The 56,605-nt window shown below is 66.9% G+C and carries 54 protein-coding genes (2 of these 54 cut by a window edge); 18 read left to right on the top strand and 36 right to left on the bottom strand.

Translation table 11 applies throughout. The features are described from left to right. The 6 genes from A6A04_RS10950 to A6A04_RS10925 all read right to left on the bottom strand — a co-directional run. On the bottom strand, positions 1 to 374 hold the beginning of the coding sequence (locus A6A04_RS10950) for a UbiH/UbiF/VisC/COQ6 family ubiquinone biosynthesis hydroxylase (RefSeq protein WP_068492741.1). It extends 844 nt beyond the left edge of the window; only the first 374 of its 1,218 coding nucleotides appear in the window; it begins with the start codon at positions 372 to 374; its stop codon lies beyond the left edge, outside the window. Between the two features lie 2 nt (positions 375 to 376). Continuing rightward, positions 377 to 1,018: a LolA family protein gene (locus tag A6A04_RS10945; protein ID WP_068492740.1), complete on the bottom strand. Its 642-nt coding sequence runs from the start codon at positions 1,016 to 1,018 to the stop codon at positions 377 to 379. 104 nt (positions 1,019 to 1,122) lie between these two features. Next, complete coding sequence (locus A6A04_RS10940) at positions 1,123 to 3,546, bottom strand: DNA translocase FtsK (protein WP_068492737.1); 2,424 nt, start codon at positions 3,544 to 3,546, stop codon at positions 1,123 to 1,125. 6 nt (positions 3,547 to 3,552) lie between these two features. Beyond that, positions 3,553 to 4,755, bottom strand: coding sequence for an aminotransferase class I/II-fold pyridoxal phosphate-dependent enzyme (locus A6A04_RS10935; RefSeq protein WP_068492735.1), 1,203 nt, complete (start codon positions 4,753 to 4,755; stop codon positions 3,553 to 3,555). 149 nt (positions 4,756 to 4,904) lie between these two features. Then, on the bottom strand, positions 4,905 to 6,266 hold the full coding sequence (locus A6A04_RS10930; RefSeq protein WP_068492733.1) for an ammonium transporter: 1,362 nt from the start codon (positions 6,264 to 6,266) through the stop codon (positions 4,905 to 4,907). Positions 6,267 to 6,742: 476 nt separating this feature from the next. Further along, positions 6,743 to 7,081 (bottom strand): P-II family nitrogen regulator, encoded by a 339-nt coding sequence (locus A6A04_RS10925; RefSeq protein ID WP_068492731.1) that lies wholly within the window; start codon positions 7,079 to 7,081, stop codon positions 6,743 to 6,745. A 656-nt stretch (positions 7,082 to 7,737) separates the two neighbouring features. Between A6A04_RS10925 and xth the strand changes: the two genes are divergently transcribed. Then, complete coding sequence (xth, locus tag A6A04_RS10920) at positions 7,738 to 8,529, top strand: exodeoxyribonuclease III (protein ID WP_068492729.1); 792 nt, start codon at positions 7,738 to 7,740, stop codon at positions 8,527 to 8,529. On the opposite strand, the gene A6A04_RS10915 is transcribed toward xth, so the two are convergent. Then, the gene (locus tag A6A04_RS10915) at positions 8,524 to 9,162 is read right to left on the bottom strand and encodes a response regulator transcription factor (protein ID WP_068492727.1); all 639 of its coding nucleotides are present in this window, start codon (positions 9,160 to 9,162) and stop codon (positions 8,524 to 8,526) included. The two genes, xth and A6A04_RS10915, sit on opposite strands and share 6 nt — an antisense overlap. A 125-nt stretch (positions 9,163 to 9,287) precedes the next feature. On the opposite strand from A6A04_RS10915, the gene ribA reads away from it, so the two are divergent. Continuing rightward, positions 9,288 to 10,403, top strand: a complete 1,116-nt coding sequence (gene ribA / locus A6A04_RS10910) for a GTP cyclohydrolase II (RefSeq protein ID WP_068492908.1) — start codon at positions 9,288 to 9,290, stop codon at positions 10,401 to 10,403. 147 nt (positions 10,404 to 10,550) lie between these two features. Here ribA and A6A04_RS10905 read toward each other — a convergent pair whose 3' ends face one another. Continuing rightward, a complete protein-coding gene (locus A6A04_RS10905; protein WP_068492725.1) occupies positions 10,551 to 11,147 on the bottom strand; it encodes a thiamine phosphate synthase in 597 nt (198 codons plus the stop codon). After that, complete coding sequence (locus tag A6A04_RS10900) at positions 11,144 to 12,199, bottom strand: hypothetical protein (protein ID WP_068492723.1); 1,056 nt, start codon at positions 12,197 to 12,199, stop codon at positions 11,144 to 11,146. The genes A6A04_RS10905 and A6A04_RS10900 overlap by 4 nt, the downstream gene beginning before the upstream one ends. A gap of 202 nt (positions 12,200 to 12,401) precedes the next feature. Between A6A04_RS10900 and A6A04_RS10895 the strand changes: the two genes are divergently transcribed. Continuing rightward, positions 12,402 to 14,438 carry an O-linked N-acetylglucosamine transferase, SPINDLY family protein gene (locus A6A04_RS10895; RefSeq protein WP_068492721.1) on the top strand — a complete coding sequence of 679 codons (2,037 nt, stop codon included), beginning with the start codon at positions 12,402 to 12,404 and terminating at the stop codon, positions 14,436 to 14,438. 117 nt (positions 14,439 to 14,555) lie between these two features. Here the strand turns inward: A6A04_RS10895 and A6A04_RS10890 are convergent, their stop codons facing one another. The 4 genes from A6A04_RS10890 to A6A04_RS10875 are packed head-to-tail and all read right to left on the bottom strand — an operon-like array spanning position 14,556 to position 18,541. Then, complete coding sequence (locus A6A04_RS10890; protein ID WP_068492719.1) at positions 14,556 to 15,299, bottom strand: glycosyltransferase family 2 protein; 744 nt, start codon at positions 15,297 to 15,299, stop codon at positions 14,556 to 14,558. Beyond that, positions 15,296 to 16,084, bottom strand: coding sequence for an NAD-dependent epimerase/dehydratase family protein (locus tag A6A04_RS10885; protein WP_082914847.1), 789 nt, complete (start codon positions 16,082 to 16,084; stop codon positions 15,296 to 15,298). Before A6A04_RS10885 ends, A6A04_RS10890 begins: the two co-directional genes overlap by 4 nt. Continuing rightward, positions 16,081 to 17,328, bottom strand: a complete 1,248-nt coding sequence (locus tag A6A04_RS10880) for a class I SAM-dependent methyltransferase (RefSeq protein ID WP_068492715.1) — start codon at positions 17,326 to 17,328, stop codon at positions 16,081 to 16,083. The genes A6A04_RS10885 and A6A04_RS10880 overlap by 4 nt, the downstream gene beginning before the upstream one ends. A 4-nt stretch (positions 17,329 to 17,332) precedes the next feature. Continuing rightward, a complete protein-coding gene (locus A6A04_RS10875) occupies positions 17,333 to 18,541 on the bottom strand; it encodes a nucleotide sugar dehydrogenase (protein ID WP_082914845.1) in 1,209 nt (402 codons plus the stop codon). A gap of 165 nt (positions 18,542 to 18,706) precedes the next feature. Between A6A04_RS10875 and A6A04_RS10870 the strand changes: the two genes are divergently transcribed. The 5 genes from A6A04_RS10870 to A6A04_RS10850 are packed head-to-tail and all read left to right on the top strand — an operon-like array spanning position 18,707 to position 25,217. Continuing rightward, entirely contained in the window at positions 18,707 to 19,690 is a 984-nt protein-coding gene (locus A6A04_RS10870) for an NAD-dependent epimerase/dehydratase family protein (protein WP_068492713.1), read from the top strand. 33 nt (positions 19,691 to 19,723) lie between these two features. Then, positions 19,724 to 21,880 (top strand): bi-domain-containing oxidoreductase, encoded by a 2,157-nt coding sequence (locus A6A04_RS10865; protein ID WP_068492711.1) that lies wholly within the window; start codon positions 19,724 to 19,726, stop codon positions 21,878 to 21,880. Positions 21,881 to 21,883: 3 nt separating this feature from the next. Next, complete coding sequence (locus A6A04_RS10860; protein WP_245651164.1) at positions 21,884 to 22,867, top strand: MraY family glycosyltransferase; 984 nt, start codon at positions 21,884 to 21,886, stop codon at positions 22,865 to 22,867. Beyond that, positions 22,864 to 23,826, top strand: a complete 963-nt coding sequence (locus tag A6A04_RS10855) for a UDP-glucose 4-epimerase family protein (protein WP_068492902.1) — start codon at positions 22,864 to 22,866, stop codon at positions 23,824 to 23,826. The genes A6A04_RS10860 and A6A04_RS10855 overlap by 4 nt, the downstream gene beginning before the upstream one ends. Next, positions 23,823 to 25,217 (top strand): mannose-1-phosphate guanylyltransferase/mannose-6-phosphate isomerase, encoded by a 1,395-nt coding sequence (locus tag A6A04_RS10850; protein ID WP_068492709.1) that lies wholly within the window; start codon positions 23,823 to 23,825, stop codon positions 25,215 to 25,217. Before A6A04_RS10855 ends, A6A04_RS10850 begins: the two co-directional genes overlap by 4 nt. 2 nt (positions 25,218 to 25,219) lie before the next feature. Here the strand turns inward: A6A04_RS10850 and A6A04_RS10845 are convergent, their stop codons facing one another. From A6A04_RS10845 to ctrA, 12 genes are all read right to left on the bottom strand, one after another. Then, positions 25,220 to 26,719, bottom strand: coding sequence for a bacteriohemerythrin (locus tag A6A04_RS10845; protein WP_068492707.1), 1,500 nt, complete (start codon positions 26,717 to 26,719; stop codon positions 25,220 to 25,222). A 96-nt stretch (positions 26,720 to 26,815) separates the two neighbouring features. Then, the gene (locus A6A04_RS10840; protein ID WP_068492705.1) at positions 26,816 to 28,120 is read right to left on the bottom strand and encodes a bifunctional folylpolyglutamate synthase/dihydrofolate synthase; all 1,305 of its coding nucleotides are present in this window, start codon (positions 28,118 to 28,120) and stop codon (positions 26,816 to 26,818) included. Further along, positions 28,117 to 29,037 (bottom strand): acetyl-CoA carboxylase, carboxyltransferase subunit beta, encoded by a 921-nt coding sequence (gene accD / locus A6A04_RS10835; protein ID WP_068492703.1) that lies wholly within the window; start codon positions 29,035 to 29,037, stop codon positions 28,117 to 28,119. Before accD ends, A6A04_RS10840 begins: the two co-directional genes overlap by 4 nt. Before the next feature lie 37 nt (positions 29,038 to 29,074). Next, positions 29,075 to 29,875, bottom strand: a complete 801-nt coding sequence (gene trpA, locus A6A04_RS10830) for a tryptophan synthase subunit alpha (protein WP_068492701.1) — start codon at positions 29,873 to 29,875, stop codon at positions 29,075 to 29,077. Then, positions 29,875 to 31,098, bottom strand: coding sequence for a tryptophan synthase subunit beta (gene trpB / locus A6A04_RS10825; RefSeq protein WP_068492699.1), 1,224 nt, complete (start codon positions 31,096 to 31,098; stop codon positions 29,875 to 29,877). Before trpB ends, trpA begins: the two co-directional genes overlap by 1 nt. A gap of 52 nt (positions 31,099 to 31,150) precedes the next feature. After that, positions 31,151 to 32,134: a signal recognition particle-docking protein FtsY gene (ftsY, locus tag A6A04_RS10820; RefSeq protein WP_068492696.1), complete on the bottom strand. Its 984-nt coding sequence runs from the start codon at positions 32,132 to 32,134 to the stop codon at positions 31,151 to 31,153. Then, entirely contained in the window at positions 32,131 to 33,387 is a 1,257-nt protein-coding gene (gene mtaB, locus A6A04_RS10815; RefSeq protein WP_068492694.1) for a tRNA (N(6)-L-threonylcarbamoyladenosine(37)-C(2))-methylthiotransferase MtaB, read from the bottom strand. Before mtaB ends, ftsY begins: the two co-directional genes overlap by 4 nt. Then, positions 33,384 to 34,250 (bottom strand): diaminopimelate epimerase, encoded by an 867-nt coding sequence (gene dapF, locus A6A04_RS10810; RefSeq protein ID WP_068492692.1) that lies wholly within the window; start codon positions 34,248 to 34,250, stop codon positions 33,384 to 33,386. The genes mtaB and dapF overlap by 4 nt, the downstream gene beginning before the upstream one ends. A 59-nt stretch (positions 34,251 to 34,309) precedes the next feature. Then, positions 34,310 to 34,567, bottom strand: coding sequence for a hypothetical protein (locus A6A04_RS10805; protein ID WP_216636092.1), 258 nt, complete (start codon positions 34,565 to 34,567; stop codon positions 34,310 to 34,312). A 67-nt stretch (positions 34,568 to 34,634) separates the two neighbouring features. Continuing rightward, the gene (locus tag A6A04_RS10800) at positions 34,635 to 34,835 is read right to left on the bottom strand and encodes a hypothetical protein (RefSeq protein WP_068492900.1); all 201 of its coding nucleotides are present in this window, start codon (positions 34,833 to 34,835) and stop codon (positions 34,635 to 34,637) included. 64 nt (positions 34,836 to 34,899) lie between these two features. Continuing rightward, positions 34,900 to 35,607 carry a metalloendopeptidase gene (locus A6A04_RS10795; protein ID WP_068492690.1) on the bottom strand — a complete coding sequence of 236 codons (708 nt, stop codon included), beginning with the start codon at positions 35,605 to 35,607 and terminating at the stop codon, positions 34,900 to 34,902. An 89-nt stretch (positions 35,608 to 35,696) separates the two neighbouring features. Then, positions 35,697 to 36,407, bottom strand: a complete 711-nt coding sequence (gene ctrA / locus A6A04_RS10790) for a response regulator transcription factor CtrA (protein WP_068492688.1) — start codon at positions 36,405 to 36,407, stop codon at positions 35,697 to 35,699. A 111-nt stretch (positions 36,408 to 36,518) separates the two neighbouring features. On the opposite strand from ctrA, the gene fliI reads away from it, so the two are divergent. After that, complete coding sequence (fliI, locus tag A6A04_RS10785; protein WP_068492686.1) at positions 36,519 to 37,871, top strand: flagellar protein export ATPase FliI; 1,353 nt, start codon at positions 36,519 to 36,521, stop codon at positions 37,869 to 37,871. 27 nt (positions 37,872 to 37,898) lie between these two features. After that, positions 37,899 to 38,333 (top strand): flagellar export protein FliJ, encoded by a 435-nt coding sequence (locus tag A6A04_RS10780; RefSeq protein WP_068492684.1) that lies wholly within the window; start codon positions 37,899 to 37,901, stop codon positions 38,331 to 38,333. Between the two features lie 127 nt (positions 38,334 to 38,460). Here A6A04_RS10780 and A6A04_RS10775 read toward each other — a convergent pair whose 3' ends face one another. The 3 genes from A6A04_RS10775 to A6A04_RS10765 form a co-directional block, all read right to left on the bottom strand. Next, complete coding sequence (locus A6A04_RS10775) at positions 38,461 to 38,895, bottom strand: hypothetical protein (RefSeq protein ID WP_068492682.1); 435 nt, start codon at positions 38,893 to 38,895, stop codon at positions 38,461 to 38,463. 333 nt (positions 38,896 to 39,228) lie between these two features. Next, positions 39,229 to 39,900: an extensin family protein gene (locus tag A6A04_RS10770; protein ID WP_068492680.1), complete on the bottom strand. Its 672-nt coding sequence runs from the start codon at positions 39,898 to 39,900 to the stop codon at positions 39,229 to 39,231. A 117-nt stretch (positions 39,901 to 40,017) separates the two neighbouring features. After that, positions 40,018 to 40,341, bottom strand: coding sequence for a heavy metal-binding domain-containing protein (locus A6A04_RS10765; protein WP_068492678.1), 324 nt, complete (start codon positions 40,339 to 40,341; stop codon positions 40,018 to 40,020). A gap of 100 nt (positions 40,342 to 40,441) precedes the next feature. Here A6A04_RS10765 and mog point away from each other — a divergent pair, with 100 nt between their 5' ends. Further along, on the top strand, positions 40,442 to 40,978 hold the full coding sequence (mog, locus tag A6A04_RS10760; protein WP_068492675.1) for a molybdopterin adenylyltransferase: 537 nt from the start codon (positions 40,442 to 40,444) through the stop codon (positions 40,976 to 40,978). 9 nt (positions 40,979 to 40,987) lie between these two features. Here the strand turns inward: mog and A6A04_RS10755 are convergent, their stop codons facing one another. Then, entirely contained in the window at positions 40,988 to 42,439 is a 1,452-nt protein-coding gene (locus tag A6A04_RS10755; protein ID WP_068492673.1) for a glycosyltransferase family protein, read from the bottom strand. Between the two features lie 146 nt (positions 42,440 to 42,585). Between A6A04_RS10755 and A6A04_RS10750 the strand changes: the two genes are divergently transcribed. After that, a complete protein-coding gene (locus tag A6A04_RS10750; protein WP_068492671.1) occupies positions 42,586 to 42,978 on the top strand; it encodes a hypothetical protein in 393 nt (130 codons plus the stop codon). Between the two features lie 119 nt (positions 42,979 to 43,097). On the opposite strand, the gene A6A04_RS10745 is transcribed toward A6A04_RS10750, so the two are convergent. From A6A04_RS10745 to A6A04_RS10715, 7 genes are all read right to left on the bottom strand, one after another. Next, complete coding sequence (locus A6A04_RS10745) at positions 43,098 to 43,985, bottom strand: DMT family transporter (protein WP_245651163.1); 888 nt, start codon at positions 43,983 to 43,985, stop codon at positions 43,098 to 43,100. Positions 43,986 to 44,040: 55 nt separating this feature from the next. Further along, positions 44,041 to 45,648 carry an ABC transporter ATP-binding protein gene (locus tag A6A04_RS10740; protein ID WP_068492669.1) on the bottom strand — a complete coding sequence of 536 codons (1,608 nt, stop codon included), beginning with the start codon at positions 45,646 to 45,648 and terminating at the stop codon, positions 44,041 to 44,043. After that, positions 45,645 to 46,667 (bottom strand): ABC transporter permease, encoded by a 1,023-nt coding sequence (locus A6A04_RS10735; RefSeq protein WP_068492667.1) that lies wholly within the window; start codon positions 46,665 to 46,667, stop codon positions 45,645 to 45,647. The genes A6A04_RS10740 and A6A04_RS10735 overlap by 4 nt, the downstream gene beginning before the upstream one ends. Before the next feature lie 58 nt (positions 46,668 to 46,725). Then, positions 46,726 to 47,838 carry a microcin C ABC transporter permease YejB gene (locus A6A04_RS10730; RefSeq protein WP_068492666.1) on the bottom strand — a complete coding sequence of 371 codons (1,113 nt, stop codon included), beginning with the start codon at positions 47,836 to 47,838 and terminating at the stop codon, positions 46,726 to 46,728. Continuing rightward, complete coding sequence (locus tag A6A04_RS10725; RefSeq protein WP_068492664.1) at positions 47,835 to 49,622, bottom strand: extracellular solute-binding protein; 1,788 nt, start codon at positions 49,620 to 49,622, stop codon at positions 47,835 to 47,837. The genes A6A04_RS10730 and A6A04_RS10725 overlap by 4 nt, the downstream gene beginning before the upstream one ends. A gap of 100 nt (positions 49,623 to 49,722) precedes the next feature. Further along, the gene (locus A6A04_RS10720; protein WP_156612556.1) at positions 49,723 to 49,965 is read right to left on the bottom strand and encodes a hypothetical protein; all 243 of its coding nucleotides are present in this window, start codon (positions 49,963 to 49,965) and stop codon (positions 49,723 to 49,725) included. 195 nt (positions 49,966 to 50,160) lie between these two features. Beyond that, positions 50,161 to 51,087, bottom strand: coding sequence for a DUF1848 domain-containing protein (locus tag A6A04_RS10715; protein WP_068492660.1), 927 nt, complete (start codon positions 51,085 to 51,087; stop codon positions 50,161 to 50,163). A gap of 194 nt (positions 51,088 to 51,281) precedes the next feature. Between A6A04_RS10715 and A6A04_RS10710 the strand changes: the two genes are divergently transcribed. From A6A04_RS10710 to ptsP, 6 genes are all read left to right on the top strand, one after another. Further along, complete coding sequence (locus tag A6A04_RS10710; protein ID WP_068492658.1) at positions 51,282 to 53,099, top strand: lytic transglycosylase domain-containing protein; 1,818 nt, start codon at positions 51,282 to 51,284, stop codon at positions 53,097 to 53,099. A 68-nt stretch (positions 53,100 to 53,167) separates the two neighbouring features. Continuing rightward, positions 53,168 to 53,599, top strand: coding sequence for an HPr kinase/phosphorylase (locus A6A04_RS10705; RefSeq protein ID WP_068492657.1), 432 nt, complete (start codon positions 53,168 to 53,170; stop codon positions 53,597 to 53,599). Further along, positions 53,599 to 54,513, top strand: coding sequence for an RNase adapter RapZ (rapZ, locus tag A6A04_RS10700; protein ID WP_068492655.1), 915 nt, complete (start codon positions 53,599 to 53,601; stop codon positions 54,511 to 54,513). The genes A6A04_RS10705 and rapZ overlap by 1 nt, the downstream gene beginning before the upstream one ends. Positions 54,514 to 54,526: 13 nt before the next feature. Continuing rightward, entirely contained in the window at positions 54,527 to 54,934 is a 408-nt protein-coding gene (locus A6A04_RS10695; protein ID WP_068492653.1) for a PTS sugar transporter subunit IIA, read from the top strand. Then, positions 54,931 to 55,242, top strand: coding sequence for an HPr family phosphocarrier protein (locus tag A6A04_RS10690; protein ID WP_068492651.1), 312 nt, complete (start codon positions 54,931 to 54,933; stop codon positions 55,240 to 55,242). The genes A6A04_RS10695 and A6A04_RS10690 overlap by 4 nt, the downstream gene beginning before the upstream one ends. Before the next feature lie 17 nt (positions 55,243 to 55,259). After that, positions 55,260 to 56,605: the 5' portion of a phosphoenolpyruvate--protein phosphotransferase gene (ptsP, locus tag A6A04_RS10685; protein ID WP_068492649.1), read on the top strand. It continues 466 nt past the right edge of the window; 1,346 of the gene's 1,812 nt are visible here — the first part of the coding sequence; it begins with the start codon at positions 55,260 to 55,262; the stop codon falls past the right edge of the window.

The raw sequence follows: 56,605 nt of genomic DNA, 5'->3' as shown, positions 1-56,605 counted from the left end.
GCGGCGACCAATCGGGCGGTGACGGCGCGACGGATGGCGGGATTGGGCACGATCCAACCCAAGGGTTCGTCCCCGATATCCTGGTGGTCGTAATGCAAGCAGAGCGGCGAGCCAGCGTCGGTGACGCGGATTTCCAAGATGGCTCCGGCCTCGGGGGCCATCTGCTCCCAGGCGCCGCTGGCCCGGATCAGCTTCTGGGCGGAATAAGCCACGGCGATGGCGCGGGCGTCGGAATCGGGCCGGGCCAGCGCCTCGGGCGACGCGGCTTCCACCACCGCCACCGTCACCCCGGCCTGGGCCAGCACCGTGGCGAGCAATCCACCCACCGGCCCGCCGCCGATGATCAGGACGTCGAAGGACAGCGCTTCCGCCATGGCTAGAGATTCAGCTTGGGCTTGGTGAATTTGGGGTCTCGGAACTCGAACAGCTTGGGATCAAGGGTCAGGCCGCTTTGCGCCTCGAACAGCGACACGGTGGTGACCTGGTTCTGGGCATCCTTGACCTGCCATTGGCGCAGCATGAACGGCCGGTCCGAGAACACCAGGGTGATCTCGCCCGCCGCCGGTTCGCTGGCTTCCACCATCGAGACCCGCACCACCCCGGGTTGGCGCACCACCCGGGTCACCGCCACATCGGCGCCGTTCAGCCGGACATTGGGCCGCACCAGGATGCCCGCCGGGGTTGAATTGAGCGGAATCCAGCTGGGTTCGCCCAATTGCTGGTCATGGACGATGAGGAAACTGCCATCGGCCACCACCAGCAGCGGGCTGGGCGGATCGTATTGCAGCCGCAACCGGCCGGGGCGCGACAGATAGGCGTCGCCTTCCACCGAGGCGCCGTTGGGCGAGACCTGGAGAAAGCGGGCCTTGAGCGTGGTGATGGAATTGAGATAGGCCTCGGCCCGCTCCACCTCGGCCCGCTCGGCGTCGGACAGGGCGGCGCGCTTGGGCTCGGCCGCCTGGGCGAGGTTGGCCCAAAGGGCAAGGGACAGGATCGCCAGGATTTTTAAATATCGCATCGCCTCGGATTTCCATTCATGAACCACCAAGGCACTAAGACACCAAGATTGTGACGGAATAAGGGTGAGCCATCTTGGTGACTTGGTGTCTTGGTGTTGAGACCTCAATACTCCGCGCCGGTGCGGCCCAGAACCTCGCGTTTGCCCACATGGTTGGGCTTGCCCACCACACCTTCGGACTCCATGCGCTCCACCATCCTGGCGGCGCGGTTATACCCGATCTGGAGGTGGCGTTGCACGAAACTGGTGGAGGCCTTGCCTTCCCGCAGCACCAGCGCCACCGCCTGGTCGTAGAGATCGTCGCCGGAACCACCGCTATCCGAGCCGGGCTGGCCGAACTCGCCGCCCTCTTCCTCGGTGACCGCCTCCACATAGGAGGGTTCGCCCTGGCCGCGCAGATGCTCCACCACCTTCTCCACCTCCTCGTCGGAGACGAAGGGGCCGTGAACGCGGGTGATGCGGCCACCGGCGGCCATGTAGAGCATGTCGCCCTGGCCCAGCAGCTGCTCGGCGCCCTGCTCGCCCAGGATGGTGCGGGAATCGATCTTGCTGGTGACCTGGAACGAGATGCGGGTGGGGAAATTGGCCTTGATGGTGCCGGTGATCACATCCACCGAGGGGCGTTGGGTCGCCATCAGGATATGGATGCCGGCGGCGCGGGCCATCTGGGCCAGCCGCTGCACGGCGGCCTCGATGTCCTTGCCCGCCACCAGCATCAGGTCGGCCATCTCGTCGACGATGACCACGATGAAGGGCAGGGGCTCCAGCGCCAGGGTCTGGTCCTCGTAGAGCGGCTTGCCGGTATCGGGATCGAAACCGGTCTGCACCGTCCGGGTCAGGACCTCGCCGCGGCCGCGCGCCTCCAGCAGGCGCTGGTTATAGCCCGCGATATTGCGCACGCCGAGCTGGCTCATGGCGCGATAGCGGTCTTCCATCTCGCGCACCGCCCATTTCAGGGCGACCACCGCCTTGCCCGGCTCGGTCACCACCGGGGCCAGCAGATGGGGAATGCCGTCATAGACCGACAGTTCCAGCATCTTGGGGTCGATCATGATGATGCGGCACTCTTCCGGGGTCAGGCGGTAGAGCAGCGACAGGATCATGGTGTTGATGGCCACCGACTTGCCCGAGCCGGTGGTGCCCGCGATCAGCAGATGCGGCATGCGGGCAAGATCGACCATCACCGGCCCGCCGCCGATATCCTTGCCCAGTACCAGGGTCAGCTTGGCCGGGGCCTTCTCGAACTGCTCGGCGGCCAGCAGCTCGCGCAGGTAAACGGTCTCGCGCCGCGAATTGGGCAGCTCGATGCCGATGACCGAGCGGCCGGGAATGGTGGCGATGCGCACCGACAGCGCGCTCATGGACCGGGCGATGTCGTCGGCCAGGCCAATGACCCGGCTGGTCTTGGTGCCGGGCGCCGGTTCCAGCTCGTAGAGCGTCACCACCGGGCCGGGCCGCACCTTCAGGACCTTGCCGTTGACCCCGAAATCCTCCAGCACCGATTCCAGCATCTTGGCGTTCTGCGCCAGGGCATCCTGATTGAGACGGATGCCGCCCTGTTCGGGCGTGGGTGCCAGCAGCGCCAGCGGCGGCAATTGGTATCCCTGACCGGGCTGGGGGCCGAGGTCCAGGGTGCCCTGGCGGGCGGCGCGCTCGCGCTTTCCCGGTGTCGCCGGGGGGCGCTTGGGCTGGACCAGGGACCCCTGGGGTGGAACGGGATCTTCAGGCAGCAGCGGCGGCGGGGTGAAGACGTCCTCTTCGTCGTCATCGTCCTGGTCCTGTCCGTGCGTCAGGCTTGGCTCCACCGGAGTGCGGCGCAGGACCGGGTCGACGCGGCGAATATCCGGCGGATGGTCGTCGAAGGCGCTGTCACGGGACAGGGAAGAGGGGCGCAGGGACGAGGCGGCGTCCAGGGTGGCGGCGGCCCAGTCCGCCGAGCGACGGCCCAGCCCGGCCCATTCACCGCCGCTCAGGCCCAGCACGAAGACCGTGGCGGCTACGGCCAGCACCAAGGCGCCCGGCCCGGCGATCCAGGTGATTTCCGGCGGCAGCGCCAGGGCGAGCCCGTCCATGATCAGGCGGCCCAGGGCGCCGCCGGGTCCGGCGGGCAGGGCGGCGAGATCGGGCAGGGGCAGCCCGGCCAGCGCCATGCCCCACAGCACCATGGCGGGCGGCAATACCGCGAGGCGCCAGGGCCACAGGCCGGGCAGACTGGCCCGGATCATCAGCGCCAAGCCCCAGACCATCGCCGTCAGGACCGGCAGCCCGCCGCCGCCGCCCACCGCCTGGAACAGGAAGTCGGCCAGATAGGCACCGGGCAGGCCCAGGGCGTTGGCCACCGGGCCATCGGCGGCGGTGTTGAAGCTGGGGTCATGAGGATCGGCGGTGCCAAGCGCCAGTGTTGCCGCCGCGCCAATACCGAGAAGCACCACCCCACCGGTCTGGATCAACCGCCTGCGCAGGAACTCAAGGGTTCCGCGGGGCAGGAAACCGCTATTCATCCGAGTCTTGCGCGACGGAGCCGCCATGGGGTGCTACGCGCCTCCCAGGATCGCGGCGATCCGGCCCAAGGCCGTTTCGGTGGTGGCAAGGTCGTGGACCAGGGCGACGCGGATGAAGCGGCTTCCCGGATTGCCGTCCTCGCTGTCCTCGGCCGCCAGATAGGCGCCGGGCAATACCCGGATATTGGCCTCGCGCCACAGCCGGATAGCGGCTTCCTCGCCGTTGCCGACCTCCAGCCATAGGAAGAAGCCACCTTCCGGGCGGCGGAAGCCGAAGCGGGTCCCGAATATGCGCTGGGCGATGTCCAGCTTGGCACGATAGAGGTCGCGGCTGGCGACCACATGGGCCTCGTCGCGCCACAGGGCGGCGGCGGCGGCGGCGATGGGCAGCGGCGTGGCGGCACCGCCATAGGAGCGCAGGCGGGAAAACGCCTTGATCACGCCTTCATCGCCGATCACCACGCCGGAGCGCAGGCCGGGCACGCTGGACCGTTTCGACAGCGAATTGAACACCAGGACATTGGCGAGACCCTGTCCGGCGCGGGCACAGGCCTCCAGAACGCCGGGGGGCGGGGACTTGTCCCAGATCTCGGAATAGCATTCGTCGGAGGCGAGCACGAAACCGTGGCGCCGGGCGGTGGCGACCTGGCGGTCCAACAGGCCGAGATCGGCGACGCTGCCCTGGGGATTGGCCGGGGTGCAAAGATAGGCCAGGGCGACCCGGTCCAGCAGCTCGGGGGGCAGGGTGGAAAAATCGGGCTGGCTGGTGGGGCCATCCGCTCCGGGCACGAAGACCGGCTCGGCCCCGGCCATGACGGCGGCCCCGGCATAGACCTGATAGAAGGGGTTGGGCAGCAGCACCAATGGCCGTCCACCCTCGCGGTCGCCGCAGACCGCCTGGGCAATCAGGTAGAGGGCCTCGCGGGTACCGGCGGCGGGCAATACGGCGGTCTCGGGGTCGATCAGGCCATCGGGCAGGCCGTAGCGGGACTTGGCCCAGTCGGTGACGGCCCGGCGCAGCTCCAACGGGCCATTGGCGGGCGGATACTTGCCCCACAGGCTCGCATTGGCGGCGATGATCTCGGCCACCATGGCGGGTGGGGTGTGCTGGGGTTCGCCGATGGACATGACGATGGACTCGTCGTTGGGCGGCGCTCCCAGCAGCTTGGCCAGCCGGGCGAAGGGATAGTCTGGCAGGGTATCGAGGCGGGCGTCGAGGCCGGGACGGATGATCATGTCTTTGGGCGGTGGCTCGTGATGCGGATCGGGACCCCTGACCTTTTACTCCATTCCCCGGTCCGGCCCCAGGGTGAAGTTGAAAGGAAAAGGGGCGCCGGGTTTCCCCGGCGCCCCCATCCGTCCCCCGCTGGGCGGGGAGGTGAGGATCAGTGGACCGTTTCGCCGTGCAGGGCGAGGTCGAGACCCTCGCGCTCTTCCTCGGCGGTGACGCGCAGGCCCATGACCATGTCGATGGCCTTCAGCAGGATGAAGGACACGACGCCGGTATAGACCAGGGTGATCAGGACGCCATAGACCTGGGTCATGACCTGGCCGCCATTGCCTTCCAGCATGCCGGCGGTGCCGCCGATGGCTTCCACCGCGAAGACACCGGTCAGGATGGCGCCGACGATGCCGCCCACGCCGTGCACGCCGAAGGCGTCCAGCGAGTCGTCATACTTGAGGGTGTGCTTGAGGCCAGTGGCGCCCCAGTAGCAGATCACGCCGGCCACCAGGCCGATGACCAGGGCGCCCTTGGGATCGACGAAGCCCGAGGCCGGGGTGATGGCCACCAGACCGGCGACGGCGCCGGAGATGATGCCGAGAGCCGACGGCTTCTTGCGCAGCATCCACTCGGCGAACATCCACGACAGGGCGGCGGCGGCGGCGGCGATCTGGGTCACGGCCATGGCCATGCCCGCACGGCCGTCGGCATTGACCGCGGAACCGGCGTTGAAGCCGAACCAGCCAACCCACAGCAGCGAGGCGCCGATGATGGACAGGCTCAGGTTATGGGGAGCCATGTTGTCGGTGCCATAGCCCTTGCGCGGGCCCAGCACGATGGCGGCCACCAGACCGGCCACGCCGGCATTGATGTGCACCACGGTGCCACCAGCGAAGTCCAGAACGCCCATCTTGGCGAGGAAGCCGACGGCGCCGCCCTTCTCGTCCAGCATCCAGACCCAATGGCAGATGGGGGCATAGACCACCAGCAGCCACAAGGTGATGAACACCAGCATGGAGGAGAACTTCATGCGGTCGGCGAAGGCACCGGTGATCAGGGCCGGGGTGATGATGGCGAAAGTCATCTGGAACATCATGAAGACGACTTCGGGAACCGGGTTCGGCACCGCCATGGAGCCCTTTTCCAGCCCGTTGAGCAGGAAGCGGTCCAGGCCGCCGACGAAGGCGCCCTCACCGGTGAAGGCGAGAGAGTAGCCCGCGACCATCCACAAGACGGTGACCAGGGCGGTGATGGCGAAGCTCTGCATCATGGTGGCCAGAAGGTTCTTCTTGCGAACCATGCCGCCGTAGAACAGGGCGAGGCCGGGGATGGTCATCAACAGCACCAGGGCGGTGGAGGTGAGCATCCAGGCGGTGATGCCGGTATCGACCACCAGCGGGGCGGCGGGCGCGGCGGCGGCGGCGGCCGGCGCGGCGGCTTCCTCGGCCCAGGCCGCCGTGGCGGCGAGCGCAAGGCCGAGCGCCGGGCTTACGCTGGAAAGGACGGACTTCAAACGATTGCTCATATTTACCCCCGAAGCGGCTCAGCGAGAGGACGTACCAACCCATCGGGGTCGGCTTGCCGTTCCAGTAACAAGAACCGTGCCAACCGGGGAATTCTCAGGGATTCCCATGGGTCCGCCGGTTGCTTCCCAAGGGTGTCAAGGGGAGGATGCACACAGGTGACCGAAAATTAATCAGCGTTTGAGGGCTATGAGCAATTAATAGGCACAGAAGTTTCATTGGAATGAGCGCATGTCCGCTGCTGAGACCGAAGCTGTCTCAAGCGCCGCGATAGTCCTGTCATCCCGAGCGGCAGCAAGGGATCCCGCCCTGGAATGACGCTTCCGGCCTGAAACCAGCATTCCAGACAGAGATCCCACCTCCCCGTGGTCGTGGGGATGGCAGGACTGTTCTTTCATCGACCGATACCAGACATGCAACAGCCCGGAAGACCAAGGCTTTGGTCTTCCGGGCTGGGGCTTGCACCGAAGAAAAGGGTCTACAGCGCCTCGGCGTTGCTTTCGCCGGTGCGGATGCGGAACGCCTGCGAGATTTCGGTAACGAAAATCTTGCCGTCACCGATCTTGCCGGTGCGGGCGGCGGTCTGGATCGCCTCCACCACGCGATCGGCCAGGTCGTCGTTGACCGCGACTTCGATCTTCACCTTGGGCAGGAAATTCACCACGTATTCGGCGCCACGATAGATTTCGGTCTGCCCCTTCTGGCGGCCGAAGCCCTTGACCTCACTCACGGTCAGGCCTTGCACTCCCAGCGGCGTGAGGGCCTCGCGGACCTCGTCCAACTTGAAGGGCTTGATGATGGCCATGATCAGCTTCATCTCTGGTCCCCATGCAATTCCATGGGCCCAACCTCCCGGTGCGGAACCCGCCTCGTCTGGGCGGGCCAGGGGTGGACCACGGTTGATCGGTCGCAAGCCGTCTTGCGAATATTCCGCCCCCACTCCCTTTCAAGGAACGTGCCGGAATCGAGCCCAACAGCGAAATCGCGGCAAAATCTCGGAAAGCCAAGCAGTTGAGGGTAGTCCCGTCCCGAGGTTCTGCCCGAATTCTGGGCTGGAAGGCAGCAGGATTGCCTGTTTCCTGCGCTGCCCCACCAGCCATGCGTAAAGCGCATGGCTGGATTGCGAATCACTTGCCTGTGAACCGTCCAGCCGCACCCCAAATCCTTTCAAGGACGGCGAGGACTGCAACGGTCCTGCCGGTGGGGCGGTCTCCCCTGCCAGCCCCACGCTCCTCACGGAGCCAATAGAGCGCCCGGTTACCCCCCTGACCGGGCGCTCTTTTCGTGCTTTCTTAAGAATTGTCCTTCAAGCGTCCTGCGGCGCATACGCCGCCCGGACCTATGGGCCGGGCGCCCACCTCCGTGGGCTTGGCTTTCGCGCCATGGGGCGCGCCGGGCTTTGCCCGCAACTTCTCGCCAATGGCCAAGGCCATCGGTTCGTCGGTTTCACCATGATCCTAGGGGGTCCCGCCCGTGCGTCTCGTCACCTGGAACATCAATTCCATCCGGCTTCGCTTCGACCTGCTGCGCCAGGTGGCGATGGTGATGGCGCCCGACGTGATCTGTCTGCAGGAGATCAAGGTGGACGACCCGCTGTTTCCCCTGGCCGATTGTCAGGCGCTGGGCTATCCCCACGTCGCCTTCCACGGCATGAAGGGCTATAACGGCGTCGCCGTGCTGTCCAAGCGGCCTATCGAAGTGGCAGAACCCTTGTCGCGCTGTGGCCGTGACGACCGCCGCCACCTGATGGTGCGGCTCGAGGGCGGGGTTCAGGTCCACTGCCTCTATATTCCGGCGGGTGGCGATATCCCCGATCCCGAGGCCAACGACAAGTTTGCCCATAAATTAGACTTTCTGCGCGAGCTCGCGGTTTGGGCAGCCGGGGCATTCACGCCGGGTGACCGCGCCATCCTGGCCGGCGACTTCAACGTGGCGCCGCTGGAGAGTGATGTCTGGTCGCACAAGCAGATGCTGAAGGTGATCAGCCATACCCCCATCGAGGTGGAGCTGCTGAACGATTTCCAGGCCTCGGCCGGACTGGTGGACGCGGTGCGGCATTTCGTTCCCGCCAGCGAGCGGCTTTACACCTGGTGGAGCTATCGCTCGAATGATTGGCAAAGGAATGACCGCGGCCGTCGTCTCGACCATGTCTGGGTCACTCCGGCCCTGGTGCCCGGCCTGCGCTCGGCCCTGGTGGCGCGCGAAGCCCGTTCCTGGACCCAGCCCTCGGACCATGTGCCGGTCATGGTGGATCTTGACCTATAGGGCGGGACTGGCCAGGCGATAGCCGCCACCCTCGCCCTGGAGCAGCTCGCCGCCGGGGTCGATCTTGCGCCGCAGCCGGTAGATGTGGGTTTCCAGGGTATGGGTGTCGATACCATCGCCATAACCCCAGATTTCCGCCAGCAGCACGTCGCGGGCCACCACCACGCCCCCGGCTTGCGCCAGCCGGGCCAGGATGGCGGCCTCCTTGTCGGTCAGGCGTGCCATGCGGCCGTCATCGCGCAGCATCAGGCGGCGCTGCGGCTCCAATCGCCAGGGGCCGATGCGGATCGGCTCCAGACCGGCGGCGCGGCGGGCCAGCAGTTCCGAGGCCTTGGCCGCCAGGGTGCCCAGGCGCAGCGGCTTGGCCATGACCTCGTCGGCGGCCTCGTGATCGCCACCCAGCAGCAGAAGCGGTGCCGTGATTCCGTCGTCGCGCAGGCTGCCGCACAGAAGCGCGCCATTGGCCTCGGCGTCCAGGATGATCAGATGATGGGAGCGGGCCGCCTGGGCCGGGGCCTCGTCCTCCGCCAGCTGGGCGACGGCGGCGCCCAGGGAATCAGCCAGATGCTCGGCGATGCTTTGCCGCAGCATGGCATCGGCGATGATCAGCAGGATGGAGGGCGGGCCGTTCATGGTAGGCGGATCATAGTGGAACACCCCTTCGCGGCAAAGCGAAGGCGTTTGCCCGCTTCCTCTTTTGCCTCCGAGGGAAAGCCTGTATGGTGCGCGCCTTGTTTTTCTCGACCGAAGATCCGCCCTTGACCCGGCAGCTCGACCTCGATCCCCGCCCGGAAAGCCCGGCCCCCAAGCCGCTGGTGGCGGTCGACCGCGCCATCGCCGAACTGCGGCGCGGCGCCGCCGTGCTGGTGCGCGCCCCCGGCCTCAGGGTTCTGATGCTGGCGGCCGAGGCGGTGGGCGATGAAAGCCTGGCCCGGCTGCAAGCCGATGCCGGTGTTCCGCCGGTGCTGGCAGTCACGGGGCGGCGTGCCGGGGTGCTGGGCCTGACCGAGACCGAGGACGGGGTATTCCGCCTGTCTTCCCAGAGTGGTTTCGATGCCGCAACCATCGCGGCGCTGACCGATCCCTGCGCCGAAAGCAACAGCCCGCTCGATCTGTCCCGCCTCGACGTCGTCAAGGCGAGCGGGGCCGAACCCGCCTGTGTCGCCCTGGCCAAGCTGTCGCGGCTGTTGCCCGCGGCGGTGCTGGCCGAGTTGGGCGGCCATGCGCCCTTCGACGTGGTGCAGGTGGAAGCCGACGACATCGCCGCCTATCAGACCACGGCGGCCCGCAGCCTGGTGCAGGTCAGCCAGGCCCGGGTGCCGCTGGAAGGCGCCGAGAACGCCCGCATCGTCGCCTTCCGTCCCTCCGATGGCGGCATCGAGCATCTGGCCATCGTCATCGGCGAGCCCGATCCCGACCAGCCGGTGCTGGCTCGGCTGCATTCGGAATGCTTCACCGGCGACCTGCTGGGCTCCTTGCGCTGCGATTGCGGCGACCAGCTGCGCGGCGCCATCGCCGAGATCGCCCAAGCGGGCAGCGGCGTGCTGCTCTATCTCGCCCAGGAAGGGCGCGGCATCGGGCTGGTCAACAAGCTGCGGGCCTATCAGCTGCAGGATGCGGGCTTCGATACCCTGGACGCCAATCTGCAACTGGGATTCGACGACGACGAACGCATCTATCTGCCCGCCGCCCAGATGCTGCGGCTGCTGGGAATCGGGCGGGTGCGGCTGCTGACCAACAATCCCGGCAAGGTGGAGTCCCTGGCCCGTCACGGTGTCGAGGTCACCGAACGGGTGCCCCACGTCTTTCCGTCCAACGACCACAATCAGGGCTATCTCAGGACCAAGGCCACCCGCGGCGGCCACCTGTTCTAGGCTGTGTCAGAGTTTGGTGGAATCTATATTCCTTTTCGTCACCCCCGGACTTGATCCGGGGGTCCATGGATGGCCGGGTCGAGCCCGGCCATGACGGGTAGTGTAGCTAATGCTTCCACCAAACTCTGACAGGCACTAGGTCGGTCGTCATGCCAGCGCTCCGATGGCGGCGAAGCCGCAGGCGGCAGTGGGCGGCAGACGCCGGGCGGTGCGGCGGTCGATCCCGCCAAGGGCGATGACCGGCAGTCCGGCGCGGCGCGCCCACACTCCAAACCGAACCGAACCGATGACAACCGCTCCCACATGGCTGCTTGTGGGAAAGGCGGGCGACAGCAGGGCGGCATCCGCCTTCAGCCGTTTCGCCCGGCCCAGCGCCGCCGGGGAATGACAGGCCACGCTCAGCAGGCCGCCTGATCTGCGCCGCCATCCCAGGGCGGGTGACAGTACGCCATGACGGGCCAATCCTTCCGGCAGATGCAGGCCCCGGGCCTTGAGCCGGGCCGCCAGCCGCCAATCCCCCGCCACCAGCAGCACCAGCCGCAGGCGGCGGGCGAGTCTCGCCACCGCCACCGCCAGCCGGGCGCGATCGGGGGCGTCGTAGTGGCGTAGCAACACGCCGTCGCCAGGCGCCAGACGGCGCATGGCCGCCAGGGGATCGGGCAGGCGCGAAGGATCGGTGACCAGGATCAGGGATGGCCCCGGCCAGCATTGGGCCAGGGCGCGGCCCAGGGGACGGGGGATCATTGCGCCTCGGTAACGGAACCGGTGGACCCCGCGCCCAACTTGCTGTTGCGCTCGTATTTGGACAGGCCTTGCATCATGGCCGAGCTGAACCAGTCACCCGAGGCGGCTCCGGCGGCATTGGCGGCGCTCTGATTGGCGGCCATTTCCTGGGCCATGGCGGGGGTGATCACCGGTCGGTTGGGCCGGGCGCCGGTCACCGGGGTGTTGGAGCGCATGCCGCTGTTGGAAATGCTGGTTCCCACGGCGGGCGGCGACTGGGTGGCCATGGGAGTGGTGCGGCCTGGAACCGGCATCAGCCGGGGCTGGCGACCGGCCAGCAGCGGCATGGGCTTGCCCTCGGCCGAGTCCACCGCGCGAATGGCGCCGTCATTGGCGGCGGTCTTGGTCACCGGGGCGACGGGGGCGGCCTGGGGGACCGGCGGCTGCTGGGCGGCGAGGGCGGCGGGAGTCGCGGCGGCGGCCTTGGACGTATCCACCGGCATATCGGGCAGCAGCAGTGGCTTGGCGGCGGCGGCCAGGGCTTCCGGCGCGGCTTCTGGCGTGACGGTCTTGGCGGTCACGCCGGGCTTGGTTGTCTCGGTGGCCTGGGCCAGTTGCTGCGGCGCTTCGGGCTTGGTCTTGGCGTCGGTCGGGGCGGCGGCGATGGCGGTGGTGGGCGCATCCTTGGTGGGGCTGTCATCCTTGAACAGGGCGATCAGGTGTCCGCCCGCGTCGTGGCCGGTGGCCTCCTCCAGCACGGCATTGAGCGCCGAGCCGATCAGGCCGATGGGGCCGCCGAACAAGGCACCACCCGCCAGGCGGGCACCGACGCCGATCTTGTCGCCGGTGGCTTCGCGATAGAGATCGTTGACCAGGGGGATGTGTTGCAGCGGATTGATGACGTCGAGAAAATCCCAGAACGAGGGCTCATCATCGCCCTCGGCGAACATGTGTAGCCGCTCGGGGTCATTGGCGCCGGGCGCGGTGGCGGCATTCTCGGTGGCCAGACGCGGAACCAGCGATCCTTCCCAACCGAAGGGCTCGGGCGATGATGATGCGGCTGAGACGGACATGACTCACCTCGGAAAACGACATCAGGAGTACTGCAACCCTGATGCCAGTTTCATGGCATTGATTTCATTGATGAAAATATTTCTCCGCCCGGCAAGTTCGGCCGTGGGGGCGGGGGTGAGGGGCAAAATCTGCCGGGATTGCCCGGTCGACGGCGGACGGCTACCCTGGCGATGAGTTCACGCCCGAACCAGGAGGGTCACGGTGCCGCTTCCCGCCATCGACGAGGTGCTTGCCCTGCATCGGGCCGGGCGGCTGGACGAGGCCGAGCGGCTTTACCTCGCCCTCCTGGATACCGAGCCCGGCCATGCCATGGCCTGGCACCTGGCCGGGGTGGTGGCCTATCAGACCGGGCGCAAGCCGCTGGCCGCCGAACGCATGGGCCGGGCGGTGGAGCTGCGCCCCGATTTCCCCGAGGCCCACAACAATCTGGGCAATGCCCTGAAGGATCTGGGACAGCCCGAGCGGGCGCTATCCCATTACGACCGGGCCCTGGCCTTGAAGCCCGACTTCCCCGAACCCCGTTTCAACCGGGGCAGCGTGCTGCACGAGCTGGGGCGGCTGGACGAGGCGGTGGCGTCCTACCAGGCAGCCATCGCGCTGCGTCCCGATTACGTGGACGCCCTGTCCAATCTGGGTCTGGCGCTGCGTGAGCTGGATCGCATGGACGAGGCCCTGGCGGTGCTGCGCCGCGCCGTGGTGCTGCGGCCCGACCATGCCGAGGCCCTGTCCAATCTGGGTCTGATCCTGTTGAAACGCGAGCGTATCGCCGAGGCGATCGAGACGCTGCGCCGGGCGGTGGCCGCCAATCCCCGCCATGCCCGCGCCCATGCCAATCTGGGCCTGGCCCTGGAAGAGGCGGGCGAGATCGAACAGGCGGCTTCGGCCCATCTCACCGCCCTCAGCCTCGATCCGGGCTTCGAGGACCCCTTGCCCCATCTGGTGCATCTGCGCCGCAAGCTATGCCTGTGGGATCGTTTCGAATCCGACGATATCCGGCTGGTGGAGCTGGCACGGGCGGGAAATCTCAGGATTCCGCCCTTCATCCTGCTGCATTCCCCCACCGCCACTCAGGCGGATCATCAGACGGCGGCGCGGCGGTGGGCCGCCGGGATCAAACCACCATCGGGGCTGTCGCTGCCCGCCCGGCCCCGGTCCGATGGGCCGGTTCATCTGGCCTATCTATCGGGCGATCTGCGGGCCCATCCGGTGGGTTATCTGATGGGAGAATTGCTGGAACGCCATGAGCGGAGCCGTTTTCGCGTCAGCGCCTATTCCTTCGGCCCCGATGATGGCAGTCCGAGCCGGCAGCGGCTGGCGGCGGCGGTGGATGCCTTCGTCGATATCCGAGGTCTCGACGACGCCGAGGCGGCGGCGCGCATCCATGCCGATGCCGTCGACATCCTGGTGGACCTGACCGGCTATACCACCGGTGCCCGCACCGCCATCCTGGCCGCCCGCCCGGCGCCGGTGCAGGTCAACTGGCTGGGTTATGCCGGGACCATGGGGGCCGGGTTCATGGACCATCTCCTGGCCGATGCCGCCATCGCCCCCCTGGCGGAACAGCCCTGGTTCGACGAGCGCATCTGGCATCTGCCCCATAGTTATCTGCCGTTCGATACCCGCCGGAGCGTGGCGGCCAGGCGGGCGGGGCGGGCCGAGTGCGGCCTGCCCGAATCGGGGCTGGTGTTCTGCGCCTTCCACAACGCCTTCAAGATCACGCCTGCGGTCTTCGATGTCTGGATGCGGCTGCTGGCCGCCGTGCCGGGCTCGGTGCTATGGCTGCTGGCCGGGGTGCCCGCCGCCATCGCTAATCTGCGCCGCGAGGCTGGCGCGCGCGGGGTCGATCCCGACCGGCTGGTCTTCGCCCCCCGGGTGGGGGTCGAGGACTATCTGGCGCTGCATCGCCTCGCCGATCTGTATCTCGACGTGCTGCCCTACAACGCCCATGGCTCGGCCGCCGATGCCCTGTGGATGGGTCTGCCGGTACTGTCCTGCGCCGGGGCGACCTTTCCCGGCCGGGTGGCGGGACGGTTGCTGGAGGGTTTGGGCCTGCCCGAGCTGGTCACCTCCAGCCTGGCGGCCTATGAGGCCAAGGCGCTGGAGCTGGCCCGCGATCCGGCCAAGCTGGCGGATTTGCGCCAAAGGCTGGCGCGGGCACGGGAATCATCGCCCATCTTCGACATGGCGGGTTTCGCCCGTGGCCTGGAAGTGGCCTATGAGGGAATGATCGAGCCATGATGTGTCATCCCGACGCCCCTTGAGCGGAGGGATCCCTTCCTGATCCGGCTTTTCAAAATCGGCAGCGACAGTCCAAGCGGAGATCCCTCGCCAAAGCTCGGGATGACGGCGGGGAGCTTACCGCCTCGCGGTCTTGAGCGGCACCGAGCCCGGCCCCTTGAACAGGTAGCGGGTCTCCATGGCGTAGAACAGCCAGTAGAGATAGCGCGGCAGCCAGCGGAACACCTGGAATCGCGACGGCTTGTCGCCGCGCTCGAACCATTTGGCCGCCACTTCGGTCACCGGCCAGCCCAGCCGCACCGATTTGACCAGCAGTTCCACGCTGAAGGTGAAGCCGAGGCGGGATTCGATCACCACGCTGTCCAGCACCTGGCGGGTGAACAGGCGGAAGGCATTGGTGGGGTCGTGCACCTTGGCGCCCGCGATGTGGTACAGGCTGAAGGCGCCGACCTTGGTGATGATCTCCTTGACCGGCGAACAACCGACCATGCAGCCGCCGGGGACGAAGCGGCTGGCGGCCACCACCTGGAAGCCCTCGTGGGCCTTGGCCACCATCTTGTCGACGATGTCGGCGTTGTAGTCGTCGTCGGCCATGTAGACCAGCACCAGCGGCGCGGTGCTGGCGTCCAGTCCGGCGCGCACCGCCGCATGGGGGCCGCGCTCGGGATTCTTGATATATGCGATGTCCAACTCGCCGGGCGGCAGGGTCGCCAGGGCGGGCAGCGTGTTGTCCTCGTCCATGTCGTAGCAGATCAGCACCCGGAACGGGGTCCTGACCTCGCGCTTCAGCGCCGTCATGGCCGCCAGGATATTGGCGCCCTCGTTATAGACCGGGATGACGATATCCAGCTCGGCGGTCATGCCGCACCTGCGGTGATGAAGGGCAGACTGGCCTTCAGCATGGTCTCGCTGTCGGGCATGGTCATCAGGGCGCTCAGCTTCTCGATGGAAATGTCGTAATCGGTATGCAGCAGCTCGGCATGAAAGTCCGGGCTGGGTCGGCCATGTGCCCCGGCCACCACATCGAGCATGCGCCGGATGGTGATGGGAGCGGCGGCGGTGACGTTGTAGACGCCCTCGTCTCCCATTTCCAGCAGCATCGCAAGGGCCTTGGCCACATGGGCGAGATCCACCAGCGACAGGGTGCTGTCGGGCGTCTGGCGGATGGGATTGCCGTTGATGGCGTCGAACACCGGATTCTTCTTCAACCCCGGCCCGATCAGGGTGCCGAGCCGCAGGATCAGGGATCGGGCGGCATGGCGGGCCACCAGCTGCTCGGCCAGGAATTTGTGAAAGGCGTAGACGTCGAGGCCGGAAGGCTCGATCACCGCGTCCTCGCCGCTGCTGGCTGGCGCCCGGCAGCCCTTGCCATAGACATCCATGGTCGACATGAAGACGTAACGATCCGCGAGTCCGGCGGTGGCCCGCGCCGCCACCGAGGCGACATTGGCGGCGAAGGAGGCGGCGGGGTTGGCATTGGCCCAGAACCGCCGCGCATCGCCGTTGCAGTCCACCAGTACATCCACCGGTTCAGTGGGCAGGGGATCGCCGCGCCCGAGCGCCAGCACCTCGTGACCGGCATCACGCAGGCTTTGGGCGAGGAAACCGCCCAGGAAGCCCCCGGCGCCGACCACCGCCATCCTCATGGACGCACGACCGGTTCCGGCAGCGGCACGATGAAGCGCCCGCCCTGCTTGACGTAATCGGAATTGGCCACGAAGAAATCGGCATAGTTCCAGGCCAGCAGCAGGGCATAGGGGATCTTGGCATCCAGCAGGGCCTGGTCAGAGATCACCGGGATATGGCTGCCGGGCGTCAGCTTGCCGATCTTGAGGTCGTTGTTCTCGGACACCGCCACGATATCGTCGGGGCCGACGCCGAGATAGTTCAGCAAGGTATTGCCCTTGGCGGGGGCGCAGAACGCCGCCACCTGGTGGCCCTTCGCCTTGAGATCGGCCAGGGTGGCCAGCAGCGATTCCTTCACCGCCTCTACCCGCTTGGCGAAATCATGGTAGCGGGCGGGGTCCTTGATGCCCCAATCGGCTTCCGCCCTCAGCAGGGCGGGAATGGAGGAATCCTCGGCATGGGGCGCGTCGGCGCGGCAGACGAACAGGCGCAGTGCCGGGCCGGAAGCGCCGACCTCGGTCTTTTCCACCCGGAAGGCGCGCAAGGAGACCTTGGCGAACAGATGGGCCAGCGGGGTCAGCGCCAGATAGCACAGATGCTCGTGGTAGATCGTATCGAAATAGCAACGCTCCACCATATCCACCAGATAGGGGAATTCGATGATCCAGACGCCATCCTCGGCCAGCCAGGCCTGAACGCCCGCCGCGAAGCTCTCGATATCGTCCACATGGGCGAAGACATTGGTGGAGGTGACCAGTTTCACCCGGCCGAAGCGCTCCACCAGCCTGGGCGCCAGATCGCGGCCGAAGAAATCCTCCACCACGGTGAATCCGGCCTTCCTGGCGTATGCCCCGGCGCTGGACGGCTCGATCCCCACCAGGGAAAAGCGGCCCGCCGGATAGCGCGCCAGCATGATGCCGTCATTGCAGCCGATATCACCCACCACGGCGCCGTCGGGCAGTTTGAACCGCTCGATGGCGGCGTCCACCAGTCCCTGGTAATGGGTGCACAAAGCACGCGAGGTCGAGGATAGATAGGCGTAGTCGTCGAAAATATCCTCGGCCGAAACGATGTCCAGCAGCTGGGACAGGCCGCAGTCACGGCACAGATGCATCTTCAGCGGGAAGCGCTGCTCGGCGGCCACCGCCTCGGGGGCGATGAAGCTGTTGGACGGCGGCTGGTCGGTGAGGTCCAGCACCTCCACCAGATTGCGGCTGCCGCAGATGCGGCAGGTATCGCGGTGGCGAACCGAGAAGGCGGCCATGGGCTCAGATGCCTCCCATGTCCAGCATGCCCCAGACATCGATCACTGGCTTGCCCTTGAGGTCGAGGCCGCGATAGGCGGAATGGGGCGTGCACAGCATCAGCACGTCGCTCTTGTCCAGCACCTCGTCCAGGCCGACCAGATCGGGATCGTCGGTGACGAAGGGATCGGTGGTCAGTACCGTCTTGGCCTTGAGCGTCAGCATCTTCTTCAGCTTATAGGACAGCGAGGCGCGGATATCGTCCACCTCGGCCTTGAAGGCCATGCCCAGCAGGCCGACGGTGCTGCGCTTCAGGTCGAAGCGCTTTTCCGCCTGCTGGATGATGTAGAGGATCAGGCCCTCGTTCACCAGCATGGCCATGTGGCCCAGGCTGAACTGGTTGTTGGAGAAGGCCGCCAGCTGCATGGTGTCCTTGAACAGGCAGGGACCGGCGGAGAAACCCGGGCGCGGCATGTCCTTGGCGCGGGGATAGTCCCGCGTCATGGCGTCGTGGATGGCGTGGTAGTTCACCCCCGCCGAATTGGCGATCATGAAGAACTGGTTGGTGGCGGCGAACTGGATGTAGCGATAGGCGTTGTTGAACAGCTTGGCGAATTCGGCCTCCATGGGCTTCACCCGCACCACATCGCTGGCCAGCAGGCCGAACAGCTTGGCCGCCGCCTCTTCCGCTTCTGGTGTGGTGCCCGAAACGATCTGCGGCATGTTCTGCAGCTCGCGGATGGCGAAGCCCTGCACCACCCGCTCGGGGCAGAAGGCCACCAGCAGCTTGCGGCCCTGTTCCTCCAGGTAATGATGCAGCCAGTCGGTGGTGCCGGGGAACACGGTGGAGCGCAGGATCACCAGCTGGCCGTCCACCAGACGGGGCAGGATAGCGTCGAGACAGGCCTTGACCGCCTTGTGCACCGGATTGAGGTATTCGTCCACCGGGGTGCCGATGGTGATGATCACCGCGCCGGTGGCGGGGATGTCCTCGGGCCGGGATGACATATGGAAGCGGCCCGAGGCCAGGGCGCGATCCAGATAGGGCTGGGCATCGTATTCCAGGGCGGGCATCCGCCCCGAGGCGATGACGTCCAGCGCCGCCTGATTGATATCTTGGACCAGGACCCGCAGTCCCTTGTCGGCGAAGCACAGGGCCAGCGGCAGGCCAACATGCCCCGCGCCCCCGATGACGGTTACATCGATACCGTCCGCAACCTTATTATTGCCCAATGAAATCAATCCTTTGGCACGCCCTGCCCGTCATGGGCCGAAGTGCGGTGCACTTTGGACAGAAGGTCCTTTATTGTCAAGGCGCTCGTCCCCGCGTGCTTGCCTCTCTCCCCGGCTTCGGGCATACAGCCCGCATCCCTTTACTTCCGCGCAAGGATCAAGGCCGTGGCGAAGCGTTTCCTGGTTACCGGCGGCACCGGCTTCATCGGCGCCGCCCTGGTCAAGCGGCTGCTCAAGGACGGCCACTCGGTGCGGGTTCTGGACAATAATTCGCGCGGTGCGCCGCGTCGTCTGGCCGAGGTCGAAGGCGCCTATGAGATGGTGGAGGCCGATATCCGCGACGCGGACGCGGTAGCCAAGGCCATGGCCGGAATCGACTGCTGCTGTCACCTGGCCTATGTCAATGGCACCGAGTTCTTCTACACCAAGCCGGAACTGGTGCTCGACGTGGCGGTGAAGGGCATGGTGGCGGTGTTGGACGCCTGCCGGGCGCAAGGGGTGGGCGATCTGGTGCTGGCGTCTTCCTCCGAGGTCTACCAGACCCCGCCGGTGGTCCCCACCGACGAAAGCGTGCCCATGCTGGTGCCCGATCCCCTCAATCCCCGCTATTCCTATGGCGGCGGCAAGATCATCTGCGAGCTGATGGCCATCAATTACGGCCGCACCGACTTCGACCGCGTCGCCATTTTCCGCCCCCACAACGTCTATGGCGCCGATATGGGCTGGGAACACGTGCTGCCGCAATTCGTGCTGCGCCTGAAGGCGCTGGCGGCGGCCCAGCCCACGGGCGCGCTGCGCTTTCCCATCCAGGGTGACGGCTCCGAGACCCGCAGCTTCAACTATATCGACGACTTCACCGACGGTGTCGCCGCCATCATCGCCAAGGGCGAGCATCTCGGCATCTACCATATCGGCGCCATGGAGGAGATTTCGGTGGCCGATGTGGCCCGCCTTACCGCGCGCCATTTCGGCCGCGAACTGGAACTGGTGCCCGGCCCGCTGCAAAAGGGCGGCACGCCGCGCCGCTGCCCCGATATCGCCAAGCTGTCGGCTTTGGGCTATGCCCCCAAGGTGACGCTGGCCGAGGGCTTGCCCAAGCTGGCGGCGTGGTACGACGCCAACGCCCATCTGGCGCCCGTGAAGGGTTAGACGCGATTTCCGATTTGGCGTAAGAAGGGTGCCATGAAACAGGTCATTCAAAGCGCCAAGTCGGGCAAGCTGGCCTTGCGCGAGGTTCCGGACCCCCGGGTCCGCGCCGGTCATCTGCTGGTCGCGACCAGGGCCTCGCTGATCAGCGCCGGCACCGAGCGCATGGTCATCGACTTCGCCAAGAAAAGCCTGGCGGCCAAGGCCCAGGCCCGGCCCGATCTGGTGCGCAAGGTCATCGACAAGGCCCGGCGCGACGGGGTGATCTCCACCTTCAAGGCGGTGATGGCGCGGCTCGACGAGCCGCTGCCGCTCGGCTATTCCGCCAGCGGCCGGGTGGTGGCGGTGGGAAGCGGGCTGGAAGGCTCGTTCCGGGTTGGCCAAAGGGTGGCGCTGGCCGGGGCCGGGCTGGCCAACCATGCCGAACTCAACGTTGTGCCGCGCAATCTGTGCGCCCCCATTCCCGACGATGTGAGCGACGAGGAAGCCGCCTTCGGCACCTGCGGCGCCATCGCGCTCGCCGGGGTACGGACCGCCTGCGCCCAGTTGGGCGATGTGGTCGCCGTTCTGGGGGTCGGACTGATCGGGCAACTGGCGGTGCAACTGCTGGCGCTTCAGGGCGCCCGGGTCGTCGCCATCGATACCAATCCGCAACGGCTGGCCCTGGCCAAGGCCCTGGGGGCGGAATTGGCGTGGAGCCTGGGCGAGCCCGGCCTGGCCGAGGCGGTTACCGCCCTGTCGGGGGGCCTTGGCTGCGATTCGGTGGTGATCGCGGCGGCCACCGATTCCGCCGATCCGCTGCATCTGGCCGCCGAACTGGCCCGCGACCGCGCCCGGGTGGTGCTGGTGGGCAAGACCGGCACCGAATTCGATTATGCCGCCTATATGAAGAAGGAGCTGACCCTCACCGTGTCGCGCTCCTATGGTCCGGGGCGCTATGACGAGGATTTCGAGGGAAGGGGGATGAAATATCCGCCGGGTTGGGTGCGCTGGACCGAGGCGGAAAACTTGCGCGAATGCGTCCGCCTGATGAGCCCGTCGCTGGCCCGCCGCCTCGACGTCGCCGCGCTGATCAGCCATCGTTTCGATTTCGATCAGGCCGAGGCCGCCTATGCGCTGGTCACCGGCGGGGCCGAGCCCCATCTCGGCGTCATCCTGCGCTACGGCGAGTCCGCGCCCACCGCCCCGCCGCCGGTCTTCGCCGAGCCCAAGGCGGGCACCGGCACATGCGTGCTCGGCGTCATCGGCGCCGGGAATTTCGCCCGCACCGTGCTGCTGCCCGAATTGGCGCGGCTGCCCGGGGTCGAGATGCGCACCCTGTGCACCCAGCGCGGCGCCACCGCCGAGCACGGCCAGAAGACGTTCGGCTTCGCCCATGCGGTCACCGATGCCGAATTGGTGCTGAATGATCCCGCCATCAACGCGGTGCTGGTGGCCACCCGCCACGGCAACCATGCCGAGATGGTGGCGCGGGCCCTTGCCGCCGGGAAATCGGTGCTGGTGGAAAAGCCGCTGGCCCTGGATCGGGCGCAGTTGAATCTGGTGGTGGCGGCGCGCATGGCCTCGGCCGGTTTCTTCACCGTCGGCTTCAACCGCCGCTTCGCGCCGCTGACCTTGAAACTGCGCGACCATCTCGCCCGCCATGCCGGTCCCAAGATGCTGGTGCTGCGGGTCAATGCCGGGGCGCTGCCGCCGGAAAGCTGGGTCAACGCGGCGGAAGAGGGCGGCGGCCGCATTCTGGGCGAGGTCTGCCACTTCGTCGATCTGGCCCGCGCCCTGGCCGGTTCACCCATTCGTGGCGTGCTGGCCGATGCCGCCCGCGTCACCCATGGCGTCTGCGACGACCTGTCGCTCAGCCTGACCTTCGCCGATGGGTCCCTGGCCACCATCATCTATACCGCCCAGGGCGACACCGCCGCCAGCAAGGAACGCTTCGAGTGTTTCGCGGGCGGAACGGTGGCGGTGCTGGACAATTTCCTCAGCCTCGCCATCACTTCGGGGGGCAAGACCCGGGTGGAGAAGACCCTGGGCCAGGACAAGGGCCATCGCGCCGAGTTGGACGCCTTTGTCCGCGCCGTCGCCGGCGGCGGTCCGGCGCCGGTGGACGAGGCGGAACTGCTGGAAACCGGGCTGGCTACCGTGGCGGTGCTGGAGTCCCTGGCCGATGGCCGCCGCGTCGATCTGATGGAGTAGCGCTTGGACAAGGCCCAGGCCTGGATGATCGCCGTCCCCGCCGCCCTGGCCAGTCTGGCGGCGACCGCCGCCGCGACCCGCGGGGTTTTGGCTTGGCTGCGTCACAAGCAGATTCTCGATCATCCCAATGACCGCTCCAGCCACTCGTTGCCCACGCCGCGCGGTGGCGGGCTGGCGGTGACGCCGGTCATGGCCGCCGGGCTGGTGCTGGTGGCCTTCGCCAGCCCCGGCTATGTGGCGGTGCTGGCGGCCGGGGCATTATTGCTGATGGCGCTGTCCTGGGTGGATGATCGCCAGGGACTGCCGCCCGGCCCCCGCCTGGCCCTGCAAGCCGGGGTGATCGCCGCCACCTTGCTGGGGTTGGAGTCCCAGACCCTGGTATTCGGCGGCGCCCTGCCGCTCTGGGCCGATCGCCTGCTGACCGGCTTCGGCTGGCTGTGGTTCGTCAACCTCACCAATTTCATGGACGGCATCGACGGTATCACCGGGGTGGAAACCGCCAGTATCGGCCTCGGCATCGCCCTGGTGGGTGACGGGCTGGAACCCCAGGCCCTGGTGGTGGCGGGGTGCGGCCTCGGCTTCCTGGTGTGGAACTGGCATCCCGCCCGCATTTTCCTGGGCGATTCCGGATCCATCCCGCTGGGCTTCGTCCTGGGCGGGCTGCTGATCCATCTGGCGGGGCGGGGGCATCTGGCCGCCGCCCTGATCCTACCCGGATACTATCTGGCCGATGCCACCATCACCCTGCTGTGGCGCCTGAAGGACGGCGAGAAGATCTGGCAGGCCCATCGCCGCCACTTCTACCAGCGCGCGGTCCAGGGCGGCAAAAGCCATGCCCAGGTTTCCACCGCCATCCTGGGCGGCAATATCTTGTTGATCGCCTGCGCCGCTCTGGCCGAGTGGGCGCAGCCCTGGCTGGGCGCCGCTCTGGCGGTGGCCGTGGTCGGCGGCCTGCTGGCCTTGCTGACCCGGTGGGCGCGGCCATGAAAGTCCTGGTCACCGGCGCCAACGGCTTTGTTGGCCGTCCGCTTTGCCTTCGATTGGCGGAGCTTGACTACAAAGTGGCGGCGGCGGTGCGGCCCGATATTCCCTGTCCCGAGGGCGCCGAGCGGCGCAAGGCCGCCCGTCTGGGTCCCGAGGGCGACTGGATTTCCGCCCTGCTGGGCATGGAGGCGGTGGTGCATCTGGCCGCCCGCGTCCATGTCATGCATGACCAATCCACCGATCCCCTGGCGGAGTTCCGCGCCGCCAATGTGGCCGGGACCCTGCGTCTGGCCGAGCAGGCGGTGGCGGCCGGGCTGCGCCATCTGGTGTTCCTCAGCTCCATCAAGGCCAATGGCGAGGAGACCTTCGGCACTCCCTTCGGGCCAGAGGCCGCCGCCCCGGTGGACCCCTATGGCATCTCCAAGCTGGAGGCCGAGCAGGGGCTGGCCCAATTGGCGCGGCGCACCGGTCTCGCCATCACCGTGCTGCGGCCGCCGCTGGTCTATGGTCCCCATGTGAAGGGCAATTTCCGCTCGCTGATCGGGCTGGTGGACCGGGGCGTGCCGCTGCCGCTGGGGCTGGTGGACAACCGGCGCTCGCTGATCGGCATCGGCAATTTGGTGGATGCCATCCGCGCCGTGCTGGAATCGCCGCCCGCCGCCGGTGCCACCCGGGTCTTCACTCTGGCCGATGGCGAGACCATATCTACCGCTGAACTGGTGCGCCGTCTCGCCGCCGCCCTGGACCGTCCGGCGCGGCTGCTGCCGGTCCCGCCCGCGCTGCTGCGCCTGGGTGGGCGCCTGACCGGCCGTTCGGCGGCGGTGCAGCGCCTGACCGCCTCGCTGGAGGTGAGTTCGGCCGCCATCCGCGACACAATCGGCTGGACAGCGCCCGACGGCCTGGAGTACGGCCTTGAGGCAACCGCCCGCTGGTGGCGGAACAGGGAGAGCCAAGACCCATGAGCTCCGTCATTCCCGTGATCCTGTCCGGCGGCGCCGGCACCCGGCTGTGGCCCCTGTCGCGCGAACTGATGCCCAAGCAGCTGCTGAAGCTGACGGGCGAACGCACTCTGCTGCAGGAGACCGCGCTGCGCCTCGGCCATCCGCCGGTGGTGGTGTGCAATCACGAGCACCGCTTCATCGTCGCCGAGCAACTGCGCGAGGTCGGGCTGGAACCCAGGGCGGTGGTGATCGAGCCGGTGGGACGCAATACCGCCCCGGCGGCGGCGGTGGCGGCGCTGATGCTGGCCGATGCCGATCCGGACGCCCTGATGCTGCTGATGCCGTCCGATCACCTGATCGTCGACACCGAGGCGTTCCGCCGCGCCGTCGAGGCGGCGGTGCCGCTGGCCCAGGGCGGGCGGCTGGTCACCTTCGGCATCCAGCCCACCGGCCCCAATACCGGCTATGGCTATATCAAGGCGGGGCGCCCGCTGGGTGACGGCTTCGAGGTGGAGCGCTTCGTGGAGAAGCCCGACCTCGCCACCGCCCAATCCTATCTCGCCTCGGGGGAATACACCTGGAACAGCGGCATCTTCCTGCTGCCGGTGGGGCTGTTCCTGTCCGAGCTGGAGACCCATGCCCCGGGCATGGCCGATACCTGCCGCGCCGCCCTGGCCAAGGGCCGCTCGGACCTGTTCTTCTTCCGCCTGGATGACGAGACCTTCGCCGGGCTGAAGGGCCAGAGCATCGACTATGCGGTGATGGAGCATTCCACCCAGGTGGCGGTGGTGCCCGTCGACATGGGCTGGTCGGATATCGGCTCGTGGTCGGCGCTGTGGCAGGAATCCACCCGCGACGCCTCGGGCAATGTCATCAAGGGCGACGTCCTGGCCATCGACAGCAGTGATTGCTATCTGCGCAGCCATGATCATCTGGTGGCGACGGTGGGCGTACACGATCTGGTGGTGATCGCTACCGATGACGCGGTGCTGGTGGCCGACAAGTCCCGCGACCAGGAGGTCAAGGCGGTGGTCGAGGCCCTGAAGCGGGAAGGCCGTCCCGAGGCCACCCAGGGCAGCCGGGGCTGGCGTCCCTGGGGCTGGTTCCAGACCATCGAGCAGGGCGAGCGCTTCAAGGTCAAGCACATCCATGTCGATCCGGGTGCGAAACTATCCCTGCAAAAGCACTGGCATCGCTCGGAGCATTGGGTGGTGGTGCGGGGCACCGCCGTGGTGACCTGCGGCGACACGTCCTTCGTGCTCCGCGAGAACGAATCCACCTTCATTCCGGCGGGGACGCCGCATCGGCTGGAAAATCCCGGCAAGGTGCCGTTGCGCCTGATCGAGGTGCAGTCGGGCGAATATGTGGGCGAGGATGATATCGTGCGCCTGGAGGACGCCTACGGGCGATAGGCCTATCCCGCCGCCTTGTCCTTGTCCTTGCTTTCCCGGTGGGCGAGGTAGTCGCTCAACTCCTTGACCCTGGCGTGCCATTCCCGTTCCTCCTCCATCTCGCGGTGGCGGATTTCTGGAATCTCGCGCGCCTGGCGCAGATAGCGGATGGTGTAGGGGATATGGGCCTCGCGCTCGATCTCGTTGCGCCCCAGATTGGTGCCGAAGCTCTCCAGGAACTGGGTCGAGACCCGGGGGAAGACCCGGTGACAGGCCAGGACCATGAAATCCACCCAGTCCGGCGGGAAGCGGTTGAAGGCGCTCAGCAATCCGTCGCGGAAAGCACCGTCGCGGGCCTTCTGCTGGAAGATGCGGGGGTCCTTTTCCTGCTCGTAGAGGTCGTGGCAGATGCGCCACGAGCGGTTCAGGCTGTTCCACCAGTCATTGGCGGGGTCCAGCAGCGACTTGAAGACCTCGATCTCGCGATTGCCGATCTTGGGGATGTCGTAAACCATGGGATCCGATGGCAGCAGCATGTCGCGCAGCGCCCGGGTGGAATCCTTGACCTGGAAGACCTTCTGGCCGTCCTTCTTGGTTTCGACCAGTTTCAGGTCATCCCAGGCCTGGGTCCAGCCCTGCAGGATGCATTGTTCCAGGCCACGGGTGACGTGTTCCCAGAAGCTGTCGGTATCCTCCTCGGCCCAGGCGAAGCTGGTGGCGAGGACGCGAATCTGGCGGCTTTCCCAGATCACCGGAATGATGAACTTGCCGATGGCCTGATGGAACTTCTCGGCGAATTCCGGCGAGGCCAGGAAGAAGGTGGGGAGTTCCAGCTTCAGCGCCGGGTTATGGCGTTGGAAGAACACCAGCACCTTGTCCACCCGGCGGCAGATGGTGGCCTCGACGAATTTCTCGAAGGTCTCGAACCCCTTGGTGGGGGGCGGTAGCTCGGGGATGACGTATTCGATCCGCTTCAGCAGATGGGCCAGATTGGGCGGCAGCTCGTATTCGATATCCTTGTGGCGGGCTTCCATGCGGGCACGCCGCTCGGCGGCCAGCTCGGCCTCGCTGGGCTGGGCCATGCCCATCTGCAACTCGGCCGCCGGGGCCGGTGACGGCGCCTTCTTGGGGATCAAGGCCTTGAACTTCATGTCCTGCTTCAGGATATGGTCGATCAGCCACTCGTTCAGGACTTTGATCAGCACCTGGCCGCAGGTCTTGCGGGCCTCGTCATTGGGGGCCGCCTTGAATTTGTCGTGCAAAAGCCGGGTCTTCATGGACAGGGCTTCGTGCAGCTTCTTATGGGACTCGGCCTCGGGATATTTGATGGCGAGCTGCACCGCTTCCTCGCGCGCGAAGTGGTCGCGCACATAAGCCATCAGATCGTCGATCACCGCCGACACCTGGGGCCAGGCCTCGCGGCTGACCCATTCCTCGGCGAGATTCAGCAGTTCGATCAGCTTCTTGTGATCCGCGTCGAGGGCTGGCGAGCCCACGGACATGGCATCGCGCCATGTAATCATCTAAGCCCCTCCCGGTCCGCCCATGCCGATCAAAAGGCATAATCCATTCAGATTGCGAGTCAGAGCGGTTATGTCAACACCCAAACAAGGGATATACTACCGATGCACTGATAAGATCGTGCCGGCCAGATAAAGGCTGCCGCAGATCAGGATGCGGGCGGGGCCGGGCACCACTCGGAGCAGTTGGTGAACGGCATCGGCCGCGTCGGCGGCCGGTCGGGCGTCCAGGCAGAAATGGCGGGTGGCGGCGCCAGCGGCGTCCTCGGCCGACAGCGAGGCGTCCTCGCCCGGAATGGCGATACCGCGCAGCGCATGGAAGCGGGGCGCCAGCGGTTCCATATATCCATCCACATCCTTGGTGGACAGCATGCCGAACACGGCGGCCAGGGGCTTGTCCCGCCAATTGCGGGTATGCTGGGCCAGGGCTTCGGCGGCATGGGGATTGTGACCGCCATCCAGCCATAGTTCCCAGCCCTCGGGCAGCAGCTCCACCAGCGGTCCGGCGCTCAGCCGTTGCAGCCGGGCGGGCCAGTCGATGGAGCGCAGGCCCATGCCCAGGGCGGCGTCGGGAAAGTCGGGAAAGACCGGCGGCACGTTCAGTCGCGACAGGCGTTCCACCGCCGCCAGGGCCAGGGCGGCGTTGCGCGACTGGAAACCGCCCGCCAGATTGGGGGCGGGCAGCGACCATTCCACCGATTTGCCGCGATAGATCAGGCCGCCATCGGGGCGGGTGCGGACGAAGAAATCCTCACCCTCCTTGTAAAGCGGCACGCCCAGCTCGCCGGAGCGGGCCTCGAGCACCTTGACCACCTTGCGACCTTGCTTGGCGATGACGCAGGGCACGCCCCGCTTCATGATCCCCGCCTTCTCGGCGGCGATGGATTCGATGCGGCCACCCAGGAAGTTCTGGTGGTCCATGGCGATGGGGGTCAGCACCGTCAGGGCGGGCCGCGCGACTACATTGGTGGCGTCCAGCCGTCCCCCCAGCCCGGTTTCCAGGATGCAGAGATCGGCCGGAGCCCGGGCGAAGGCCAGCAGGGCGGCCGCCGTGGTGATCTCGAAGAAGGTGACGGGCTGGCCGCCATTGGCGGCCTCCACCTCTTCGAGCAGCGCCAGCAGCTCCGGATCGGTGGGCAGGACGCCGTTGACCCGGATACGCTCGGCGAAGCGCACCAGATGGGGCGAGGTATAGACATGGACGCGCAGGCCCGCCGCCTCGGCCAGGGCCCGCAGGGTGGCGACGGTGGAGCCCTTGCCGTTGGTTCCGGCCACATGCACCACCGGCGGCAGCCGGTCCTGGGGATTGCCCAGGGCGTCGAGCAGGCGCGACACCCGGTCCAGGGACAGGTCGATGACCTTGGGATGCAGCCGGGTCAGGCGCTCCAGGATGGAATCGATCAATCCTCGTCCACCGCGTCGGGGGTGTCGATGGGCAGCGCCACCAATTCCCCGGCGGGTGCCCGGTTTTTCAGCAGCGACAGGATGCGCACCAGGGTGGCGCGCAGGTCGCGGCGCGGCACCACCATGTCGATCATGCCGTGTTCCAGCAGGTATTCCGCCTTCTGGAAGCCCTCGGGCAGCTTTTCGCGGATGGTGGATTCGATGACGCGGGCCCCGGCGAAGCCGATCACCGCGCCGGGCTCGGCGAGGGCGATATCGCCCAGCATGGCGAAGCTGGCCGAGACGCCGCCGGTGGTGGGATCGGTCAGCAGCACGATATAGGGCAGGCGGCGTTCCTTGACCTTGTCCACCGCCACGGTGGTGCGGGCCATCTGCATCAGCGACAGGATGCCTTCCTGCATGCGCGCCCCGCCCGAGGCGGGCACCACGATCAGCGGCGCGTCCTGCAACACCGCCAGTTCGGCGGCGGCGACGATGCCCTCGCCCACGGCGATGCCCATGGAGCCGCCCTGGAAGTCGAAATTGAAGGCGGCGACCACCACGTTCATGCCACCCATCTTGCCATGGGCGACCACGATGGCGTCATGCTCGCCGGTCTTGGAGCGGGTGTCCTTCAGCCGGTCGGTATAGCGCTTCTGGTCCTTGAACTTCAGCGGGTCGTCGGCGACCTTGGGCAGCTCGATGCGCTGGTAATGGCCCTCGTCGAACAGCATGCCCAGGCGCTTCTTCACCGACAGGCGCATGTGATGGCCGCAGTGCTGGCAGACATTCAACGCCTTTTCCAGGTCGCGGTGGAAGATCATGTGACCGCAGCCCGGGCATTTGTGCCACAGATTGTCGGGCACTTCCTTCTGGGTCACCAGCCCCTTCAGCTTTTCCTTCAGCGAGGGACGGACGAAGTTGGTCAGCCAGTTCATGAGCAATTTCCTCGGTCGAAGGCTGTGAAATTAGACTCTAAAGCCGTGCTTCCCGCACACCCTTGGCCAGGTCCTTGACCAGGGCCAGCGGCGCCTCGGCCGAGCGGGTCTCGGCCAGGACGGAGACGATGGCGGAACCCACCACGGCGCCTTCGGCCAGCCGGGCAACCTCGGCGGCCTGATCGGCGGTCTTGATGCCGAAGCCGACGCAGACCGGCAGATCGGTATGGCGGCGGATGCGGCTCACCGCCTCTTCGATGGCGGCGCCGGTGGCCGAACTGGTCCCGGTCACTCCGGCGATGGAGACGTAGTAGACAAAACCCGAGGCATTGGCCAGCACCACCGGCAGGCGGGCATCGTCACTGGTGGGCGTGGTCAGCACGATGAAGTCGATGGCGGCGGATTTGAGGAAGGGCACCAGCTCGTCGGCTTCCTCGGGCGGCAGGTCGACGATAATCAGCCCGTCCACCCCGGCCAGGGCGGCGTCACCCGCGAACTTTTCCGGCCCCCAGGCATAGATGGGATTGTAATAGCCCATCAGGATGATGGGGGTGTCCTTGTCGGTCTTGCGGAACTCGGCCACCATCTCCAGGGTGACCTTCAGCGAGCCGCCCGCCGCCAGGGCGCGTTGCGCCGCTAGCTGGATGGCGGGGCCATCGGCCATGGGATCGGTGAAGGGCATGCCCAGCTCGATGATATCGGCGCCCGCGCCGGGTAAACCGTTCAGCACCACCTGGCTGGTGGCGCGGTCGGGATCGCTGGCGGTGATGAAGGTCACCAGGGCGGCGCGATTCTCGGATTTCAGCTTGGCGAAGCGGGCGTCCAGACGCTTGCTCATCAGACGAGTCCCCCCAGATGTTCGTCGCCCAGTGCCTTGGCGATGGTGGAGACATCCTTGTCGCCACGGCCCGACAGATTGATCACCATCAGGTGATCCTTGGGCAGCGAGGGCGCGATCTTGGCGGCATGGGCGATGGCGTGGCTGGATTCCAGCGCCGGAATGATGCCTTCCAGGCGGGTGCATTGCTGGAAGGCGACAACCGCCTCGTCGTCCTTGATGGAGACGTATTCGACCCGGCCGGTCTCGTGCAGCCAGGAATGTTCCGGCCCGATGCCGGGATAGTCCAGCCCGGCCGAGATGGAATGGGCCTCGGCGATCTGGCCGTCGGCGTCCTGCAGCAGATAGGTGCGGTTGCCGTGCAGCACGCCGGGCTTGCCCCCGGTGAGCGAGGCGGCATGCAGCTTGTCCAGCCCGTGTCCGGCGGCCTCGACCCCGATGATGCGGACGCTCGGCTCGTCCAGGAAGGGATGGAACAGGCCCATGGCGTTGGAGCCGCCGCCGATACAGGCCACCAGACTATCGGGCAGGCGGCCTTCCTGGGCCAGGATCTGGGCGCGCACTTCCTCGCCGATCACCGACTGGAAATCGCGGACCATGGCGGGATAGGGATGGGGACCGGCGACGGTGCCGATCAGGTAATAGGTGCTCTCCACATTGGACACCCAGTCGCGCAGCGCGTCGTTCATGGCGTCCTTGAGGGTGGCGGCGCCGGAGGTGACCGGCTTGACCTCGGCGCCCAGCAGCTTCATGCGGTAGACATTGGGCATCTGCCGTTCGATGTCGGTGGCGCCCATATAGATGACGCATTGCATGCCGAACAGGGCACAGACGGTGGCGGTGGCGACGCCGTGCTGACCGGCGCCGGTCTCGGCGATGATGCGCTGCTTGCCCATGCGCCGGGCCAACAGGATCTGGCCGATGCAGTTGTTGATCTTGTGGGCGCCGGTATGGTTGAGGTCTTCCCGCTTCAGGAAGACCTTGGCGCCGCCAAAGGCCTCGGTCAGGCGACGGGCGAAATACAGCGGATTGGGCCGCCCGACATATTGGGACAGCAAGTCGCGGAATTCGGCCTGGAAGGCGGGGTCGGCCTTGGCCTCGGCATAGGCCTTCTCCACCTGGAGGATCAGGGGCATCAGGGTCTCGGCCACGTAGCGGCCGCCGAAAATGCCGAAATGGCCGCGCTCGTCGGGTCCCGCGCGGTAGGTGTTCAAGCTGTGCATCTGAATCCGGTCAAGGCGGTGGCGCAAGGGCGTCAATAAAGCACGAAGAGGGCTATGAATCCATGCCCACAAGCGACTTGGCGAAGGCTTCGGCCTCGAACGGCCGCAGGTCGTCGGCCTGCTCGCCGACGCCGATGGCATGGACCGGCAGGCCGAACTTCTCGGCCAGGGCCACTAGCACGCCGCCGCGCGCCGTGCCGTCCAGCTTGGTCAGCACCAGGCCGGTGACATTGACCATGTCCTTGAAGATCTCCACCTGGGAATGGGCGTTCTGGCCGGTGGTGGCGTCAAGCACCAGCAGCACGTCATGGGGCGCGGTCTCGTCGCATTTCTTGATGGAGCGCACGATCTTGGCCAGTTCCGCCATCAGGTCGGCCTTGTTCTGCAGGCGCCCGGCGGTATCGATGAACAGCAGGTCGTCGCCGCGATTGCGGGATTCGGTGATGGCGTCATAGGCCAGACCGGCGGCGTCGGCGCCGTTCTCGCGGGAAATCACCGGACAGCCGGTGCGTTGCCCCCAGACCTTCAACTGCTCGACCGCCGCCGCGCGGAAGGTATCACCCGCCGCCAGGGTCACCGACAGCCCGGCATCCTTGTTCTGCTTGGCCAGCTTGCCGATGGTGGTGGTCTTGCCCGAACCGTTGACGCCGACCACCAGCACCACATGGGGCTTGCGGGAAGGGTCGATCACCAGCGGCCGGGCCACGGGGTCCAGGATGCGGATGATTTCCTCGGCCAGGGTCTGCTTGATCTCGTCGGCCGAGACATCCTGGCCGAAGCGGGTCTTGGCCAGATGCCGGGTGACCTTGGCGGCGGTGGCAACGCCGAGATCGGTGGTGATCAGCAGATCTTCCAGGTCCTCCAGCGCCTCGTCATCCAGCTTGCGCTTGGTGAAAAGGTCGCCCAGGCCCTGGGTCAGCTTGGACGACGACTTGGCCAAGCCCGATTTCAGCTTGCCGAACCAGCCGGTCTGTTCCGGTTCTTTGGCGGCCGGGGCCTCGGGGGTCTTCTTCTTGCCGAAACCAAAAAGACTCATGCCTGTTCCCCCAGCAACACGCCATCGGACAGTCCGATGATCCGGGCTTGGACGATGGTCCCGGGTTCCACCGTCAGACCGGGAATCCGAACCGGCAGATAATGCCCGCAATGGCCCTGGCCGTCTCGCTCGATCAGCACCGATGCCTCCGCGCCGATGCGTCCCGCCATGAATCCGGCCAGGGCGGCCTCGCCCTTGGTGCGCAAGGCGGCGGCCCGGCCCTTGACCACGTCGCCCTTGACCTTGGGCATGCGGGCGGCGGGGGTGCCCGGCCGGGCCGAGAACGGAAAGACGTGCAGGTGGCTTAGGCCGACCTCGTCCACCAGATCGAGGGATTGCTGGAACATCGCGTCGTCCTCGGTGGGGAAACCGGCGATGATATCGGCCCCCAGGGCGGCGTCGGGGCGGCGCTCGCGAATTGCTTTCGCAAGCGTAATGACGTCGGCGCGCAGGTGGCGGCGCTTCATGCGCTTTAAAATCGTGTCATCGCCCGCCTGGACCGACAGGTGGAAATGGGGCATCAGCCGGTCTTCCCCAGCGATGGCGGCCAGCAGGTCCTTATCCACCTCCACCGGGTCCAGCGAGGACAGCCGCAGGCGGGGAAGCTCGGGCACGGCGGCCAGCAGGCGTCGCACCAACTGACCCAGCCCCGGCGTGCCGGGCAGGTCGGCGCCATAGGCGGTGACGTCGACGCCGGTCAGCACCACTTCGTGATAGCCGCCCGCCACCAATTCCCTGATCTGCTCCACCACCCGTCCCATGGGCACGGAGCGGTTGGGGCCACGCCCGAAAGGGATGATGCAGAAGGTGCAGCGGTGGTCGCAGCCCTGCTGCACCTCGACGAAGGCCCGCGCCCGTCCCTCGAAGCCGGAGACCAGATGGCTGGCCACCTCGCGCACTTGCATGATATCGCCGACCACGATCTTGTCCGCGGGCGGGGCGCTGAAGATGTCGGGGCGCATCTTCTCGGCATTGCCCAGGATCTGGTCGACTTCGGGCATGGCGTCGAAGCTCTCGGGATGGGCCTGGGCGGCGCATCCCGTCACCACGATGCGGGCGTCGGGGCGTTCGCGCCGGATCTTGCGGATGGCTTGGCGGGCCTGGCGCTCGGCCTCGGCGGTGACGGCGCAGGTATTGATGATGACGGTCTCGACCCCCGCCTCGGTGGCGCGGGCATGTTCCTTCATCACTTCCGACTCATAGGCGTTGAGCCGACAGCCGAAGGTCAAGACCGTTGCCTTGGGTTCGCTCATGACAGCAGCGACGGGTCCAGCACCCCGGAAAAGGCGGTGGCCACCGGCCCGGTCATCAGCACATGGCCGTCGGGCAGCCATTCGATGGTGAGCGAACCGCCGTCCAGCACGATCTCGGCCTTGCGCGGGCTCAAGCCCCGCCGCGCCGCCGCCACCAATGTGGCGCAGGCGCCGGTGCCGCAGGCCATGGTGATGCCGGTGCCGCGCTCCCACACCCGCATGCGGATGCGGCCCAGGGGCGCGTCCGGCGGCGTCAGCATCTGGGCGGCCTCGATATTGGCCTTTTCCGGGAACAGGGGATGGTGTTCCAACTGCGGGCCGAGACGGGTGAGGTCCACGGAATCGGCGTCGTCGACGAAGAACACCGCATGGGGATTGCCCATGCTGATCCCCACCGGGTCCACCAGCGGGCCGATACCGATGCCGAGATGCAGGGTGTCCTTGGCCTCGGCCAGGGGAATCTCGCGCCAGTCCAGCCGCGCCAGCCCCATATCCACCGCCACCAGCCGCTCGCCCCGGCTTTCGGCGTCCAGCAGCCCGGCCCGGGTCTCGATCACTACCGAGTCGGAGCCGGATTCCGCCATCAGCAGGGCGGCGACGCAGCGGGTGGCGTTGCCGCAGGCGGCAACCTCGGAGCCATCGGAATTATGGATCAGCATGGTGGCGTCGCTGACCGAGCTGCCATTAGAACCGGTTTGGGGCGGCGCGATCACCACCAACTGGTCGCAGCCGATGCCGGTGCGGCGGTCGGCGATGGCGCGGATGCGCTCGGGGGTCAGGTCGAGGGCACGCGAACGGGCGTCGAGAACGACGAAATCGTTCCCGAGGCCGTGCATCTTGACGAAGGGCCAGTCTGTGCTCATGACCGGGTTATATGGGGCAGGCGGCGGAAGAGTCCAGCCTTGCCGTCGACACGGCGCCCCTATCCCAGGATTTCGGAGATGCTCGCACGCAGGGACAGCGTGTCTGCGTTGCCCAAGCGACCCAGGATTCGCAGCACCAGCTGTTGTTCCAAGGTGGCGAAGACCGGTTTGATCACCGAAGGCTTAAGCAGCCCCGCTCTGGCCCAATCCGTGACGGCGGTTTCGCGATAATCCGGGATTGCCCGGATTTGGCTCGTCACCGCCATCACCACCAGATCGGGACGTGCCGAATTGTATGCCAGGGAACTGACCACCACGGCGGGTCACTTCTTGGACGCGGCATGGCTGGTGAAGGGAAAAGGAACCAGGACGATATCGCCGAAGTCAAAGGGCATCGTAGGCATCGTCCTCTGGATTGCTCCAGACCCGGGCGAAGGCGGGGCCGCTGGCGGCGGCGGCGGCACGGGAAAGGGCGGCATCCTTCTCCCGCTGGCGGATGAAATCGACGAAGTCCTCGACCTCGGCCATGCGTTCCGGCGACAGCGACGCGATCTTGGCGAGAAGGGCTTCGGCGTTCACATGCATGGCCTGCATCCAGAAAAATCCCGACGATCCGGATGATATCATGCCCACAAGCCGCTTGGGACTCTCAGAACAGCGCGTACTGATTGGCGGGGACCGGCTTGCCCACCCGGCGGGCGGCGCTGTGGGGCGCGGCGCGGCGGGGGCCAGACTCGACCCGGGCCATGGGTTCGGGCCGGGCGATGGTCTCGGGGCGCTGGGTGGGGGTGGGCAGCGGATGGCTGGCGTCGGCCAGGCGCTCGTCCAGCTCGGTCTTCAGCGCGGTGGCCACCAGGGTGAGACGGCGGTTCTCCGCCTCCAGCCGGTCGTTGCGGGCCTTGATTTCGCCGAACTGGCCGTTCAGCTTGTCCAGCGCGGTGATGGCCTGGGTCAGGTCCGAGCGCAACGCCATCTCGGCGGCTTCGGCTCCGGCCAGGGTCCGCTGCAATTCCCGCTGGGTGGCGTCCAGCTCCACCTGCAGGCGCAGCATGGCGGCGGTGTCGGCCAGATTGGGCTGGGCGACGGCGGCGGCCACGGGCTGACCCTGGCGCAGGCGTTCGTTCTCGGAGCGCAAATGGCGGATTTCGTTGCGCAGGTCGAAGACGGTGTCTTCCAGATCTTCCAGGCGGGTGGGAGGCACCACCGGCCCCGAGTCCGACAATCGCGACGCCAGGGCGACGAAATCGAGCCCGGCATTGTCGAGCAGACGCTTGGCGGTACGGACCGCGTGCAGCGCCTCGGCGTCATTGTCCGAGGCGGCCATGGCCAGTACCTTGGCGAGTTTTTGAACGTCCATGCCGAACCCCTTGGAATCGCGGGATTCTGACGCAAGCGGAGTCCAGGATCAAACCATATTTCGTGGTTTCACGAAAAACAGGCGCAATATCAGCCGAGACGGACGTGTTTTCCGCTTTGCGGCGCCTCGGGATCGCGCAAGACATAGCCGCGGCCCCATACCGTCTCGATATAGGACTCGCCGCCGGTGGCGGTGGACAGCTTCTTGCGCAGCTTGCAGATGAAGACGTCGATGATCTTCAGCTCGGGCTCGTCGATGCCGCCATAGAGGTGGTTGAGGAACTGTTCCTTGGTCAGGGTCTGGCCCTTGCGCAAGCTCAGCAGTTCCAGGATGCCGTATTCCTTGGCGGTCAGGTGCAGCGGCTCGCCCGCCACCGCCACGGTGCGCGCGTCGAGATTGACCGACAGCTTGCCGGTATCGATCACCGACTGGGCATGGCCCTTGGAGCGACGCACGATGGCCTGGATGCGGGCCACCAGCTCGCCCTTGTCGAAGGGCTTGGTCAGGTAGTCGTCGGCGCCCGAGCCCAGGCCCTTGATCTTCTTGTCGGGTTCGGTCAGGCCGGACAGGATCAGGACGGGGGTTTCGATGCGGGCCGAGCGCAGGCGCCGCAGTACCTCGTAGCCGTCCATGTCGGGCAGCATCAGGTCGAGCAGGATGATGTCGTAGTCGTAGAGCTTGCCGATCTCAAGACCGTCCTCGCCCAGCGCCGTGGTATCGACCACCATGCCCTCGGCCTTGAGCATGGTCTCGATGACCTTGGACATCATCTTGTCGTCTTCGACCACCAGAACGCGCATGACTCGGTTCCCGGACCATTCTGTCTCCACCATATCTTAACCATAAGGGGGTATTCTGGCCAGTTCAAGGCGGCTAGACTTTTACCAGTCGAAAGTCGAGAGGCGTTTTTCGTGAAATTCCTGGTCCGCAACCTGATCAACGACATCGAACGGGTCTCCAACATCCAGGTCTATGGCCGGGTGGCGGCGGTCCAGGGCATGCTGCTGGAAGCGGGCGGGGTGCAGCGCACCCTGTCGGTGGGCGACCGCTGCAACGTGGTGGCCCGCGACGGCCGCAAGGTGATCTGCGAGGTGGTGGGCTTCCGCCAGGGCCGCGCCCTGCTGATGCCCTATTCCGCCATCGAGGGTATCGGCCTGGGCTGCCGCACCGAGGTCCAGGACGCCGAGCCGGTGATCTATCCCGACCGGGGCTGGCTGGGCCGCTGCGTCAACGGCTTCGGCGAGGCGGTGGACGGGCTGGGGCCGCTGCCCTCGGGCGATACCGCCTTTCCCATCCGCAACGCGCCGCCATCGGCCCATTCCCGCCAGCGGGTGGCGGGCAAGATCGACCTGGGGGTCCGGGCGGTCAACTCCTTCCTGACCTGCTGCCGGGGCCAGCGCATGGGCATCTTCGCGGGCTCGGGCGTCGGCAAGTCGTCGCTGCTGTCCATGATGGCCAAGAACACCTCGGCCGATGTCTCGGTGATCGGGCTGATCGGCGAGCGCGGCCGCGAGGCCCGGGAATTCATCGAGGATGATCTGGGTGAGGAGGGCATGAAGCGCTCGGTGGTGGTGGTCTCCACCTCGGATGAAAGCCCCCTGATGCGACGCCAGGCCGCCTATGTCACCCTGACCGTGGCGGAATTCTTCCGCGACCAGGGCCTGGACGTGCTGTGCATGATGGATTCGGTGACCCGCTTCGCCATGGCCCAGCGCGAAATCTCGCTGTCGGCGGGCGAGCCTCCCGCCTCCAAGGGCTATACCCCCACCGTCTTCGCCGAACTGCCCCGGCTGCTGGAACGGGCGGGGCCGGGCACCGGCAAGGGCTCCATCACCGGCCTGTTCACCGTGCTGGTGGATGCCGACGACCATAACGAGCCCATCGCCGACGCGGTGCGCGGCATCCTGGACGGTCATATCGTGCTCGATCGCGGCATCGCCGAACGCGGCCGCTATCCCGCCATCAACATCCTGAAAAGCGTGTCGCGAACCATGCCCGCCTGCAACAACGAGGAGGAGAACGCCCTGGTACGGCGCGCCCGTTCCCTGCTCTCCACCTATGAGGACATGGCGGAACTGATCCGGCTAGGGGCCTATCGCCGCGGCACCGATCCGGCGGTGGACGAGGCCATGCATTATTATCCCGAGCTGGAAAGCTTCCTGGGCCAGCGCAAGACCGACGCCACCAATCTGCATGGCTGCTACGCCCAACTGGCGGAAATCCTCGGCATGCCGTTCGAGGGCGACGGCATGGGGCGGAAATAGCATGGCGGCGCCTGAGGCCATGATCTGATGGCCGCCAAGGGCCTCAAGACCCTGATCCGCCTGTCCAAGTGGAACGTGGACGAGAAGCAGCGCATCCTGGTGGCGTTGCAGGGGCGCGAGGACGAAATCCTCGACATGATCCGCCGCGAGGAGGAGCAGCTGAAGGAGGAGCAGCGGCTGGCCTCGGAGGATTCCACCGGCATCGGCTTCGCCTACGGCAATTACGCCAATGCCTGGCTGAACCGGCGCCAGCAGCTGTTCAACGCCCTGGAGGCGGTGCGCGAGGAGATCATCCGCGCCCGCGACGCCCTGGCCGAGGCCTTCAACGAGTTGAAGACCTACGAGATCACCCAGCGTGAACGCGAACGCCGCGCCCAGGCCGAGCGCGACAAGAAGGAACAGAACTTCATGGACGAGATCGGCCTCAACCTCTATCGCCGCAAGGGACGCGAGGAGAGCTAGGGTTTGTCCGGTTTAGGTGGAAGCACTCTCTCCACTCGTCATGGCCGGGCTCGACCCGGCCATCCACGGACCCCCGGATCAAGTCCGGGGGTGACGACAGGGAATACCGATTCCACCAGACTCCACCCTATTCGCTGGTCCAGCCCTCGGGCTCGCCCACCGTGTTGGGGATGCCTTCCTCCGGCTGATTGAAGCGGGCGCGCCGGTCGGGCAGGCAGCGCCGGTCGGCGAAGGCGCTTCGGCCGCAAGCATGGCACAGAACCAGGACTCCGTTCTCGGCGGGGTGAAGCTCCACCTTCGAACCGCAATTCTCGCAATGCTCCAGGGATGGACACTGTGAGTCCATGGCCTCATCCAGCCGATGCGACATCTGGTCGAGTCCGGTCTCGATGGCGGTTTCGGTCCGTTCGACCCGGGTCAGTTCGGTGAAGAGCTGGCGAATGGCGCCCAGTGCCGCCATCACATCGCCATGGACCTCGCGCATTTCGTCGCGCAAGGCGCGAATTTCCGTCAGGACGGTCTGGGTATCGCCCTCGGCATCGGCTGGTGGCTTGCTGTCCATGACATTCTTGCTCCCTCCCCTGGACAATCAGCATAGCGCCAAGGGCAGGGAAAGCGATAGCGCACATCCGGTTAGTATCGGGGAGATCCGGGGTTAAGGGCCGACGGGGGCCTCGCATCTTCTATGGACGGAGGCCCCCGTCGCCCGTGGCGGCCCCGCGCTCCGAATGGGGGGGAGGGTAGCGCGGGATCGACCGTTACGCCGCGGTCTCCCTGAGATTGGAGCGCGGTGGGTCATCGATCGGCGACGGCGGAGTGGGGGGAGCCGCGACGATCGACCACCGCGGACTAGAATAATTCAACCGCTGCATGGCGGCAAGAATTTTGAGACGTTCTAATACCCACATAATTTATGAGGACCTATGTCCAAATGGAGATGGTCCGCGTGCAGCCGGTTGTGGTTGGGCGTCAGCACAACGTTGAAGTGCTCGCACGACGCCCGCGCCACCGCCTGGAGGAACTCGCTGCGCTTGCCCGCGCCGCGCCAATCCTTCTTCACCGAGATGACGGTGCCGTCCGCCAGTTCGAAGCCGCCGATATCGATGGCCTGGCCCTTGGCGTGTTCGGAGGGACGGCCGCCCCGGCTTTCGCCCTTGGGTGTACCGGCGGCGGCCACGGTGGCTTCGGTGCGGCGGTTGCGGCAGTCATAGGTGCCCATATGGAGCAGACGGACCACCTTTTGGCCCAGCACGCTTTGGGCGGCGGGACCCACCACCTGGGTCTCGAAGCGGTCCACCACCCGGGCCATGGCGCACGACATCAGGCCGGGCTTGTTCCAGCCGATCTGGGAATCGGCGCTGACCTTGACCGGATTGGCGATGCTGCACGATCCGGCGGGCATGGCCGCCTGGGGTTCGAAGGCGACGCGGCGGTCGCGCAACTCCTTGAGGCAGGCGGCATCGGGGTCGAGAACCGGCGGCGGCGGCGCGGCGGCGCGCATGGGCGGCGCGGCACAGGCCCCCAGCAGCAATATTCCGACGATGGCGATGAGGCGTCCCAGCGACACGGCGACGATTCCGAAACGGCGATCCCTTAGGGAATCTAGGGAACCGCCGCCGGAAAGTCACGTATTTTCTATGTGTTAGGCGCCGTTAGTTCACCTTAAAGGTTAAACAAAGGTTAATCAGCCCAGCTTGACGGCGGTACCGTTGGCCGAAACCATCAGCATGGTCTTGGAGCCGCCGCCGACCACTTCGTAATCCAAGTCCACCGCCACCACCGCGTCGGCGCCCAGGGCGGCGGCGCGGGCATGCAGGTCGGTCAGGGCGGCTTCCTTGGCCTCGGCCAGGATGTTCTCATAGGATTTGCTGCGGCCGCCGACGATGTCGCGCACATTGGCCAGGATATCGCGGAAGATATTGGTCCCCATGACGGCGTCGGCCGAGACGATGCCCAGATAGGCGGTAATGCGGCGGCCTTCGACGCTTTCGGTGGTGGTGATGATCATGCGCCCCTCCAACAGTGATGAAAGCGTGATCATATCCTTGACCGGACGGCTTGGCTGTCCCCAAACTCGCCCTTGCAAAAGAAAGCTCAGGACCGTCGCCATGACCGAATCCGTTCCCATCGGTATCGTTACCATTTCCGACCGCGCCAGCCAGGGGATTTACGAGGACAAGGGCGGCCCCGCCATCCATGCCGAGCTGAGCCGCTTCCTGTCGACGCCGTGGCGGCCGGTGGCCCGCGTCATCGCCGACGAGCAGCCGCTGATCGAGGCGACCTTGAAGGAATTGGCGGATGTGGAGGGCTGTGCCCTGATCGTCACCACCGGCGGTACCGGCCCGGCGCCGCGCGACGTGACGCCGGAAGCCACCGAGGCGGTGTGCGAGAAGATGATGCCGGGTTTCGGCGAATTGATGCGCACCGAAAGCCTGAAAGTGGTGCCCACCGCCATCCTGTCGCGCCAGACCGCCGGAATCCGGGGCCGCAGCCTGATCGTCAACCTGCCGGGCAAGCCCTCGGCCATCAATGACTGCCTGGTGGCGGTGATGCCGGCCATTCCCTATTGCATCGACCTGATCGGCGGGCCGTTTATCGACACCGATCCGGCGGTGTGCAAGGCCTTCCGCCCCAAGACGAAGTAGGGCGCGTCATCAACCCAGCCCGGCCTTGCGCAGCAGCGCCGCCCAGTGGCGGCGGTTGGAATAGTGCCGCCGCCATTGGGCGCGGGCGGCCTCGGCGATGCGGGCGCGCTCCTCCTCGTGGGACTGGAAGAACCGCAGCAGCACGATCAATTCGTGCAGGCTGGAGAACGGCACATAGTGCACCCAGGGGACGTAGTACTCGTCCAGGGGCGAGCCCACATCCTCCAGCAGCAGCGACCCGGCCAGCATGGACTCGGCGGTGCGGCCGGTGACGATATAGCTGTTGGGCGCCACCCGGCCGTTGTTGAGGGACAGGCGCGAACTCAGCAATCCCTGGATATACTCCTCGTAGGACGGCGCCTGATCGCGCTTGCGGTTGTGCAACTGGCACCAGCCGCTCATTCCGGCGGCGCCGGCGGCATTGACCAGGGCCTGGCGTTGGCGCGACACCGTGCCGACGAAGAACAGTTCGCGGCTCTTGGCGACGCCCTCGACGGCGAAGCGGGTCTCGTCGAAGGGAAAGGATGGGCAGACCAGCAAGCGGGCCGGGTCGGGAAAGGCCGTCACCGCCCGGGAATAGGGATGGAAGACGCTCAGCACATCGGCGCAGCCCGACCAATAGGCCAGCTTGTCGTCGTTGCGCTCCGGGATGTCGTAGCAGTCGGGAATCACCACCGCCATGCGGAAGCCGAAGCGGGCCTTCAGGGCGTTCCAGTCCTCCACCCCCATGCCCCGGCCGGTGGGAATGTAGTTGCCGTCGGTGACCACCAGGGCGGGGCGCAGCCGGGCGATGGTGGCTTCCAACTCGTCCCGTGCCCGCTTGATCTCGGTATCGTCCAGGCCGACCAGGTTGGTCTCGTAGGTCATGGTATCGGTGGAGAAGGCATGGGCGTCCAGCCCGACTCCCCGGGCCGAGCCGACGAAATTGGGCCGCACATCGCTTTCGATGAAGGCGGGGTCGAGTCCCACCCGCTCCAGCATGGCCACCAGCACGGTGAGCCGGGGCAGGCTCGGCTCGGCCTCTCCGGCGGGGCCATAGGCGTCGGCCCGCATCGGTGCCGCGATCTCTCCCGCCTCCCAGGCCTGCCGGTGCAGATCCAAGGTGGCCTTGATCAGCCGGTCATGCAGCGGCGACGGCTCTCGCCCGGCGGACCAGTGCCCCAGCCAGGGGCTGGGACGGCACAGGATTTCGGAATAGTCGAAATCGAACGGGGTGACGGCGCAGGTCTGGAGAAAGGCATCGGACAGTCCGTCGGGGACGCTGCCGCCCAGGGCGCGGGCCTGGCGGATCAGCTCCACCGCCACCCGGCCGGACCCCAGCCGGGCATGGCAGTCGGCCAGCAGGAAATAGCCCAGGGGGTCGTCGGGGGCCTCCATGACGAATTCCTCGGCGGTGGCCAGGGCGGCGTCGGGGCGGCCATCGGCGAACAGCTGAGAGACCAGGCGAATTCGGTGCGCCAAGGCTGGATTTCCTCTCCCATTTCGGACAGCCGACTATAGCGGCGCGGCGCCAGGGTGTCGCCTGCCGCAACGGCCTTGACCGGGCTCAAGGCCTTGCCGCTGCCGCATGGGCTTTGCTGTGCCCTCCTATCGCGGAGCCATCAGCCATGACCGAACTTTCCCTGCCGCAATCCCGGGCCACCCTGCTCAATCTGGTGGAAGCGGCCGTCGCCGCCCATGCCAATGTGATTCAGGTCCGACTGGATGGAGACACGGCGGTGGTGGAAACCCTGGCGACCGGCAGCGTGGTGGCCTCGGACACCTGGTCGGTGGACCGCTGCCAGGCGGTGCTGTCGGCGACGTTCAGCCTGTGCGACGGCCCCGACGATTATGCCTATGGCGAGTCGCGCAGCGGCCGCATGACCGGCGAGAAAGTGACTCTGCCACCCGGCCTCACCATGGTGTTCGTGCAGTTTTTCCCACCCCGCGACGGCCAGCGCCACATGGTGGCCCGCATCACCTACGATGCCGATACCTGCTGCGGCACCTGCGGCGGATAGGGTTTGTCCGGGTTTGGTGGAAACATCTCCATTCGTCATGCCCGGACTTGATCCGGGCACCCATGGACCCCCGGGTCAAGCCCGGGGGTGACGGGAATGGTAAACTGACAGGTCCGAGGTTACTTCCGGTTCACCAGCCAGATGCCGCTTCCCACCAATCCCATGCCGAGCATCAGCGGCCAGGTGAGGGGCTCGCCCAGCAGCACGGCGCCGAAACCCATGCCGAACAGCGGCGTCAGGAAGGAAAACGCCGACAGCCGGGTGGCGGGATAGCGGGTGATCAGCCAGAACCACGCCAGATAGGAGGCGAAGGCGACGCCCGCGACCTGGAAGGCCAGCAGGCCCCAGACCAGCGGCGTCGGCTGGCGCAGGCCGGCCTCGCCCAGCGCCAGCGAGGCAAGCGGCAGCGCCACGGCCGAGACCGCCAACTGATAGAACAGGGTCTTCTCGGCGGACAGGCGGCCCAGGGCTGAATTGCGCACCACCAGGGTGGTGGCGCCCCACAGCACCGCCGAGGCCAGCAGCATGGCGTCGCCGATCCACTGGGTGCCGCTGGGCAGGGCCAGGGTTTCGCCGAAGGCGGCGATGATCCCGAGGAAGGCGCAGCCCAGACCCAGGGTCTGGACGCGGTTCAGCCGCTCGGCGGGGACCAGCACATGCATGCCCGCCGCCACCACGAAGGGCGCGGTATAGAGGAAGACCACGGCCCGCGAGGCGGCGGTATAGTCCAGCCCCCAGAAGATCAGGGCGAACTCGCCCGCGAACATCAGCCCGGCCAGCAGCCCGGCCCCCAGGCTGCCGTCGCGATTGAACAGCGCCACCCCGCGCCAGGCCGACCACGCCCAGAGCAGCGGCACGGCCCCGGCCGAACGCAGTCCCGCCTGCAGCACCGGGGAAATTCCGGCATTGGCCAGTTTGGCCGCCACCTGGTTCAGGCCCCAGACGGCGCACAGGAAGACCATCAGCCCCATGGCCAGGGCATCGAGGTGGGAGTGGCGCCCGGTCACTTATGCTCCCTCCCCCGGCCTTGCTGGGGGAGGGTTGGGGTGGGGGCTCGCACCCTCACGCCACTTCCAGGTCGAAGGCGGCGGCCATCAGCGCCTTGGTATAGGCGGTGCGCGGCGCCTGGAACACCTGCTCGGCGGGGCCGGATTCCACCACCACCCCGTCCTTCATCACCATGACGTCGTCGGCCAGGGCTCGCACCACCTTGAGGTCGTGGCTGATGAACAGATAGGCCATGGCGTGGCGGGCCTGGATGTCGCGCAACAAATCGACGATCTGGGCCTGGACCGAGACGTCCAGCGCGCTTGTGGGCTCGTCCAGCACGATGAAGCGGGGTTTCAGCACCAGGGCACGGGCGATGGCGATGCGCTGGCGCTGGCCGCCGGAGAATTCATGGGGATAGCGGTCGCGGGACTCGGGGTCCAGTCCCACCTCCTCCAGCGCCCTTGTCACGGCGGCCTCGCGCTCGCCGGGGCCGGTGGCCAGGCCGTGGACCTCCAGCCCCTCGCCGACGATCTCGGCCACCGACATGCGTGGACTGAGCGAGCCATAGGGGTCCTGGAACACCATCTGCATCTCGCGCCGCAGCGGCCGCAGCCGCGACGCCGACAGCGACTGGATGGCGGTGCCGCCGAACACGATCTCGCCCTCGGAGTCCAGCAGTCGCAACAAAGCCAGGCCCAGCGTGGTCTTGCCCGAGCCGGATTCACCGACGACGCCCAGGGTGCGGCCCTGGCGCAGGCTCAGGCTCAGCCCGTCCACCGCCTTGACATGGCCGATGGTCCGCCGCCACAACCCGCCCTTCAGGGGGAACCACACCTTCAGGTTCTCGGCCCGCATGATCTCGGGGGTCTCGGCGCCGTCGCGGATGGGGCGGCCCTTGGGCTCGGCCGCCAGCAGCCTTTGGGTATAGGGGTGGGCGGGCCGCTCGAAGACCTCGGCCACCGGCCCGGCCTCGACGATCTCGCCCTGGTTCATGACGCAGACCCGGTCGGCCAGCTTGCGCACGATGCCCAGGTCGTGGGTGATGAACAGCAGCGCCATGCCGAAGCGGGCCTGCAACTCCTTCAGCAGCTTCAGGATCTGGGCCTGGATGGTGACGTCCAGCGCGGTGGTGGGCTCGTCGGCGATCAGGATGTCGGGTTGGTTGGCCAGGGCCATGGCGATCATCACCCGCTGGCGCTGGCCGCCGGACAACTCGTGGGGCAGGGCGTCCAGGCGCTTGTCCGCCTGGGGAATGCCCACCAGGGTCAGCAGCTCCAGCACCCGGGCGCGCAGGGCGGCACCGCGCAGGCCCTCGTGGATCTCCAGCACCTCGCCCACCTGGGCGGCGATGGAATGCAGGGGGTTGAGCGAGGTCATGGGTTCCTGGAACACCATGGCGATGCGGGCGCCGCGCACGGCGCGCAGGGCGTGTTCCGGCGCGCCCACCAGCTCGGCGCCGTCGAAGCGGATGGAGCCCTTGGGGTGGCGGGCGCGGGGATAGGGCAGCAGTTGCAGGATGGACAGCGCCGTGACCGACTTGCCCGAGCCGGATTCACCCACCAGGGCCAGGGTCTCGCCCTTGGCCAGGGTGAAGGAGACGCCCTTGACCGCCGGGGTGTCGCCGAAGCTCACCGCCAGATCGTCCACCACGAGGAGAGGGTTCCGAGGTGCGGCTGTCATGTTGTTTTCCTGGGATCGAAGGCGTCGCGCACCGCCTCGCCGACGAAGATCAGCAAGGACAGCAACCCCGCCACCACCACGAAGCCGGTCAGGCCCAGCCAGGGGGCCTGCAGGTTGTCCTTGCCCTGGCGCAGCAAATCGCCCAGCGAGGCCGAGCCCGGCGGCAGGCCCAGGCCGAGGAAATCCAGCGCGGTCAGCGACACGATGGAGGAGCTGAGGATGAAGGGCATGAAGGTCAGGGTCGCCACCATGGCGTTGGGCAGGACGTGGCGGACCATGATGCGGCCATCGCTCATGCCCAGGGTGCGGGCGGCCCGCACATAGTCGAAATTGCGGGCGCGCAGGAATTCGGCCCGCACCACGCCGACCAGATTGGTCCAGGAGAACAGCACCAGGACCAGCAGCAGGCTCCAGAAGCCCGGCTTGATGATGGAGGCGATGATGATCAGGATCAGCAGCTCCGGCAGCCCGCCCCAGATTTCCAGGAAGCGCTGGAACAGCAGGTCGATGCGGCCGCCGAAATAGCCCTGCACCGCTCCGGCGGCCACGCCGACCACCGTGCTGACCAGGGTCAGGGCCAGGCCGAAGGCGATGGACAGGCGCAAGCCATAGATCAGGCGGGCCAGCACGTCGCGGCCCTGGTCGTCGGTGCCCAGCGGATTGACCGCCGTGGGCGGCGCCGGATGGGGCCGGGCGCTGTCATAGTTGATGGCGCGGTAGTCGAAGCGGATCAGCGGCCACACCGCCCAGCCATGTTCGGCGATCTTGCCCAGGATGTAGGGGTCGCGGTAGTCGGCATAGGTCTTGAAGTCGCCGCCGAAGGTGATTTCGGGATAGTCGCGGATCACCGGGGCGTACAGGACGCCGTCATAGGACACCAGGATGGGGCGGTCATTGGCCACCAGCTCGGCGCACAGGCTGAGGCCGAAGACCGCCAGGAAGATCCACAGCGACCACACGCCGCGACGGTTGCGGCGAAAGGCGTCCAGGCGCCGGAGGTCCAGCGGCGTCAGGCGCATGGGCCACCTCTCTTGGCCCCTCTCCCGCAAGGCGGGAGAGGGGCATGAAGCGATGTCATCATCCGCCCCTCCCCTCGAAATCGATGCGGGGATCGACCCAGTGATAGGTCAGGTCGCTGATCAGGTTCAGCACCAGGCCCAGCAGCGAGAAGGCATACAAGGTGCCGAACATCACCGGATAGTCGCGGTTGCTGACCGCCTCGAAGCCCAGCAGGCCGATGCCGTCCAGGGAGAAGATGATCTCCACCAGCACCGAGCCGGTGAACAGGATGCCCACCAGGGCGCGGGGAAAACCCGCCACGATCAGAAGCATGGCGTTCCTGAAGATATGGCCGTACAGCACCCGGGTCTCGGTCAGGCCCTTGGCCCGGGCGGTGATGACATACTGCTTGTTGATCTCCTCCAGGAAGGAGTTCTTGGTCAGCATGGTCAGGCTGGCGAAGCCGCCCACCACCAGGGCGGTGACCGGCAGCACCAGATGCCAGGCCCAGTCGGCGGCCCGCGCGGCGAGGGAGGCAGCCTCCATGTCCGACGAGGTCAGGCCGCGCAACGGGAACCAGGACAGGTATTTGCCCCCGGCGAAGACCACGATCAGCAGGATGGCGAACAGGAAGCCGGGAACGGCATAGCCGATGATGATGGCCCAGGACGAGGCCACGTCCAGCTTTGATCCGTCGTGGCGGGCCTTGAAGATGCCCAACGGGATGGAGACCAGATAGATGATCAGGGTCGAGCACAGCCCCAGCGACACCGAGACCGGCATCTTCTCGATCACCAGGCCCACCACCGAGACGTCGCGGTAGAAACTCTTTCCGAAATCGAAACGGATATATTGGCCCAGCATCTGAAGGAAGCGCTCATGGGCGGGCTTGTCGAAGCCGAACTGGCGCTCGATCTCCTTGATGAAGGCGGGGTCGAGGCCTTGGGCGCCGCGATAGGCGCCCTGTTCGCCCTGGCCCTGGGGGGCGCGCGGCCGTCCGGTCTGGCCGGTCTCGGCGCCGCTCGCCCCGGACAGGCGCGCCGTGGCCTCCACATTGGTGCCCTGCAGCTTGGACAGCATCAGCTCCACCGGTCCGCCGGGGGCGAACTGCACCACGGTGAAGTTGACCAGCATGATGCCCAGCAGGGTCAGCGGGATCAGCAGCAGGCGGCGAAGGGTATAGGCGATCATGGCTTCACCCACCAGGTCAGGAACTGGGTGCCGTTGGCGGGAGCGACCGCGGGGTGGCCGAACTTGTCCCACCACACCAGCCGGTCGGTGCCCAAATGCCAATGGGGGATGACATAGTGGTTCCACAGCAAGGCGCGGTCCAGCGCCCGGGTGCGCGCCACCAATGTGTCGCGGTCGGGGGCGGAAATCACCTGCTCCACCAGGGAGTCGATGGCGGGATTGTTGATGCCAGCCAGATTCTGGGTGCCGGGCTGGTCGGCCGAGGCCGAACCCCAGAAACTGGCCTGCTCGTTGCCGGGCGACTGGGACTGGCCCCAGACATGGACGATCATGTCGAAATCAAAATGGTCCAGGCGATTCTTGTACTGGGCGGGATCGACGGTGCGCACATTGGCCGAGATGCCCAGCCGGGCGAGATTGCGGGCGAAGGGCAGGGTGATGCGTTCCCAGACCGGCTGCACCAGCAGGATCTCGAAGGTGAAGGGGCGGCCGTCCTTGACCAGCTTGCCGTCGACCACGTCCCAGCCCGCCTCTTCCAGCAGTTTCATGGCGATGCGCAGATTGGGACGGATATTGCCGTCGCCATCGGTGACCGGCGGGCGGTAGGCCTGGGTGAAGACCTCGGGCGGCAGTTGGGCGCGCAAGGGCTCCAGCACCGCCAGCTCCAGCGGCCCGGGCAGGCCTTCCGCCGCCAGTTCGGAATTGGCGAAATAGCTGGCGGTCCGCTTGTACTGGCCATAGAACAGGGTCTTGTTGGACCATTCGAAGTCGAAGGCATGGGCCAGGGCCCGGCGGACGCGGGCATCCTGGAACAGGTCGCGGCGCAGATTGAAGGCGAAGCCCTGCATGCCCGCCGGACGGCGATGGGGGATGGCTTCCCTGCGACCCCGGCCATCCTTCAGCCCCTGCCAGTCGGTGTAGCCGGTGGCCCATTTGCGGGCCTCGTTCTCCAGCCGCCAGTCGTATTCCCCGGCCTTGAACGCCTCCAGCGCCACGGTGGTGTCGCGATAGGTGTCGTACCGGATGCGGTCGAAATTGTTGTGGCCCCGGCGCACCGGCAGGTCGGCGCCCCAATAGTCCCGGACCCGCTCATAGGTGATGGAACGCTGGGCCTCGAAGCTTTTCACCTTGTAGGGGCCGCTGCCCAGGGGCGGCTCCAGGGTGGTGGCGGCGAAATCGCGGCCCTGCCAATAGTGCCGGGGCAGCACTGGAAGCTGGCCCAGGATCAGCGGCAGTTCGCGGTTGTCGCCGGGTTTGAAGCTGAATTTCACGCGACGCTCGGCCAGCTTCTCCGCCTTGTCCACCGCGGCGTAGTAGAAGCGGAAGCGGGGATGGCCCTTGGCCTTCAAGATGTCGAGCGAGAAGATCACGTCGTCGGCGGTGATGGGCTTGCCATCGTGCCAGCGCGCCTGCGGCCGCAGCGTGAAGATCACCCAGGAGCGGTCGGCGGGGGTCTCGATGCTCTCGGCGATCAGGCCGTATTCGGAAAAGGCCTCGTCGGCCGAGCCGGTCATCAGGGTCTCGAACGGCAGGTCGGCGCCGCCCGGCGGCTCGCCCTTGACGATGAAGGGGTTGAGGGAATCCCAGCCGCCGATCTCGGCGAGGCGGGCCTCGCCGCCCTTGGGGGCATGGGGGTCGGCATAGTCAAAATGCTTGAACCCGGCCGGATATTTCAGCGCCCCGTGCATGGCGATGCCATGGGCGGCCGGAATCGGCTTCACCGGCTCGGCGAAACCGGCGGTGGGGCTCAGCAGCAGGGAGAGGATGATCAGCAGGCGGCGCATGGGCCGAAGTGTGGCGGCAATCGCCCCGTCGGGCAAGGGGACAAGAAGAAACCCCCTGTCCGGCGACGGACAGGGGGGGCGTTCGTTCAGGGAGATGGCCTCAGCCCAGGCGGCCGCGAATCTGGTCGATCAGGTCGCGCAGGGAGGCCTCGGCGACGCCATCACGGTCCATCAGGTGGCGAACCATGGGATCGCCCATGATCTCGTCCAGCGGCGGCTCGGCATTACCGACGAACCGCGAGGACCGGGTGTTCATCATATTGGCGGCCTGCAGCACGGCCCGACGGGCCACGTCGCGCAGATCGCCGCGCTCGGGGTGGGGAGTGATCGCGCTGGCAGCCATGATGTCTCCCTTCAATTCCATGTGCTCCTGTCGACTACACTACCGCTGATGTTTCGAATCGCAAAGATCGGCATTGGTATAAAATCCATAAAGAAAATAATGTTATCGCATCGCACAAATATTGTGCGGCGCAGCAACATGAGTCTTTTGCATATGAGGACCGGTGCCTTTACCGTCAAGACCCAAGCCTTGGTATTATAACAGGCTTGGCCCCGAGGGCGGGGCCGGATATGGCGGCGGGATCAGGAATTCCCCATCGGGGTCATGCCGGGACCGCCGCCGTTTGGCCTGGGCCTGGGCCGAGACGGCATAGCAATAGACGCAGCCATGGGGGCAACTGTCGTAATCGCCGAGGTCGCGGCTTTCATAGCACAGACAGCCGGGGCGGTTGCCCTTGAGCCGGGCCTTGACCGGACGCGGGCTGCCCCAGCCCGCCGCCACATCCTCCAGGCGCCTGGCATCGACGCAGTGTGACGGGCCGATGCCCGCGACCAGCAAGTCCGGCTGCGAGCACACGGTCAAGGCCATGCCCTGGGCGGCGGCCAGCTCCGCCAGCTCCCGGAGCAGTTCGCGCTTGGTCTCCGGCGGCGGATCGGTCCAGGAAAAGCCGTGGGTGCGGGCGGCTGCCGCCAGGTTGCGCCCGGTCTTGCGATAGGCTTGGGCAAAGGACACCGAAACCTCGTCCACCATCCCGGCCAGCCCCGCCGCCAGCCGGGCGAAATTCTCGCGATGCCAGTCGGGCGGCGTCAGAGAGGTCAGCAGGATGGGGTCATAGCGCCAGACCACGGCGCGCGGGCCGTGCCGGGCCGCCAGCCCGGCCATCAGGGCGACAGAGCGGTCGGGTTCGATCACCGAGCTTTCCAGGGCGCGGGGATAGCCGGTGACGGTGTATTGGACCATGAAGGGCAGGCCGGTCGCCCTGATTTCGTCCAGGGCCGGTTGGAAGGGACCGATATTGCGGGTCCAGAACACGAAGCCGTCAACCCCGACCCGCAGGGGAATGGTGGAGACCTGACCGCCATAAGGATTGACCGCCTTGGCCCATCCGGCCCGGAAGCGGTTCATGAACCAGCCTCCGTAAAAGGCCGGAATGTCGGTGCGATAGCTGGCCGAGACGATCATAGCCCCACTATGACCGCTGGGCGGCGAACTTGCCATATTGCCTAGTTCTGCCCAAGCAACTCATTGAAATATAAAACGTTTATGAAACTATTACAATCCACGAGAGTCTTTTTTGGTTGCCCTGGGCGGCCAGGGTCATTTATAAAACCGTCGACCATGATTTGATTTGTCGATAACCCTAGAGGAGAACAGCAATGCGCGACCGGCTCCTCCCGGTGATAATGCTGGCGATCATGACCACGGCCTTCCCGGCCTGGGCCGAGCAGGCCGCGCCCGGGGTCAAGACCCAGTTGGCCGCCGCCGATGGTCCCATGACCGCCGCCATCCTGCCCGGCTCCAATCGCGAGGCGCGCGTCAGCGCGCTGCCGCGTCCGCTGTCCGTGGCCGATGCCGAGATCTACAAGCGGGCCTTCCAGTTGCAGGCCCAGGGACAGACCGCCGCCGCCGACCGCGAACTGGGTCGGGTCAAGGACGAGTTGCTGAAGGGCCATGTCCTGGCCCAGCGCCTGCTGGCCAGCGGCGCCAAGGCCAAGCTGCCGGAACTGCGCGCCTGGCTGGCCGACTATTCCGACCTGCCCCAGGCCGAGGCGGTCTACAGGCTGGCCGCCGCCAGCAAGGGTGCGCGCGGATTGCATGCGCCCGCCCGTTCCGGCTCGCTGAAGGGTACCGGGATCGATACCGAGGCCGACACCGCCATGTGGGAAGAGGCGGCCTTCAATATCGAGGATTCCTCGCCCAAGGTTCGCGCCTTCAAGGCCCGCCTGCGCCAGGCGCTGCGGGACGACGAAAGCGCCAAGGCCGAGGCCATGCTGACCTCCGCCGAGGCACAATCCCTGTCCGCCCTGGAATTCGACCGGCTGCGGCTGATGGTGGCCGCCGATCATTTCGCCGGTGGCCGTGATGACAAGGCCGCCGCCCTGGCCCTGGCCTCGGCCGAGCGGTCGGGCGAACAGTTGACAGGCGCCCATTGGATCAGTGGCCTCGCCCTGTGGCGCCAGGGCCAGCCCGAACAGGCGCGCCGCCATTTCGAGGCCGCCGCCAATGCCCCCGAGGGCCAGGACTGGCAGTCGGCGGCGGGCGCCTTCTGGGCAGCTCGCGCCAATCTGGTGGTCAAGCGCCCCGAGGCCGTCAATCACTGGCTGGAAGTGGCCGCCACCTATCCCCGCACCTTCTATGGCATGCTGGCCCGCGCCGAGCTGGGCTATGCCAATCAGTTCTCTTGGGATACCCCGCCCTTCACCGAGGGCGATGCCGAAATGCTGATGCGGGTGCCCAGCGCCCGGCGCGCCCTGGCCCTGCTGCAGCTGGGCGAGCGCTCCGCCGCCGAGGACGAGCTGCGCCGCCTGTATCCCTCGGCCAGCAAGGCGCTGCGCCAGTCCATGCTGGTTCTGGCCTATGCCGGGCAGATGCCCGCCCTGGCGGTGCGCATGGGCGGATCGCTGCCGCGCGAGAACGGCCGCGTCCATGACGCCGCCGCCTTCCCGGTGCCCGACTGGACGCCCAAGGGCGGCTGGCAGGTGGACAAGGCCCTGGTCTATGCCCTGGTCCGCCAGGAATCCTCGTTCAACCCCTCGGCCCGCAGCGGCGCCGGGGCGGTGGGGCTGATGCAGCTGATGCCCGCCACGGCGGCCTCGGTGGCGGGCGGCAAGCTGTCGCGTGACCGCCTGACCGATCCCGAGGTCAATCTGGGCCTGGGCCAGCGCTATGTCTCCAAGCTGCTGGCGGAAGAGCCGGTCAGCGGCAATCTGATGATGATGGCTGCCGCCTATAATGCCGGTCCGGGCAATCTGGCGCGCTGGCTCCAGGCCATCCGCCATGGCGGCGACCCGCTGCTGTTCGTGGAAAGCCTGCCGTCGCGCGAGACCCGGGTGTTCACCCAGCGGGTGATGACCAGCTATTGGGTCTATCAGAGCCGCATGGGCCAGTCCGCCGAATCCCTCGACGCCCTGGCATCCGGCGGCTGGCCGCTCTATTCCGGCCAGGACCCCCAGCCGGTCTCGACCCGCCGGTAAGGGTGCGGGGGTGGGTTTGACGGTAAGAACCGGTTGACTCCGGTTGCATAGGTCGCCACGCTTTTTCCATGATTCTGGTTCATGCCACATCGGTCGAGATCGACGGCCAGGGTGTTTTGATCCGCGGCCCCTCGGGCAGCGGCAAGTCCGATCTGGCCCTGCGTCTGATGGATGGCGGCGCCCAGTTGATCGCCGATGACCAGACCGAGCTGTCGCGCCAAGGCAGCCGGGTGGTGGCGCGGGCGCCGGAAACCATCGCCGGGCTGCTGGAGGTCCGCGGCCTGGGCATCGTTCGGGTGACCCATCGCAGTTGGGCGCCGTTGGCGCTGGTGGTGGATCTGACCAGCGACGAGCGGATCGAGCGCCTGCCCGAGCCCAGCTACGCGGAATATCTGGGCCTGACCCTGCCGCGCATGGAGCTTGACCCCTTTCGCGCCTCGGCTTCGGCGAAGGTTCGCCTTGCGGTCCATTCGGCCAAACGCGATATAATGCCCTCGTGATGACCGACTGTCCCAGCCCCGTCAACTCGCAAGCCCCCACTGCCGTTCGCGGCGGCAATCGGGTGGTTATCGTCACGGGCATGTCGGGGGCGGGCAAGACCCTGGCGCTGAAGGCGCTGGAGGATCTGGGCTGGGAAGCGGTGGACAACCTGCCGCTGTCGCTGGTGGGCAGTCTGGTGCGCCCCGGTGACGGGGTGCCGCGTCCCCTGGCCATCGGCGTCGATATCCGCACCCGCGATTTCGGGGTCGAGCCGCTGCTGGCCGCCATCGACCGCCTGATGGCCGAAAGCGGTATCGATGTCAGCCTGCTGTTCCTGGATTGCGACGACGATGTGCTGTGCCGCCGCTTCACCGAGACAAGGCGGCGCCATCCCCTGGCCATGGATCGGCCGCTGCTGGACGGCATCCATCACGAACGCGCCCTGGTGTCGCCGTTGCGGGCGCGGGCCGATGTGATGATCGACACCACCAACCAGCCGCCGGCCGAATTCAAGCGCGCCCTGGCCAATCGCTTCGGCCTGGACGCCGATCGTCGCCTGGTGGTGTTCGTGACGTCGTTTGCCTATCGAAACGGTTTGCCGCGCGAGGCGGATCTGGTGCTGGACGTGCGGTTTCTCGCCAATCCGCACTATGTTCCCGAATTGCGGCCGCTGACCGGCAGGGATCCGGCGGTGGCGGAGCATGTGGCGGCGGACCCGGCTTTCACGGGTTTCTTGAATTCCGTGACAGGTTTGTTGGAACCGTTGTTGCCCCGCTTCGCCGCCGAGGGTAAGAGCTATCTGACCATTGCCTTCGGATGCACTGGCGGGCGTCACCGATCGGTGGCCATCGCCGAGCGCATCGCCGGTTGGCTGAGGGAACACGGCAGTCGCGTCGAGTTGCGTCACCGCGAACTCGACGACGGGGGATCATGATGAGGGGATTGAGATGATCGGACTGGTTCTCGTGACCCATGGGCGGCTCGCCGACGAGCTGGTCGCGGCGATGGAGCATGTGGTAGGGCCACAGCCCAGTGTCGGTGCCGTCTGCATCGGCCCTGACGACGACATGGAGCAACGCCGCAACGACATCCTGGCCAGCGTCGCCAAATGCGATGACGGCAATGGCGTGGTGGTGCTGACCGACATGTTCGGCGGCACGCCGTCCAACCTGGCCATTTCCATCATGGACAAGGCCAAGGTCGAGGTGATCGCCGGCGTCAACCTGCCCATGCTGATCAAGCTGGCCAGCGTGCGTCATACCGAGGCCCTGGCCGATGCCGTGGCCAGTGCCCAGGAGGCGGGCCGCAAATATATCAACGTGGCTTCCAAGCTCTTGACCCAGGACCGCAAATGACATCCGACACCCTTGATGCGCCCGGCGGCGATAACGGGGAAGGCCTGGGGCGCAATGCCACCATCGCCAACCGCCGTGGCCTGCATGCCCGCGCCGCCGCCAAGTTCGTCAAGCTGGCCGCCACCTTCGACGCCCAGGTCTGGGTCAGCCATCGCGGTACCGAGGTTTCGGGCCTGTCCATCATGGGGTTGATGATGCTGGCGGCCGCGCCCGGCTGCTCCATCGACCTTCGGGCCACCGGCGCCCAGGCCAACGAGGCGCTCGACGCCCTGGTCGAGCTGGTGGATCGCAAATTCGACGAGGATTGAGGATCGGCCTACCGCCCATGACATCCCACGATGGCGACGACGGCGCTTCTTCCCAGGCGAGCAGGATCTGTTCCGGGCAAAGCCGGGGCGAGGTTGTGCTGGACGGGCTGGGCGTGTCGCGCGGCATCGCCATCGGCAGCCTCTATCTCCATGATTCCGGCACCATCGCGGTGCGCGAACGCCGGATCATCGCCCGCGCCGTCGAGGCCGAATGCGCCCGATTCCGCGATTCCGCCGAGGAAGCCAGCCTGCAGGTGGAGCAATTGCAGGCCAAGGCGGGAGCCCTGGGGGGCGCGGCGGGCGAGGAACTGGGCTATCTGCTGGACGCCTATCGCCAAATGCTGCACGGATCGCGGCTGATCCGGGGTGTGGAAGCCCGTATCCGTGCCGCCCGTGTCAACGCCGAGGCCGCGGTGCAGCAGGAGATCAACGACATCATCCGTGGCTTCGAGGCCATGGAGGACCCCTATCTCGCCGCGCGCCTCGCCGATATCCGCGATATCGGCCGCCGCTTGCTGCGCAATCTGACCAAGGCCGATTACCGACCCTTCACCGCCCTGCCCAGGAATGCGGTGATCGTCGCCGACGAGATGACCCCCGCCGACACCGCCCTGCTGGACCCCAAGACGGTGGCCGGGCTGGCCACGGTGGTGGGCGGCGCCGAAAGCCATACCGCCATCATGGCCCGCTCGCTGGGCCTGCCCTCGGTGCTGGGCATCGCCGATCTGCTGCGCCAGGCCAAGGGCGGCGAGACCGTCATCATCGACGGCACCAACGGGCTGGTGGTGATCAATCCCCTGCCCGAGACCCTGGCTTATTATCGCCGCGAGAAGGCGGCCTTCCTCAAGACCCGGCGGCTGCTGGGACGGCTCAGGGATGTGCCCGCCGTGACCACCGACGGTCTTCGCATCTCGCTTCAGGCCAATATGGAACTGCCCGCCGAGGTGGGAGCGGTACTGGAATCGGGGGCCGAGGGGATCGGGCTGCTGCGCTCGGAATTCCTCTACATGAACCGCGACGACGTGCCCTCCGAGGACGAGCAGTACCGGGTGCTGCGCGATGTGGTGGAACGCATGGACGGCCGCACCGTCACCGTGCGGACCTTCGATGCGGGCGGCGACAAGCTGGCCCCCGCCCTGGGCTGTGCCATCGGTCCCAATCCGGCCCTGGGCCTGCGGGCCATCCGCCTCGGTCTCGCCCGCCAGGACCTGCTGGAGGCCCAACTGGCCGCCATTCTTCGCGCCGCGGCCCATGGTCCCGTCCGCATCCTGATTCCCATGGTCGCCACGGTGGGCGAACTGCGCGCCACCCGTGAGGTGATGAACCGGGTGGTGCGTCGCCTGCGCGCCGCCCAGGTGCCGTT

Origin of the sequence: Paramagnetospirillum marisnigri, from assembly GCF_001650715.1 — a bacterium.
GTDB lineage: Bacteria > Pseudomonadota > Alphaproteobacteria > Rhodospirillales > Magnetospirillaceae > Phaeospirillum > Phaeospirillum marisnigri.
This window is presented reverse-complemented; position numbering and strand designations above follow the sequence as displayed.

Bases quoted from the DNA above. Each gene is read 5' to 3' on its own strand.
- A6A04_RS10945 (WP_068492740.1), bottom strand. From the start codon at position 1,018: ATGCGATATTTAAAAATCCTGGCGATCCTGTCCCTTGCCCTTTGGGCC.
- A6A04_RS10940 (WP_068492737.1), bottom strand. From the start codon at position 3,546: ATGGCGGCTCCGTCGCGCAAGACTCGGATGAATAGCGGTTTCCTGCCC.
- A6A04_RS10935 (WP_068492735.1), bottom strand. From the start codon at position 4,755: ATGATCATCCGTCCCGGCCTCGACGCCCGCCTCGATACCCTGCCAGAC.
- A6A04_RS10930 (WP_068492733.1), bottom strand. From the start codon at position 6,266: ATGAGCAATCGTTTGAAGTCCGTCCTTTCCAGCGTAAGCCCGGCGCTC.
- A6A04_RS10925 (WP_068492731.1), bottom strand. From the start codon at position 7,081: ATGAAGCTGATCATGGCCATCATCAAGCCCTTCAAGTTGGACGAGGTC.
- A6A04_RS10915 (WP_068492727.1), bottom strand. From the start codon at position 9,162: ATGAACGGCCCGCCCTCCATCCTGCTGATCATCGCCGATGCCATGCTG.
- A6A04_RS10905 (WP_068492725.1), bottom strand. From the start codon at position 11,147: ATGATCCCCCGTCCCCTGGGCCGCGCCCTGGCCCAATGCTGGCCGGGG.
- A6A04_RS10900 (WP_068492723.1), bottom strand. From the start codon at position 12,199: ATGTCCGTCTCAGCCGCATCATCATCGCCCGAGCCCTTCGGTTGGGAA.
- A6A04_RS10890 (WP_068492719.1), bottom strand. From the start codon at position 15,299: ATGACCGCCGAGCTGGATATCGTCATCCCGGTCTATAACGAGGGCGCC.
- A6A04_RS10885 (WP_082914847.1), bottom strand. From the start codon at position 16,084: ATGAGGATGGCGGTGGTCGGCGCCGGGGGCTTCCTGGGCGGTTTCCTC.
- A6A04_RS10880 (WP_068492715.1), bottom strand. From the start codon at position 17,328: ATGGCCGCCTTCTCGGTTCGCCACCGCGATACCTGCCGCATCTGCGGC.
- A6A04_RS10865 (WP_068492711.1), top strand. From the start codon at position 19,724: ATGAAACAGGTCATTCAAAGCGCCAAGTCGGGCAAGCTGGCCTTGCGC.
- A6A04_RS10855 (WP_068492902.1), top strand. From the start codon at position 22,864: ATGAAAGTCCTGGTCACCGGCGCCAACGGCTTTGTTGGCCGTCCGCTT.
- A6A04_RS10850 (WP_068492709.1), top strand. From the start codon at position 23,823: ATGAGCTCCGTCATTCCCGTGATCCTGTCCGGCGGCGCCGGCACCCGG.
- A6A04_RS10845 (WP_068492707.1), bottom strand. From the start codon at position 26,719: ATGATTACATGGCGCGATGCCATGTCCGTGGGCTCGCCAGCCCTCGAC.
- accD (WP_068492703.1), bottom strand. From the start codon at position 29,037: ATGAACTGGCTGACCAACTTCGTCCGTCCCTCGCTGAAGGAAAAGCTG.
- trpA (WP_068492701.1), bottom strand. From the start codon at position 29,875: ATGAGCAAGCGTCTGGACGCCCGCTTCGCCAAGCTGAAATCCGAGAAT.
- trpB (WP_068492699.1), bottom strand. From the start codon at position 31,098: ATGCACAGCTTGAACACCTACCGCGCGGGACCCGACGAGCGCGGCCAT.
- ftsY (WP_068492696.1), bottom strand. From the start codon at position 32,134: ATGAGTCTTTTTGGTTTCGGCAAGAAGAAGACCCCCGAGGCCCCGGCC.
- mtaB (WP_068492694.1), bottom strand. From the start codon at position 33,387: ATGAGCGAACCCAAGGCAACGGTCTTGACCTTCGGCTGTCGGCTCAAC.
- dapF (WP_068492692.1), bottom strand. From the start codon at position 34,250: ATGAGCACAGACTGGCCCTTCGTCAAGATGCACGGCCTCGGGAACGAT.
- A6A04_RS10800 (WP_068492900.1), bottom strand. From the start codon at position 34,835: ATGCATGTGAACGCCGAAGCCCTTCTCGCCAAGATCGCGTCGCTGTCG.
- A6A04_RS10795 (WP_068492690.1), bottom strand. From the start codon at position 35,607: ATGGACGTTCAAAAACTCGCCAAGGTACTGGCCATGGCCGCCTCGGAC.
- ctrA (WP_068492688.1), bottom strand. From the start codon at position 36,407: ATGCGCGTTCTGGTGGTCGAAGACGACAAGATGATGTCCAAGGTCATC.
- A6A04_RS10780 (WP_068492684.1), top strand. From the start codon at position 37,899: ATGGCCGCCAAGGGCCTCAAGACCCTGATCCGCCTGTCCAAGTGGAAC.
- A6A04_RS10775 (WP_068492682.1), bottom strand. From the start codon at position 38,895: ATGGACAGCAAGCCACCAGCCGATGCCGAGGGCGATACCCAGACCGTC.
- A6A04_RS10765 (WP_068492678.1), bottom strand. From the start codon at position 40,341: ATGATCATCACCACCACCGAAAGCGTCGAAGGCCGCCGCATTACCGCC.
- mog (WP_068492675.1), top strand. From the start codon at position 40,442: ATGACCGAATCCGTTCCCATCGGTATCGTTACCATTTCCGACCGCGCC.
- A6A04_RS10750 (WP_068492671.1), top strand. From the start codon at position 42,586: ATGACCGAACTTTCCCTGCCGCAATCCCGGGCCACCCTGCTCAATCTG.
- A6A04_RS10740 (WP_068492669.1), bottom strand. From the start codon at position 45,648: ATGACAGCCGCACCTCGGAACCCTCTCCTCGTGGTGGACGATCTGGCG.
- A6A04_RS10735 (WP_068492667.1), bottom strand. From the start codon at position 46,667: ATGCGCCTGACGCCGCTGGACCTCCGGCGCCTGGACGCCTTTCGCCGC.
- A6A04_RS10730 (WP_068492666.1), bottom strand. From the start codon at position 47,838: ATGATCGCCTATACCCTTCGCCGCCTGCTGCTGATCCCGCTGACCCTG.
- A6A04_RS10725 (WP_068492664.1), bottom strand. From the start codon at position 49,622: ATGCGCCGCCTGCTGATCATCCTCTCCCTGCTGCTGAGCCCCACCGCC.
- A6A04_RS10720 (WP_156612556.1), bottom strand. From the start codon at position 49,965: ATGGCTGCCAGCGCGATCACTCCCCACCCCGAGCGCGGCGATCTGCGC.
- A6A04_RS10715 (WP_068492660.1), bottom strand. From the start codon at position 51,087: ATGATCGTCTCGGCCAGCTATCGCACCGACATTCCGGCCTTTTACGGA.
- A6A04_RS10710 (WP_068492658.1), top strand. From the start codon at position 51,282: ATGCGCGACCGGCTCCTCCCGGTGATAATGCTGGCGATCATGACCACG.
- A6A04_RS10705 (WP_068492657.1), top strand. From the start codon at position 53,168: ATGATTCTGGTTCATGCCACATCGGTCGAGATCGACGGCCAGGGTGTT.
- rapZ (WP_068492655.1), top strand. From the start codon at position 53,599: ATGACCGACTGTCCCAGCCCCGTCAACTCGCAAGCCCCCACTGCCGTT.
- A6A04_RS10695 (WP_068492653.1), top strand. From the start codon at position 54,527: ATGATCGGACTGGTTCTCGTGACCCATGGGCGGCTCGCCGACGAGCTG.
- A6A04_RS10690 (WP_068492651.1), top strand. From the start codon at position 54,931: ATGACATCCGACACCCTTGATGCGCCCGGCGGCGATAACGGGGAAGGC.